This is a genomic window from Treponema denticola (assembly GCF_024400535.1).
In the GTDB taxonomy this organism is placed as follows: domain Bacteria; phylum Spirochaetota; class Spirochaetia; order Treponematales; family Treponemataceae; genus Treponema_B; species Treponema_B denticola_C.
The window spans coordinates 2,710,558-2,768,228 of sequence record NZ_CP038800.1 but is presented as its reverse complement, the minus strand read 5'-3'; the positions used below and the strand labels follow the sequence as shown (position 1 = coordinate 2,768,228).

At 38.4% G+C, this 57,671-nt stretch carries 46 protein-coding genes, 1 tRNA gene, 3 rRNA genes and 3 pseudogenes (2 of these 53 only partly in view); 36 read left to right on the top strand and 17 right to left on the bottom strand.

Annotation, left to right across the window (positions count from 1 at the left end):
• Window positions 1-959, top strand: the 3' end of a protein-coding gene (locus E4N78_RS13090; protein WP_255810975.1) for an alpha-amylase family glycosyl hydrolase. The gene continues 2,647 nt to the left of window position 1, outside the view; the window shows 959 of its 3,606 coding nt (coding positions 2,648-3,606); its start codon lies off the left edge, out of view; the stop codon is at window positions 957-959.
• Here E4N78_RS13090 and E4N78_RS13085 read toward each other — a convergent pair.
• From E4N78_RS13085 to E4N78_RS13075, 3 genes are read right to left on the bottom strand one after another with little or no spacing between them, the layout of a single operon-like run.
• The gene (locus E4N78_RS13085) at window positions 956-1,090 is read right to left on the bottom strand and encodes a hypothetical protein (protein WP_002673521.1); all 135 of its coding nucleotides are present in this window, start codon (window positions 1,088-1,090) and stop codon (window positions 956-958) included. The genes E4N78_RS13090 and E4N78_RS13085 overlap by 4 nt on opposite strands.
• A 5-nt stretch (window positions 1,091-1,095) precedes the next feature.
• Window positions 1,096-2,400: a PALP domain-containing protein gene (locus E4N78_RS13080; protein ID WP_255810974.1), complete on the bottom strand. Its 1,305-nt coding sequence runs from the start codon at window positions 2,398-2,400 to the stop codon at window positions 1,096-1,098.
• A 22-nt stretch (window positions 2,401-2,422) separates the two neighbouring features.
• Complete coding sequence (locus E4N78_RS13075) at window positions 2,423-3,313, bottom strand: DUF2156 domain-containing protein (RefSeq protein ID WP_255810973.1); 891 nt, start codon at window positions 3,311-3,313, stop codon at window positions 2,423-2,425.
• A 171-nt stretch (window positions 3,314-3,484) separates the two neighbouring features.
• Between E4N78_RS13075 and E4N78_RS13070 the strand changes: the two genes are divergently transcribed.
• Window positions 3,485-4,189, top strand: coding sequence for a DUF2715 domain-containing protein (locus E4N78_RS13070; protein WP_255810972.1), 705 nt, complete (start codon window positions 3,485-3,487; stop codon window positions 4,187-4,189).
• A 60-nt stretch (window positions 4,190-4,249) separates the two neighbouring features.
• On the opposite strand, the gene E4N78_RS13065 is transcribed toward E4N78_RS13070, so the two are convergent.
• On the bottom strand, window positions 4,250-5,590 hold the full coding sequence (locus E4N78_RS13065; protein WP_255810971.1) for a tetratricopeptide repeat protein: 1,341 nt from the start codon (window positions 5,588-5,590) through the stop codon (window positions 4,250-4,252).
• Between the two features lie 153 nt (window positions 5,591-5,743).
• On the opposite strand from E4N78_RS13065, the gene E4N78_RS13060 reads away from it, so the two are divergent.
• The 8 genes from E4N78_RS13060 to E4N78_RS13025 all read left to right on the top strand — a co-directional run bounded on the left by E4N78_RS13060 (window position 5,744) and on the right by E4N78_RS13025 (window position 19,454).
• Entirely contained in the window at window positions 5,744-7,717 is a 1,974-nt protein-coding gene (locus E4N78_RS13060) for a DUF4139 domain-containing protein (protein ID WP_255810970.1), read from the top strand.
• A 510-nt stretch (window positions 7,718-8,227) separates the two neighbouring features.
• Window positions 8,228-9,774 (top strand): 16S ribosomal RNA (locus E4N78_RS13055).
• A gap of 147 nt (window positions 9,775-9,921) precedes the next feature.
• Window positions 9,922-9,995, top strand: a tRNA-Ala gene (locus tag E4N78_RS13050).
• Between the two features lie 192 nt (window positions 9,996-10,187).
• Window positions 10,188-13,149 (top strand): 23S ribosomal RNA (locus E4N78_RS13045).
• 112 nt (window positions 13,150-13,261) lie between these two features.
• Window positions 13,262-13,373 (top strand): 5S ribosomal RNA (gene rrf / locus E4N78_RS13040).
• Together the 16S, 23S and 5S rRNA genes with 1 tRNA gene alongside form the textbook arrangement of a ribosomal RNA operon.
• Window positions 13,374-13,441: 68 nt before the next feature.
• Complete coding sequence (locus E4N78_RS13035; RefSeq protein WP_255810969.1) at window positions 13,442-14,740, top strand: DUF58 domain-containing protein; 1,299 nt, start codon at window positions 13,442-13,444, stop codon at window positions 14,738-14,740.
• Window positions 14,724-18,440, top strand: a complete 3,717-nt coding sequence (locus E4N78_RS13030) for a transglutaminase domain-containing protein (RefSeq protein ID WP_255810968.1) — start codon at window positions 14,724-14,726, stop codon at window positions 18,438-18,440. Before E4N78_RS13035 ends, E4N78_RS13030 begins: the two co-directional genes overlap by 17 nt.
• A 45-nt stretch (window positions 18,441-18,485) precedes the next feature.
• Complete coding sequence (locus E4N78_RS13025) at window positions 18,486-19,454, top strand: AAA family ATPase (RefSeq protein ID WP_255810967.1); 969 nt, start codon at window positions 18,486-18,488, stop codon at window positions 19,452-19,454.
• Window positions 19,455-19,471: 17 nt separating this feature from the next.
• Here the strand turns inward: E4N78_RS13025 and E4N78_RS13020 are convergent, their stop codons facing one another.
• From E4N78_RS13020 to E4N78_RS13010, 3 genes are read right to left on the bottom strand one after another with little or no spacing between them, the layout of a single operon-like run.
• The gene (locus E4N78_RS13020; protein ID WP_255810966.1) at window positions 19,472-20,239 is read right to left on the bottom strand and encodes a TIGR03943 family putative permease subunit; all 768 of its coding nucleotides are present in this window, start codon (window positions 20,237-20,239) and stop codon (window positions 19,472-19,474) included.
• 7 nt (window positions 20,240-20,246) lie between these two features.
• Window positions 20,247-21,185, bottom strand: coding sequence for a permease (locus E4N78_RS13015; RefSeq protein WP_255810965.1), 939 nt, complete (start codon window positions 21,183-21,185; stop codon window positions 20,247-20,249).
• 3 nt (window positions 21,186-21,188) lie between these two features.
• A complete protein-coding gene (locus tag E4N78_RS13010) occupies window positions 21,189-23,072 on the bottom strand; it encodes a hypothetical protein (protein ID WP_255810964.1) in 1,884 nt (627 codons plus the stop codon).
• Between the two features lie 158 nt (window positions 23,073-23,230).
• Between E4N78_RS13010 and E4N78_RS13005 the strand changes: the two genes are divergently transcribed.
• Entirely contained in the window at window positions 23,231-24,148 is a 918-nt protein-coding gene (locus tag E4N78_RS13005) for a nucleotidyltransferase family protein (RefSeq protein WP_255810963.1), read from the top strand.
• On the opposite strand, the gene E4N78_RS13000 is transcribed toward E4N78_RS13005, so the two are convergent.
• The 4 genes from E4N78_RS13000 to E4N78_RS12985 are packed head-to-tail and all read right to left on the bottom strand — an operon-like array spanning window position 24,124 to window position 27,189.
• Window positions 24,124-24,924, bottom strand: a complete 801-nt coding sequence (locus E4N78_RS13000; protein ID WP_255810962.1) for a TIGR02757 family protein — start codon at window positions 24,922-24,924, stop codon at window positions 24,124-24,126. The two genes, E4N78_RS13005 and E4N78_RS13000, sit on opposite strands and share 25 nt — an antisense overlap.
• Window positions 24,924-25,508: a hypothetical protein gene (locus tag E4N78_RS12995; protein ID WP_255810961.1), complete on the bottom strand. Its 585-nt coding sequence runs from the start codon at window positions 25,506-25,508 to the stop codon at window positions 24,924-24,926. Before E4N78_RS12995 ends, E4N78_RS13000 begins: the two co-directional genes overlap by 1 nt.
• Window positions 25,509-25,541: 33 nt before the next feature.
• Window positions 25,542-26,441 carry a ParB/RepB/Spo0J family partition protein gene (locus E4N78_RS12990; protein WP_255810960.1) on the bottom strand — a complete coding sequence of 300 codons (900 nt, stop codon included), beginning with the start codon at window positions 26,439-26,441 and terminating at the stop codon, window positions 25,542-25,544.
• The gene (locus E4N78_RS12985) at window positions 26,434-27,189 is read right to left on the bottom strand and encodes a ParA family protein (protein ID WP_255810959.1); all 756 of its coding nucleotides are present in this window, start codon (window positions 27,187-27,189) and stop codon (window positions 26,434-26,436) included. The genes E4N78_RS12990 and E4N78_RS12985 overlap by 8 nt, the downstream gene beginning before the upstream one ends.
• A 134-nt stretch (window positions 27,190-27,323) precedes the next feature.
• Between E4N78_RS12985 and E4N78_RS12980 the strand changes: the two genes are divergently transcribed.
• From E4N78_RS12980 to E4N78_RS12940, 9 genes are all read left to right on the top strand, one after another.
• The gene (locus tag E4N78_RS12980; protein WP_253696220.1) at window positions 27,324-27,635 is read left to right on the top strand and encodes a nucleotidyltransferase family protein; all 312 of its coding nucleotides are present in this window, start codon (window positions 27,324-27,326) and stop codon (window positions 27,633-27,635) included.
• A complete protein-coding gene (locus E4N78_RS12975; protein WP_255810958.1) occupies window positions 27,628-28,017 on the top strand; it encodes a HEPN domain-containing protein in 390 nt (129 codons plus the stop codon). Before E4N78_RS12980 ends, E4N78_RS12975 begins: the two co-directional genes overlap by 8 nt.
• 119 nt (window positions 28,018-28,136) lie before the next feature.
• The gene (gene cobM / locus E4N78_RS12970) at window positions 28,137-28,886 is read left to right on the top strand and encodes a precorrin-4 C(11)-methyltransferase (protein ID WP_255810957.1); all 750 of its coding nucleotides are present in this window, start codon (window positions 28,137-28,139) and stop codon (window positions 28,884-28,886) included.
• Window positions 28,883-29,926 (top strand): cobalt-precorrin 5A hydrolase, encoded by a 1,044-nt coding sequence (cbiG, locus tag E4N78_RS12965; protein WP_255810956.1) that lies wholly within the window; start codon window positions 28,883-28,885, stop codon window positions 29,924-29,926. Before cobM ends, cbiG begins: the two co-directional genes overlap by 4 nt.
• Before the next feature lie 71 nt (window positions 29,927-29,997).
• Window positions 29,998-30,471: a hypothetical protein gene (locus tag E4N78_RS12960; protein WP_255810955.1), complete on the top strand. Its 474-nt coding sequence runs from the start codon at window positions 29,998-30,000 to the stop codon at window positions 30,469-30,471.
• Window positions 30,464-31,201: a DUF4469 domain-containing protein gene (locus E4N78_RS12955; RefSeq protein ID WP_255810954.1), complete on the top strand. Its 738-nt coding sequence runs from the start codon at window positions 30,464-30,466 to the stop codon at window positions 31,199-31,201. Before E4N78_RS12960 ends, E4N78_RS12955 begins: the two co-directional genes overlap by 8 nt.
• Window positions 31,202-31,531: 330 nt before the next feature.
• Entirely contained in the window at window positions 31,532-33,628 is a 2,097-nt protein-coding gene (locus E4N78_RS12950; RefSeq protein WP_255810953.1) for a methyl-accepting chemotaxis protein, read from the top strand.
• Window positions 33,629-33,697: 69 nt separating this feature from the next.
• Window positions 33,698-34,513, top strand: a complete 816-nt coding sequence (locus tag E4N78_RS12945; protein ID WP_255810952.1) for a hypothetical protein — start codon at window positions 33,698-33,700, stop codon at window positions 34,511-34,513.
• A gap of 20 nt (window positions 34,514-34,533) precedes the next feature.
• Window positions 34,534-35,916: an MATE family efflux transporter gene (locus E4N78_RS12940; protein ID WP_255810951.1), complete on the top strand. Its 1,383-nt coding sequence runs from the start codon at window positions 34,534-34,536 to the stop codon at window positions 35,914-35,916.
• A 36-nt stretch (window positions 35,917-35,952) separates the two neighbouring features.
• On the opposite strand, the gene E4N78_RS12935 is transcribed toward E4N78_RS12940, so the two are convergent.
• From E4N78_RS12935 to E4N78_RS12925, 3 genes and pseudogenes are all read right to left on the bottom strand, one after another.
• Window positions 35,953-36,894: a radical SAM protein gene (locus E4N78_RS12935; RefSeq protein ID WP_255810950.1), complete on the bottom strand. Its 942-nt coding sequence runs from the start codon at window positions 36,892-36,894 to the stop codon at window positions 35,953-35,955.
• 177 nt (window positions 36,895-37,071) lie between these two features.
• On the bottom strand, window positions 37,072-37,965 hold the full coding sequence (locus E4N78_RS12930) for an Rpn family recombination-promoting nuclease/putative transposase (RefSeq protein ID WP_255810949.1): 894 nt from the start codon (window positions 37,963-37,965) through the stop codon (window positions 37,072-37,074).
• Window positions 37,966-38,089: 124 nt separating this feature from the next.
• Window positions 38,090-38,411 (bottom strand): annotated as a pseudogene (locus E4N78_RS12925) (IS30 family transposase); the annotation flags it as partial.
• 95 nt (window positions 38,412-38,506) lie between these two features.
• On the opposite strand from E4N78_RS12925, the gene E4N78_RS12920 reads away from it, so the two are divergent.
• The 15 genes and pseudogenes from E4N78_RS12920 to E4N78_RS12850 all read left to right on the top strand — a co-directional run bounded on the left by E4N78_RS12920 (window position 38,507) and on the right by E4N78_RS12850 (window position 54,402).
• Window positions 38,507-40,123 (top strand): ATP-binding protein, encoded by a 1,617-nt coding sequence (locus E4N78_RS12920; protein WP_255810948.1) that lies wholly within the window; start codon window positions 38,507-38,509, stop codon window positions 40,121-40,123.
• A 26-nt stretch (window positions 40,124-40,149) separates the two neighbouring features.
• Window positions 40,150-40,872 carry a precorrin-3B C(17)-methyltransferase gene (gene cobJ / locus E4N78_RS12915; RefSeq protein WP_255810947.1) on the top strand — a complete coding sequence of 241 codons (723 nt, stop codon included), beginning with the start codon at window positions 40,150-40,152 and terminating at the stop codon, window positions 40,870-40,872.
• Window positions 40,869-41,627, top strand: a complete 759-nt coding sequence (gene cobK, locus E4N78_RS12910; RefSeq protein ID WP_255810946.1) for a precorrin-6A reductase — start codon at window positions 40,869-40,871, stop codon at window positions 41,625-41,627. Before cobJ ends, cobK begins: the two co-directional genes overlap by 4 nt.
• Entirely contained in the window at window positions 41,614-42,390 is a 777-nt protein-coding gene (locus tag E4N78_RS12905; protein ID WP_370644961.1) for an ABC transporter ATP-binding protein, read from the top strand. The genes cobK and E4N78_RS12905 overlap by 14 nt, the downstream gene beginning before the upstream one ends.
• 118 nt (window positions 42,391-42,508) lie before the next feature.
• The gene (locus E4N78_RS12900) at window positions 42,509-42,724 is read left to right on the top strand and encodes a hypothetical protein (RefSeq protein ID WP_253680900.1); all 216 of its coding nucleotides are present in this window, start codon (window positions 42,509-42,511) and stop codon (window positions 42,722-42,724) included.
• A gap of 242 nt (window positions 42,725-42,966) precedes the next feature.
• Complete coding sequence (locus E4N78_RS12895; protein WP_255810944.1) at window positions 42,967-43,677, top strand: DNA-binding domain-containing protein; 711 nt, start codon at window positions 42,967-42,969, stop codon at window positions 43,675-43,677.
• Window positions 43,678-43,827: 150 nt separating this feature from the next.
• Window positions 43,828-44,178, top strand: a pseudogene (locus tag E4N78_RS12890) (InlB B-repeat-containing protein); the annotation flags it as partial.
• A 261-nt stretch (window positions 44,179-44,439) separates the two neighbouring features.
• Window positions 44,440-45,390 (top strand): annotated as a pseudogene (locus E4N78_RS12885) (formylglycine-generating enzyme family protein); the annotation flags it as partial.
• 309 nt (window positions 45,391-45,699) lie between these two features.
• Window positions 45,700-46,413 (top strand): nucleotide exchange factor GrpE, encoded by a 714-nt coding sequence (locus E4N78_RS12880; RefSeq protein ID WP_255810943.1) that lies wholly within the window; start codon window positions 45,700-45,702, stop codon window positions 46,411-46,413.
• Between the two features lie 20 nt (window positions 46,414-46,433).
• Window positions 46,434-48,374, top strand: a complete 1,941-nt coding sequence (dnaK, locus tag E4N78_RS12875) for a molecular chaperone DnaK (RefSeq protein ID WP_002692675.1) — start codon at window positions 46,434-46,436, stop codon at window positions 48,372-48,374.
• 73 nt (window positions 48,375-48,447) lie between these two features.
• Window positions 48,448-49,584, top strand: a complete 1,137-nt coding sequence (gene dnaJ / locus E4N78_RS12870) for a molecular chaperone DnaJ (protein WP_255810942.1) — start codon at window positions 48,448-48,450, stop codon at window positions 49,582-49,584.
• 79 nt (window positions 49,585-49,663) lie between these two features.
• A complete protein-coding gene (locus E4N78_RS12865) occupies window positions 49,664-51,115 on the top strand; it encodes a PP2C family protein-serine/threonine phosphatase (protein ID WP_255810941.1) in 1,452 nt (483 codons plus the stop codon).
• A 3-nt stretch (window positions 51,116-51,118) separates the two neighbouring features.
• Window positions 51,119-53,245: a PP2C family protein-serine/threonine phosphatase gene (locus E4N78_RS12860; protein WP_255810940.1), complete on the top strand. Its 2,127-nt coding sequence runs from the start codon at window positions 51,119-51,121 to the stop codon at window positions 53,243-53,245.
• Between the two features lie 9 nt (window positions 53,246-53,254).
• A complete protein-coding gene (locus E4N78_RS12855; RefSeq protein WP_255810939.1) occupies window positions 53,255-53,578 on the top strand; it encodes an STAS domain-containing protein in 324 nt (107 codons plus the stop codon).
• A gap of 251 nt (window positions 53,579-53,829) precedes the next feature.
• Window positions 53,830-54,402 (top strand): M15 family metallopeptidase, encoded by a 573-nt coding sequence (locus E4N78_RS12850; RefSeq protein WP_255810938.1) that lies wholly within the window; start codon window positions 53,830-53,832, stop codon window positions 54,400-54,402.
• Here the strand turns inward: E4N78_RS12850 and E4N78_RS12845 are convergent.
• Complete coding sequence (locus tag E4N78_RS12845; RefSeq protein WP_255810937.1) at window positions 54,399-55,343, bottom strand: cation diffusion facilitator family transporter; 945 nt, start codon at window positions 55,341-55,343, stop codon at window positions 54,399-54,401. The two genes, E4N78_RS12850 and E4N78_RS12845, sit on opposite strands and share 4 nt — an antisense overlap.
• Window positions 55,344-55,439: 96 nt before the next feature.
• Here E4N78_RS12845 and E4N78_RS12840 point away from each other — a divergent pair, with 96 nt between their 5' ends.
• A complete protein-coding gene (locus tag E4N78_RS12840; RefSeq protein WP_255810936.1) occupies window positions 55,440-56,321 on the top strand; it encodes a phosphodiester glycosidase family protein in 882 nt (293 codons plus the stop codon).
• Here the strand turns inward: E4N78_RS12840 and E4N78_RS12835 are convergent.
• Together E4N78_RS12835 and E4N78_RS12830 are read right to left on the bottom strand one after the other, a co-directional pair.
• On the bottom strand, window positions 56,305-57,273 hold the full coding sequence (locus E4N78_RS12835; protein WP_255810935.1) for an ABC transporter ATP-binding protein: 969 nt from the start codon (window positions 57,271-57,273) through the stop codon (window positions 56,305-56,307). The genes E4N78_RS12840 and E4N78_RS12835 overlap by 17 nt on opposite strands.
• Window positions 57,266-57,671, bottom strand: partial view of an ABC transporter ATP-binding protein gene (locus E4N78_RS12830; protein ID WP_255810934.1) — the end only. Its footprint extends 593 nt past the window's final position; the window shows 406 of its 999 coding nt (coding positions 594-999); its start codon lies off the right edge, out of view; its stop codon occupies window positions 57,266-57,268. Before E4N78_RS12830 ends, E4N78_RS12835 begins: the two co-directional genes overlap by 8 nt.

The window sequence follows — 57,671 nt, the reverse complement described above, 5'->3', positions numbered from 1 at the left end:
TTAAAGATATTGAATTCGAAATAAATAAATGTAAGTATGGCGGTCTTTATAATACTATTCAAGATTTATGCGCTAAAGACTTATTCCCTCAAATTTCGGATTATTGTGGTACCTATAAAAAAGAAACAATTGATGATGTATCGGAAGCAATTGAAGATATATCGAAAAAACTTTACCCGAGGTTATTGGATTTTTTTGATGCTTTTGACGAAGTATTTTTTAAGACCTTTTATTCCGATGAAGAAAAAGAAAGCTTAAACAGTCTTAAAGAAAAAAACAAGGTTCGTGCTTTGTGCTTAAAAAATTCTATCGATTGCTTTTTATATCTTTGTTCAAATGAGCTTTCTTTGATCGATGAAAATATTAAGGACGAAAGGCTTAAAACCCAAGAACGGCTCTTTATAAATGCTCTCAAGTCTTTGGTTTTTGACACAAAAGAGAATGTGCTTTTGTATGCTGCCGGCCTTTTATTGTCAGCCCTGTTTAAATTTTTCCCTAAAGAAAAGATTAAACTGTGCCGTTTTGATTTTGTTCTTACCGAGCTGCTTTGCTCTTTCGGCCTTCCCGAAGTAAATGCAAAAAGCACCTTATTTTTGTTAAACCGTTTATTTTCCTTGCCTGAAACTGAGAAAGATTTTTTTGAAAATTCGGGTTTAAGAAAGAATTGCGTTAAAGACTTTATGGATTTTTGTATACATGACGGCGTGCTTAAAAACTATCTAGGCTTAAACGAGTGGAATGGGGAGCTTTGGTTTAATAAAGAATCTACTGAAAGGCTGATTTTAATTTATATTTTGTTTAAACTTGTATGGGAAGAAAGGTCTGAAGACGATTTACATAAATGTAATATTTTATCTTTAAACTTTTATGCAGGTATTTATTCGGATATGACCAAGATATTTTCAGCTGCCGAATATAAATTAAAAAATATTATTGATTTTTCAAGCGAAAAGGCCTAGTCTTTTTCGGCGTTTTCTTCTGCGTATTTTTTAAATTCCTCCTCACTCATTTTATCCGAATAAATAGGGTAGAGGGCTTCTACCAGTTCTTCAAGTGTGGGGAATTTGGCTCCATCAAGTTTATATGACATAAAAACTACCTCTCCATATATTCTAGCATATTTTCAATTTCTTTTTTAGATGGCTGTATCTTTTTTATAGGTTTGTCTAAACTTTTCATGTATTCAGGTTGATTAGGTTTTTCGCCGCAGGCCTCCTCGATTATATCGGCTTCAAAGGCCGGATGATCCTTTGAAATAAGAACAATGGTTTCAGGCCCCTTATTTTTTAAAATTTTACTTTTTATGGCAGCTCCATAGGCTGCGGCTGTCGAAGTATCTATCATAATTCCATATCTTTGATAGGCCTTTCTAATAAGCTCCTTATAATCTTTCGGATCTACTTGCTTAGGAAAAATCAAGGCCTTCATAATTGCCGGGCTTATTTCAAAAATCTGTTCCAAGCGCTCAATATTTGAGGGGCTTACAGGATCTGCTGCACTTCTTTGGTTCAAAGGTATTTCCATTGTTTTACAAAAGCAGTCCCCATCCTTGTTTACCGATAGTTCAGGCGTAGAATCGGTAATAAAACCGTTTAAGGAAAGACCGCTCTTCCATGCAAAAAGGCCTGCTGCAATATTTCCGTAATTACCGGAGTGGAGGGCATAATAGATTTCTCCAAAAGAGTGTTTTTTAAAGCGGGTAAAAGCGTAAAAATAGAAAAATATTTGGGGTAAAAGTCTGCCTATGTTTACAGTATTGGCTAAGGTAAGGCCGTATTTTTCTACAAGATTTCTGTCAAGATATACGGCCCTTTTTAAGTTTTCGACATCCTTTACATCTCCGTCACATTCTACAGAGTAAATAGAACCTCCGTTTTCGGCTAAATATTCTTCCGGTATACCGGAGGCATAACCTTTGGGATGTATTAAAAGAGTCTTCACTCTTTTTTTGTTCCAAAAAGCGGCAGCCATGCTTTGCCCGTTCTTTTTGGTTCCTGTGCCTAAAACTATGGCTTTTTTATCGGTTATAGTTAAAATATGTTCAAGGACAGAAGCAAACCATAAAAAGCCGAAATCTCTGTGGCAGCCTGTAGGGCCGTGAAAAAGGTCCAACAAAAAGAATTTTTCGTCCAGTTGGCGCACTCTGGGGCTGTAGTTCCCAAAAGCCGAAACTGCAATGCGTTCGGAAATTACAGGACTGAATTCTTTTTGGAGGAGGGCAGATGTTAATGCCCCTGCAATCGATGTAAAACTTGATTTTTCGTTAAGATAAAAAGTCCAATCGCTTAAATCTAAGGCCTCTTTCGGAATATAAAGCCCTCCGTCAGCAGGCATACAATTTGTTACTGCTTCATAAAAAGAAACTATATTGTTACTGTTCCTTGTGCTTACTAAATCCATGTTCCCCTATTGTATATCATATTTAAGATAAAATTCTATACTTTTTTATAAATTTTATCGGTTTATATGTCATTTTTGCTTGTCTTAGGCCCTCATCGCCTAAATCCTGCTCTCTGTTTATAAATTCTATATAATCAGGCAAATAACCCGCAAAGGCATAGTTAATATATTGAAAACTGCCCTTGTAGGAGGTCAAGGCCTTTTCAAATAAAATAACGGCTGTTTTATTGTTTTGTGTTATTTCTGCAAGGGTCCAAGCAACAGGTTCATCCCAAACATAGAGAATGATGCCCATCATTGAAGTTCTGCTTAAAATTGATAGGGCTTCTAAGGCTGCTTCATAGTCGGAATTTTCAGGATTTGAGTCCGGTTTTGTACTGTTCCATTCTTCAAGGACTTTTTTGGCATCTTCTACATTTTCAAGGGTGAGAGGCTCGATTTTTATTTTGTCATAGGATTTTTCAAACTTATTTATATGGGTCTTTTTTTTATGAAAATCCTTACCCTTTAATTCGGCTAAATCTTTTCTGAGATAAACATAGTCAAAATTATCCCTGTCCTCTTCAATTTTAAGCTCTTTTAAAAAAGGCAGATTAAATACATTTGTATTATTATCCAAAAAAGATTTTGAAAGAATCATCCATTTTTTATATTTTGCCAATAATCCCTTTGTTATTTCTACATCTACCGTACAACATGGGGTTATAAAAAAGCTTTCACCTCTATATTCTCCTATTATTATCAATAATTTTTCGGTTTTTGTTACCTGATATTTATAATTGTTCCTAAAAAGGTATAAATTCAAAAAAGTCAATTCCGATATTCCATCGGGGAGCGATCGAAGATAAAATTCCATTTCAGATTGCATATCCAGCGAAATGGGTGCAAATTCAGGATACTGTGGTATACTCATGCATATATCCTACTATTTTTAATAAAAAACGGCAATACCTCTTACAATTTATAGATTAAAAAAAATATTTGGACCGGAACATTGAAATTATTTAAATATTGTATTATACTTTAGCAAGGTTGAGTATGGTTAATACTTATACTATCATTTTGTTTTATATGGAGGTTTTATATGAAATACAAGAGAAGTATTTTTGTTTTTATTATGATAATTGCCTGTGCAGCCTTTATGTTTGCAGACTTTGCAATTTCATTCGGTCCTGCTTATACTAATTATTTTGTAAAAGCAGAGAAAAAAATTACACTTGCTGGAATACATGGTGATATCATTGCATCAATTAACAATGTCAAAGAGGAAAACAATGCGGCCGGTGCGGCACTGGATTTGAGAGCCGGTCTATTCTATGTTATGGCCCAAATAGCTTTTCCCGGAAAGAGCCATAAGGAGCTGTGGAACAATGTAAGCGGTGCATCGGACTTTGCAAGAAGCAACTCTTTTATATTCGATAGCCAGCTTGGAGCAGGCTTTACCTTTTTTAAAAAATCGAGGTTTAACCTCTTTGTAGGCGGAGGTTTAGGTTTAAATGCTATGCATTCTATCGAAAACGGTAAGGTTCACGGTTTGGCTCTGACATACGAAAAGTTGGATGTTATGTTCGGCTTGGGCGCTAATGTTCTTGCAAGTTTTTACTTTACGGACATGATAGGTATCTACGGCGGTATAGCCGACACTTTCTATTTTGCACCTCTAAAGGTTGAAAAGAAGTTTAAGATTGCCGGTATACCTTATACTATCTCAAATACAAATAACGATAGCATAAAAGATGTTCTTGCCAATAGTGTGAACTTAAAATTAGGTCTTTCTATTAGGTTGTAATTTTAGCTATTTGTTAAATTAAAAAGGCAGCCTTAAAGCGGGCTGCCTTTTTAATTGTATTTATTTTAAGGAGTTTAAAACGCTTGAAAGCCTTGTTTTATCGTATAAGTCCAAAGGTCTTCCTTCAGAAAACCTGACAGCTTCTTCGGTAAATGTCCCTGCACTCATACATATACCTGTTCCGCCCTTGACTTCTTTTAAGCGGGCATGCAGCTCTCTTAGGAGCAGCTCTCCTACCGTTCCCTGAGATCTAAAAAATCTAAAAATAACCGTATCCGAAAAACGGGATGTGTCTATTTCGGCGACTATGTCGGTATAGGCTGCCAATACGGAAATATCCACTATTTTTACCTTTGCTTTAGGATAAAAACGGGCAACAATCTTTCTGCAAAGCCCTACAAATTCGCTTTGTCCTGACATTAAATAAATCTGTAAATTTTTATTTTTGTTCAACTCTTGATATCTCATTATTAGGGTTGCCGCATCCTTATAGCCCGGACTTACATTTTGTATTTCCTTTAAAAGATGGAGAGCTTGGCCTATGTCCTGAGTTTTTATATAGGTTTGAGCCAGCCTATATTTGAGTTCATTGGATATTTCCAAGGGAATACCTGTATGTTTTAAGCCTATTTGAAAATCTTCAATAGCTCTTTCTACTTGATTTGCTTTAGCTCGGATCATACCCGTATATAATGCCGCTTGAGGGCCGAAAGTAGGGTCGACTCGAAGATGATTTAATATTTTTAAACAACGTTCGGTAGCGTCTGTTTCATAAAAACATTCTCCCATAGCAAACAAAACCTCTTTGTCATCAGGCTTAACATCCAGAGCCTTTTTTAAAGCCGGTAAGGCCTCATTGTATTTATGCAGATATTTAAAAGTATAGCCCAGATATTTTGTTGCCAAAAAGCTGTTCGGTTCAAGAATCAGAGCCCTCTTAAAATATTTAACGGCTTTTTCATAATCTTTTTCAAGGTAATAAATATAGCCTAGGTTATAGCTTACCTCAAAATTTTTGGGATTTATAGTTTCAGCAAGGAGTAAGCCTTTTTTTGCTTCAGGGATTCTATTTGTTTTTAATGCAGATTTACCATAACATATGGCAATATCAAGCTGTTTACTCATTTCAAGGGCCTTCATATGGTCTATTAAAACTGCATAAGTCGAATAAGCTTTTTCCCAATCTTGATCTTGATAATAAATATCTCCCATTATAGATAAGCCTTCGGTATCATGAGGGTTTTGGGTTAAACGGCGGGTCGCTTCCTTCATTAAAACAGCTCTGCCTTTAACCTTCTTTTTACCGGTTGATGAGGATCCTTTGCTTTTACTGGATATTAAAACAATGATAGCTATAGCTATAACGATAACTAAAAAGGAAATAATAATAGTTGTTGCCATTCTTACATTATGCTTTTTATTTTGATATATGTCAATGGAGAAGAATTTGAATTTGTATTTTTTTGAAAATAATACGCCCTTGATAATTGATAATATGTAGACATGGGGTCTAATCTGTGTTACAATCAATATATCTATAGCTTTGGAGAATGAATGAAAAAGGTTTTTTTTATGCTGTTTTCAATGATGTGTATGACTACGGTTTTTGCTGACGGTTTTAATGAAGATGATATCCCCTTAAAAAAGGTAACTCTCTATTCATCGGGGGTTGCTCATTATGAGCATGAGGGGTTTGTAAAAGGGTCGGGAAAGATAGATTTATTGTTTCTTCCTTCCCAAATAAGCGATGTCTTAAAATCTATTTTTGTAAAAGATCCGGCTGCAAAGAATTTATCGATAAATTATCAATCTGAAGATACTCTTAAAAAAACTATGCAGAGTTTAAAGGTCGATTTATTCGGGAATGACTCTATTTTTAAGCTTCTTAAAACGCAAAAAGGTGCCGAGCTTGAGGTTTATACCCCTAATAAGCTTACAGGTAAAATTTTAAGTGTAGATAAAATTGAAGATTCTAAAGCCGGTATTATCCTTTCCATTGTTTCGGCGGATGGTGTTAAGATTATATCTTTTAATGATGTGCAGTCTTTTAAATTTACGGATCCCCAAAGAAATGAGGATTTGCAAAAAGCCTTAGGTCTAATTTTGGAAGCCTCAGCAAAGGAAAGAAAACCGATTTCAATAGATATAGAATCGGAGGGAGAGCGTAAAATAGGGCTTTCTTATGTTATGGAAGCTCCTATTTGGAAGCCTTCATACAGGCTTGATATGGGCAATACTAGTGCTGCATTTCAAGCTTGGGCTATAATAGACAACTCTACGGACATCGATTGGAAAGATGTAAAGCTTACTCTTACAAGCGGCCGCCCTGTAGGTTTTAAACAAAATCTATATGAGCCCTATTATACTGACCGCGAAACTATTCCGATTCTTGCGGGTCAGGCAGCTAGGCCTGAAACATTTGATCCCGCTTATGATGATATGGCTTATGAAGAAGCTATGGCTGCACCGATGATGGAAAGAAGGGCTTATGCAAAGGCCGCTGCTCCTTCCATGGCTGATGCCAAGGACTCTTCTTATTTTGAAAATCAGACTGCTGCCAAGACCTCTGCAGGAGAAATGTTTGCTTTTACCCCCGTTAAACCCGTTAATTTACCGAGACAGAAGAGTACTATGATTCCTTTAAGCCTTGCATCGCTTCCTGCTCAAAAATATTCGGTTTTTTCGAATATGACTTATGGGGCCGATGTACATCCTAAGTTATGTATCAGTATCGAAAATAATTCCGGCCTAAAGTTTCCTGCAGGGCCCATTACGGTTTTTGAAAACGGAGACTATGTCGGCGATGCTATTTTGGAGTTTTTACCGGAAAAAGAAAAGCGCCTTATAGCTTTTGGAGATGATATGGATGTGCGGGGAAGTAAAACCGAAAATTTTAACAAGCAGATCCAAACTATTAAAATTGTAAAAGGAGTGCTAAATCTGCAACACAAATCATCTAAAAACTCCGTTTATACTATTAAAAATGCTGCATCAAAAGAGCGTTCTATCGTAGTTGAACATCCTATAAGTTCAGGCTTTAATCTTGCCGATGAGAAAGCGCTGTTGGAAAAGACTTCAAATAAGTATAGGTTTAACATAAATGTTAAAGCTAACGCTCAAGGGAAACTTGAGGTGCTTGAAGAAAGGCTTTTTGACGAAATTTTACAAATCAATACGATGGATAATAATACTATGATGGGTATTTCTTCCAATTCTGAGATTCCTGAAAAAATAAAAAAGGCTTTTAAATCTATTTTAGACGAAAAAGTTAAGGTCGATAAGGCTCAAGTTTCCTTGACTAATTTACAAAATGAACAAAAAGAACTTAATGCCGAACAAGATAGGGTGCGTAAAAATATTCAAGCTGTGGGTTCTGAGACTCAACAAGGAAAACAGTTTTTAAATAAACTTCTTCAAATAGAAAATTCTTTGGATAGTTTAAAACAAAAAATTGTTGAAGCTGAAAAAAAGTTTTCCGGTTTTAAGGCTGATTTTCTTGAATATATCAAAAATGTAACTGTTGAATAAGCATTAAGAGAAATAATAAAAAACGATTAAAAAAATTACAGTATTTATTGCTGAAATGATAAAAATAGGCTTGACAAAAGTTTGAGAAAGGTATATATTCGCTCTCACCGTCGGATAAGGCGGTGAGCTTAGAAAAGCTAAGAAAACACTGGAAAAGTTTTGAAGGTCTTGTATTTTTAATGAAGGCAAGGCTTCTTAAGTTTGGCAGTTTAAAAGCTGCAAAAAGTTTAAAAAAATTAAAAAAACTTTTAAAAAGCTCTTGACAAAAAGAGAGAAAATACTGTATACTCCTTTTTGCTCGCTACATAACTTTTACAAGTTTTTAGCGGATGATATTTGAAACTAAGAGGGAAGGGAAAGAACAAAATAGCCAAAGCGTAAAGCTTTTGGTAAGGAAAGTATCAAAACCGGTAAGGGTTAAGCTGATTAGCCTTTACCAAATTCCTTAAAATATAAGGGACAAACTAAAATTAGAAATCAACCGCTCTTTAAGGGCGGATTGAAATAATAATGATGGAGAGTTTGATCCTGGCTCAGAACGAACGCTGACGGCGCGTCTTAAGCATGCAAGTCGAACGGTAAGGGAGAGCTTGCTCTCCCCTAGAGTGGCGGACTGGTGAGTAACGCGTGGGTGACCTGCCCTGAAGATGGGGATAGCTAGTAGAAATATTAGATAATACCGAATAAGCTCATTTACATAAAGGTAGATGAGGAAAGGAGCTACGGCTCCGCTTTAGGATGGGCCCGCGTCCCATTAGCTAGTTGGTGAGGTAAAGGCTCACCAAGGCAACGATGGGTATCCGGCCTGAGAGGGTGAACGGACACATTGGGACTGAGATACGGCCCAAACTCCTACGGGAGGCAGCAGCTAAGAATCTTCCGCAATGGACGAAAGTCTGACGGAGCGACGCCGTGTGAATGAAGAAGGCCGAAAGGTTGTAAAATTTCTTTTGCAGATGAAGAATAAGAAGAAGAGGGAATGCTTCTTTGATGACGGTAATCATGCGAATAAGCCCCGGCTAATTACGTGCCAGCAGCCGCGGTAACACGTAAGGGGCGAGCGTTGTTCGGAATTATTGGGCGTAAAGGGTATGTAGGCGGTTAGGTAAGCCTGGTGTGAAATCTACGAGCTCAACTCGTAAACTGCATTGGGTACTGCTTGACTTGAATCACGGAGGGGAAACCGGAATTCCAAGTGTAGGGGTGGAATCTGTAGATATTTGGAAGAACACCGGTGGCGAAGGCGGGTTTCTGGCCGATGATTGACGCTGATATACGAAGGTGCGGGGAGCAAACAGGATTAGATACCCTGGTAGTCCGCACAGTAAACGATGTACACTAGGTGTCGGGGCAAGAGCTTCGGTGCCGACGCAAACGCATTAAGTGTACCGCCTGGGAAGTATGCCCGCAAGGGTGAAACTCAAAGGAATTGACGGGGGGCCCACACAAGCGGTGGAGCATGTGGTTTAATTCGATGATACGCGAGAAACCTTACCTGGGTTTGACATCAAGAGCAATGACATAGAGATATGGCAGCGTAGCAATACGGCTCTTGACAGGTGCTGCATGGCTGTCGTCAGCTCGTGCCGTGAGGTGTTGGGTTAAGTCCCGCAACGAGCGCAACCCCTACTGCCAGTTACTAACAGGTAAAGCTGAGGACTCTGGCGGAACTGCCGATGACAAATCGGAGGAAGGTGGGGATGACGTCAAGTCATCATGGCCCTTACGTCCAGGGCTACACACGTGCTACAATGGTTGCTACAAATCGAAGCGACACCGCGAGGTCAAGCAAAACGCAAAAAAGCAATCGTAGTCCGGATTGAAGTCTGAAACTCGACTTCATGAAGTTGGAATCGCTAGTAATCGCACATCAGCACGGTGCGGTGAATACGTTCCTGGGCCTTGTACACACCGCCCGTCACACCATCCGAGTCGAGGGTACCCGAAGTCGCTAGTCTAACCCGTAAGGGAGGACGGTGCCGAAGGTACGTTTGGTAAGGAGGGTGAAGTCGTAACAAGGTAGCCGTACCGGAAGGTGCGGCTGGATCACCTCACCTCCTTTCTAAGAGAAAGGGTAATTTGAAGGTTGTTTTAACCTTCTACAAATATACAAGTAATACTTGTATAATAGTCTTGAAGTACACAAGACAAATCGATACTTCCTGCTGTTCTTTCCTGAAACTCTTTTTTTATAAAACAACTGAGGGGATATAGCTCAGCTGGCTAGAGCGGCGGCTTTGCAAGCCGTAGGTCAGGGGTTCGAATCCCCTTATCTCCATAAAGCCTTGTTTAACGACAAGGTTTTTATTCGCCCAATCGCTAAGAAAAGGCGAACAGATATTTGACATAACTAGGGAAGGGAATGAAGACGCTGTAGTGATTAAAACATTACAGTGTAAAAGAAAACTTAAAAAATACAAAAACTTCTTTTTTTTTAGCGAAAGATAAAAGAAAGAAGGGACAATAATATGGTCAAGCGAATAACAGGTTTATGGCGAATGCCTATGGAGCTAAGAGGCGAAGAAGGCCGTGGTAAGCTGCGAAAAGTTCCGTGTAGGAGCACACATCCTGTGATACGGAAATAGCCGAATGGGGTAACCCGTTAGTAGTGATACTGACATTACGCTCTTGAATAAAATAGAGAGGTAAAGCGATACTGAGTGAACTGAACCATCTAAGTAACTCAAGGAAAAGAAATCAAGTGAGATTCCGAAAGTAGCGGCGAGCGAAATTGGAGGAGCCTAAACCCTTTAAAGGGAGTTGAAGGGCTGCATCGGCGTAGGACCGACAAGTTACAAATTCGATTTATAGCAGAAAGGTTTTGGGAAAGCCTGGCGCAGAGGGTGAAACCCCCCGTAAGCGAAATAAATCGGACTTGTTGATGCAGTACCTGAGTACGGCGGGGCACGAGAAACCCTGTCGGAAACCGGGTCGACCACGATCCAAGGCTAAATACTACTTAGCTACCGATAGTGAACAAGTACCGTGAGGGAAAGGTGAAAAGAACCCCAGTAAGGGGAGTGAAATAGAACCTGAAACCGTAAACCAACAAGATGTTACAGCCCTTTTAAAGGGTGGTAGCGTGCCTTTTTGTAGAATGAGCCTGCGAGTTACGATATGCAGCGAGGTTAAGGAATAGAAGTTCCGGAGCCTAAGGGAAACCGAGTCTTAATAGGGCGAATAGTTGCATGTCGTAGACCCGAAGCCGGAGTGATCTAGTCATGAGCAGGTTGAAGCAAGGGTAAAACCTTGTGGAGGACCGAACTATAATCTGTTAAAAAAGGTATGGATGACTTGTGACTAGGAGTGAAAGGCTAATCAAACCCGGAAATAGCTGGTTCTCCCCGAAATGCCTTTAGGGACAGCCTCATATAAAATTATCGGAGGTAAAGCACTAGTTGGACTAGGGGGCGTCAAAGCCTACCAAACCCAGTTAAACTCTGAATGCCGATAATCAACGTATGGGAGTGAGACTGCGTGCGCTAAGGTTCGCAAGTCAAAAGGGAAACAGCCCAGACCGTCAGCTAAGGTCCCCAAATACTGCTTGAGTGTGAAATGAAGTGTGGATACAAAGACAGCCAGGAGGTTGGCTTAGAAGCAGCAATTCCTTTAAAGAGTGCGTAACAGCTCACTGGTCGAGTGTCCATGCGCAGATAATGTAACGGGGCTAAGCAGTATACCGAAGCTACGGGTCTTACACGATTTTATGTGTAAGGCGGTAGGGGAGCATTCCATTAACTGATGAAGGAAAACCCGCGAGGGTTTCTGGAGGAGATGGAAGAGAATGCAGGTATAAGTAACGAAAGGGAGGTGAGATCCCTCCCCGCCGAAAATCTAAGGTTTCCTGGGTAAAGGTAATCTCCCCAGGGTAAGTCGGCCCCTAAGACGAGGACGAAGGTCGTAGTCGATGGGAAATCGGTTCATATTCCGATACCTTTTATAATTTCGATGGCAGGACGCATGAGGTGAAACCCGGCCGGCTAACGGATGCCGGTCAAAGTAAGCGAGCCGTTATAAAGGATGATAGGCAAATCCGTCGTCCAAGGTAAGCTGCGACAGCGAGTGAAACTACGGTGGATCGAAGCGGGCGTAATCAAGGTGCCGGGAAATACTGTCTAAGGTTAGGTTATAAAAGACCGTACCGTAAACCGACACAGGTAGATGGGATGAGAAATCTAAGGCGCTCGAGAGAACTCGCGTTAAGGAATTCGGCAAAATGCACACGTAACTTCGGAAAAAGTGTGACCTCCTTTTTTTTAAAGATGAGGGGGTGGCAGAAAGCAGGCCCAGGCGACTGTTTATCAAAAACACAGCCATCTGCGAACCAGCAATGGGACGTATAGGTGGTGACACCTGCCCGGTGCCGGAAGGTTAAGAGGAGAGGTTAACAGCAATGTGAAGCTTTGAATTGAAGCCCCGGTAAACGGCGGCCGTAACTATAACGGTCCTAAGGTAGCGAAATTCCTTGTCGGGTAAGTTCCGACCCGCACGAATGGTGTAACGATTCTGGGCACTGTCTCAACGCGAGACTCGGTGAAATTTATATACCGGTAAAGAAGCCGGTTACCCATAGTTAGACGGAAAGACCCCGTGAACCTTCACCGCAACTTATTATTGGGACTTGGTTTATCATGTGTAGAATAGGTGGGAGGCTATGAAGCTTGACCGTTAGGTTGGGTGGAGCCGAAAAGTGAAATACCACCCTTGATAAATCAGGTTTCTAACCGCTGTCCGTGAAACCGGAAGCGGGACAGTGATAGGCAGGCGGTTTGACTGGGGCGGTCGCCTCCTAAAGAGTAACGGAGGTGCGCGAAGGTCTCCTCACGCCGGTTGGAAATCGGCGCAGCGAGTGTAAAGGCACAAGGAGGCTTAACTGCGAGAGTGACAGCTCAAGCAGATACGAAAGTAGGTCTTAATGATCTGGCGGTAGCGAGTGGAAGCGCCGTCACTTAACGGATAAAAGGTACTCCGGGGATAACAGGCTGATATTCCCCAAGAGTTCACATCGACGGGAATGTTTGGCACCTCGATGTCGGCTCATCGCATCCTGGGGCTGAAGCAGGTCCCAAGGGTTTGGCTGTTCGCCAATTAAAGCGGTACGTGAGCTGGGTTCAGAACGTCGCGAGACAGTTCGGTCCCTATCTGCTATGGGCGTTGGATACGTGAGAGGAGCTGTTTTTAGTACGAGAGGACCGAAATGGACGAACCTCTGGTGTACCGGTTATCCTGCCAAGGGTAATTGCCGGGTAGCTAAGTTCGGAAGGGATAACCGCTGAAGGCATCTAAGTGGGAAGCCCGCCTCAAGACTACGTATCCCTGAGGGTTTAACCCTCCTAAAGACTCCTTGCACACTACAAGGTTGATAGGTTGGAGGTCTAAGCACAGTAATGTGTTCAGCCGACCAATACTAATAAGTCGTGAGGCTTGACCATATTATTGTTTCTTTTTTCTATACATAAATAAAGATAACTTTTTTCTTCATTCTCTTTTTTAGTACACTTAAAACTTATTTTAAGTTTTAAGTCCTTAATTTGTTTTTTATTGCCAGGTGGCCATAGTGGAGAGGTAATACCCGTTCCCATCCCGAACACGGAAGTCAAGCTCTCTTACGCCGATGATACTGCTGATCAAGTGGGAAAGTAGGATGCTGCCTGGCTTTTTTTATTCGTGCGGAGAGTTGTTTGATTTCTTGCATTATTTTTTAAAAAATGATAGTATAGCAATATGAAGGCTTTTCGACTAACAATTTCCGGATATGTTTATATTGTTTTTCCTTTTTCTTTGCTTTTAGGAGCATTTTTAAGAGGTGAATTGTTTGCTCTTGTTTGCGGAGTTTGTTTATGCCTTTACTTTTTGCTTTCATTTATTATGCTCTTTTTTTCATTTTTTTTCTTTAAAAAAAAAGATTTTTTAGTAGAACTAAAAAAAAGCCGAATAGAGATTAGCTCTTTACAAGAAAAAAAAGAAATAATCTTAATTAGATTTATTTCGCAAGTCATTTGTGTCTTTTATGTTTTTAATTTTTTAAGCGACTTGAATGATAAAAAAAGCAGATCTCTTAATTTTAGAATTAAACTTCAAAAGGAAAAGGCCTTTTTTGATCTACCCAAAAAAGATAGAGGCCGGTTCCTTTTAAAAGATGAATATATTGAACTTTCTGATATTGCCGGTTTTTTTTCCTTTAAGTTATTTAGAAAATGTCCGTCTATCCCGCGAATTTTTCTATATCCTGAGCTGAGCGAAATGAAAGACTTTGTTCTTCCTGAAATTTTAAATGAAACATCAAATCATATAATAAATATTAGACGGAATGATGAACTTTATGATACACGGCCTTATATTCCCGGCGATGATACTAGGAAAATTAATTGGAAACTCTATGCGCATACTGAGGAACTCACCGTAAAACAGGGAGACTTCATTCCTCCTCCCCAAAATTTTTTTACAATCTACATTGAAGAGCCTCATGTAAATACAGACTTTGAATTTTATAAAAGAAAATTTGATGAATTTGTTAATCTAGCGGCTTCTTTTGCAGCTTACTTATATAAAAACGGTATAAGTTTTAATATCCGTTTTTACGATACTGAAAAAAAAATTTTATCTTCTGAAATTATTTATCCGGATGATTTTGAATCCATAGATTTGATACGAAAACCTTTTTCGATTCCTCAAATTAAGATTGGAAATAAATTATTCGAACCTCATAATAAGATTGAAAGCACATTTTTGCTCAATGACGAAAATGAGAAAACTTGTTTACTTTATTTTTTTATGCCTGTACAATCGGATAAGAAAATCTTAGAAAAACTTTTTTATACATTTAAAAATCTTAATCATAAATCTGCCTTTTATCTGGGACCTGAAAGTATAATTGATGAGCCCAAAAATTTTTTACATTCATTTTTATTTTATACACCGGATCAAAAGAAAGACAAGAGTTTATCAAAACAAATGAACGCCAAACTTTTAACGATAAAAAGTGCACTGCATAATGGAGGGTTTTATGTTTACACGCTATAATCTTAACTTTGTTTTGCGCACATTTTCAGTTTTAATTTTAAGTATTATTCCAGGGTTATACTTGTTTGAAATTTTGCCCTTTTTTGTACTCCCTATATGGGGTCTTGTTTTGATTTTTTTATCTTATAAAACAGAAGAGAAAAAACTAAAGCTTTCTTCAGCAATTATTTTGATATGTATAAGTACTTTTATTTTTTTATCTTTGCTTTTAGTCTTATTTAAAGTAATTTCTGCAGAACTCTTTGATGTTTTATATTTAAGAATGGGAATTATTCTTCCTTTTTTAATTATACAAACTATTTTTATTTCAGTGTCTACAATTCTATTTTTTAAAAAAGAAAAATATCGGCGTTATGAGCCTATACTTTTTTTTATAATTTTTGCTTTCTTCTTTTGGAATGAAGGCGGATTTTCTCTTTCGGTTTTTGAATATCCGATATATGCAGTTTTATTTTCACTTATCTTTTCTGCAACAGAAATTACCCGTGTTTTTTTATCTTTTGATTTTGAAAAAAAACAATTTAAATTTTTTTTCTTCTTTTTACCTTTTTTTATTTTTATAATGTTTTTTGTTTTAAAACATTATAATGAAGCTTCATCTGCCAATCACGGAGGTTTATTACAACCTACTCTATTTAGATTTGATTTTTCCGATTATCTTAAACTTCAGAGTGAGATTAAAATGAGTGATGACTTGATTTTGGTTGCTCACTTTGATAGGAATTTTGCAAACAATATGCTAAGAAGAATGTACCTTTCAGGTTGGGACTCGGCAAAGGGCTTTTATGAGAAAAAAGCTCCATCTGAAAGGGTACAACTTACTCATCTGCCTAAGGGTAAAAAGGATATTCCTCATTTAAAATTTGCAATGAGAGAACAAGTTGAACAGGAGTATTTTTTTGTGAATTTATCTCCATCATCATTTATAGCAATTGATTATCCTACCCATGTTATTCCATATGAAATTTGGGATACAGCAAAGTTTAATGGCGCCTATAAGGTTTTAAGCGAGGCTTTATTTGATTTTGGTGCAGATCTTTATGGAGATGCATTTCCCTCAGGTTCAAAGGAAGAAGGATTGACAAAGCAAGATCTGGATTTTTATACCGCTATTGATGATGAAACATTTAAGCTTGTTCATAAAAAAGCTGTAGAAATCACTGAAAATATTCCTGAATACTTGGATAAAATTCTTGCTTTACAAGACTATCTTGCTGAAGGCGATTTTCGTTATTCATTAAAGCCGGGGAAGGCTCCTGACGGTAACCAATTAAAATATTTTTTTAATGAAACAAAAAAGGGGTATTGTACCTATTTTGCTTTTTCTTATGCGCTGATGTTGAGAAGTTTAGGAATCCCGTCCCGTGTGGCTGTAGGTTTTTTTGTTCAACCTGAATCGGAAATTATGAACTATTATCCGGTTAGAGCAAATATGGCACATGCATGGGTTGAGGTTTTTTTTCCGTTTATAGGCTGGGTCAGTTTTGATCCTACAACTTCCCAATTGGCGGAAGGGGAAAATCTTAACTTTGGTATGAGTGCCGGCGGCGAGGAATTTAATTCTCTTTTGAGTGAGATTTTAGAAAACCGTAATGAAATTAAAATCAGTGAAATTATTGAAACGGAAAAAAATACTTCTAATATTTCAGCCTATATAAGACAGTTTTTCCAAAAACATTTTTCTTTAGCCGGAATTATTATAATTTTTACTTTAATTTTATTCTTGATTATATACAAGCTTAAACCTTATTTAATATTAAAATTTTCTAAAAATAATAGAAAGATTGTACTTACAGCAGGAAGTATATTTAATAAACGAAGAGAAAACTCTGAAGCGTCGGAAAAAATGAATCTTCTAATGCAAAAGGCTAAATTCGCTCCTGACTGTACAATCGATGATGCTAAAGCAGCAAAAAGTATTTTAAAGAGCAGAACAAAAAAACTAATTATGTTTTTGATGATTGCTTTCTCTTCATGTATTCTATTTGCAGAAAACGCAGATGATATTATTCTTGCAGCTGATAAAGCTGTTGAATCTGAAAATTGGGAGAAAGCATTGGAATTTTTACAGGATGGAATAAAAAAATTCCCTCAAAATGATAAATTATTTTTTAAGCTTGGAGAAATTTATCATGATAAAAAATTATATAAGATTGCATATCGTATATTAAAAAAAGGACAAATAATTAATCCTGGAAACAGCAGTATTTTGCTTTATCTTTCAAATTGCGCTTCTGCATTAAATAAATATGAGGAAGCAATGAAGTATATCAAAAATTATTTAGACTTGATTCCGTATGATCGCTTTGCAGCGGCCTCTTACGGTTGGTTATGTTTTAAGTGTCATAAAAGCACTGAAGGGATTAATTTCTTATTGGAAAATATAGATCGTTATGGCGGGCATCTATCGGTTTATAATTCTTTGGCGACTTTATATAATGAAGTTTTTGATTATACAAAGTCCAGGGAGTGTTATTTAAAAGCTATCAAGGAAGCTAAAGAACAAAATAGAACATATTCAGCCTCTATCTATTATTACAATAAAGCAATTTTAGAAAGTCAATTTTATAGATTCGATAATGCAATTGAGGATGCAAGAGCTGCATTGGATATGGAAGAGCGTAATTCAAGTTATATGATGATAGGGGAGCTGGAGGAACGAAGAAATAATTTTTCACAGGCTTTAGCTGCTTATCTTTCTGCTGCCGCTATTGATGACACGCCTCTTGCGATGCTAAGCATTATAAATGTTTTTATGGAAACAGGTCATATAGATAAAGCTGAGCGATATATTTTAAATGAACTTGATAATATCGGTGAGGATTGGATTTCAAATTATGGTTTAAGTGTATATGAATTTAAAAGTAATCTTTATAAACTAAAAAAAGAATTATATGTCCGTAAATATAATCTTGAAAAAAGAAGATTAACTATAGGTTTCTTTGACCGGGTAAAAAATTTAAATGATAGAATAAAATATAAGATAAAATATAAATATTATGATTCTGTTTATAGAATATACTCATTAAATGTCGCAAATGAATATAAACAACATGATGCTCCTTATTTAAGCGATGCTACATATATCCTTTATACAAATACTTATTATTATCGGGCCTTTAAGGATAAGGGGAAAAAAGCTTTAAAATACCTTAAAAGATCTGAAGAGATAGAAACTAATTTTATTCCGCAAAGTAGAGGTTCTTATCTTGCAGAAAGAGGTCTTATTGAAAACGATCTGAGAGTTTTAAATGAAGGTATTTTAAAAATGGATCCTGAATGGGAGAAAAGTTTACTCAAGGATTTATACGGTATGGGAGTTAAAATTGCAAAAAAGTATTCTTCCCAGCTTTATTTTCTTTACTTGGAATCTCTTTTTGATATTAATCCTGCCGGTTTTTTGGAGTATGATATTAGAATGCCCGTTAAAATACGGATAGAAATCGATAAGAGTGAAAAGATACAAATTCGAGAGCACAAAATAAAAAAACTGATAGACTCTTCCAGATTTTTTGAAGATGAAAACTCCAAGTTTTCTCTTTACTTAAAATATTCTGATAAAATGATAGCTTTTAAATTAACCGATAAAAATGGTGCCCTTTTATATAGTGAAAATATTCGAATCGAAAAACCGGATAAAAATAATTTTAAAAAAGCGATTAATGATTTAGTTAAAAATATTTTTACTTTTAAGTTATAAGAGTTGCGATATAGACAAAATTATGTTTTCGGTTATACTATTGATATGAATACAAAAACCATAATAGATGAGCTTAGCAAAAACATAGGATTAGTTATAAAGGGAAAGAGTCAGGTGATTCGTCTTTTTATTTCATCATTTTTGACGGGAGGGCATGTGCTCCTCGATGATATTCCCGGTGTAGGGAAAACTACCATGGTAAAAGCTTTAGCTAAATTAATAAAAAAAGACTCCGGAGAAGCTGCTGAATTTAAAAGAATTCAATGTACTCCTGACTTATTGCCTTATGATATTACAGGTGTTGATGTATTTAATGTTCAATCTCAAAAGTTTGAATTTATGAAAGGCCCGGTCTTTTGTGATATTTTTTTAGCTGACGAGTTAAACAGAACTCCGCCTAAAGTTCAAGCGGCTCTTCTTGAAGTAATGGAAGAAAGGCAAGTTTCTGCCGGCGGAACAACTTACCGTTTAGGTGATTTGTTTTTTACAGCGGCTACTCAAAATCCGGTAGAAACATTGGGTACATATCCCCTGCCTCCTGCTCAGCTTGACCGTTTTATGGTGTCTCTTTCCATAGGTTATCCCGATGATGAAGCCGCTATTGAGATACTCAAAGGGAATTCAGGACTTACAGCGCTTGTAAACCTTTTTCCTATAATAAGCTCCGAAGATATAATCGCCTCCCGTGAAGAGCAAAAAAATGTTTATTGTCATCATGCTTTACAAAAAGCTGTGATAGATATTTGTAATGCAACAAGATGTCATCCCGATATAAAACTAGGCGCTTCTCCAAGAGCCTCTTTACAGTTCTTACATCTTGCAAAAACGATAGCTCTTTCTAATGAGAGATACTGGATTGAAGATAAAGATCTGGGATTAATAGCACCTCATGTGCTTGCTCATAGGTGTATATTTAAAGATAGGCATTGTGATGGAAAGGAAATAATATCGGAAATTACAAGCGAAGTTTTACATAGAATGGATAAAAAAACGGATTGGTCGAAACAAAGTTAAAGATACTTATTTTATTTCTAAAAAGGATAAACATATTCTAAAGAAGGCCGCTTTATAGTTTCTACTTCACTTACGAGAATGAGCGGTTCAAAATTACCTTCATACTCTGTTTTGGAAATTGTTCCGGTAACGCGGATCCAGTCATCCTCTTTAAGTTCATCGGATTTAGACCATTGAGCAATAATTCCTGCCGGCTGCATATCGGCTGCACAGCAAACCATTAACATTCTTCCTATGGCAAATTCATTTTCAGTTAAAACTTCAGGGTTTTTCCAAACGGCGCCTTCAATTTTTATCTTTTTGTCTATCCACGAATCCAAATTTAAATATAATTCCGGAAGCCAGCGTCCGAATGTATTATCATCCATAACTATAAAACCGTTTTCGAGTTCCAAAAACCGTCCTGATTTAAAATTAGATGTATTTTCATCTTTTGGTTTTTGAAATGAAAGAATATCTCCATTAAATGCGAGAGATCCTGCTGTTATAGGCTTATGCGGAATAATGAGTACAAGCAGAATCGGAATCAAAAAATATATTAAGTGCAAAGGCTTTTTCCTTTTTGAATGGGTATGATATTTAACATTAAAAGCATCCCGTATTGTAAGAATTCCTATAATAAAAAATACTATAGCAGAAAAAACAATTATACCTGTATGCCGTACATGCACATACAGTAGGGCTTGTTTTGAAATAACTGCATAGATAAATATAAATGAGATTATAAATAATATCCCTGCCTGTATAATCTTTTCAATAGATATATTTGTAATATTTTTTTTCATATTCTTCCTAAAAAAATATAGAGCCCATTGCGCTTATAAATATTATATTCATAACAGTTATGATTATAACAAGTTCTATTACAAACCTTTTTTTTAATACGGATAGAAGCATAAAAATATTTTTTATATCCATCATAGGGCCATATACTAAAAAACCCATGATTGAAAATACTGAAAAGTTGCCATAAAAGCTTCTTGCGATAAAAGCATCAGAGGTGGAACAAGCCGAAAATATAAAAGCAAACAACATCATAATAAGCATTGCCGGTAAAGAATGAGATTCTTTAAATCCCCCAAAAAAATTACTGGGAATTCCTGCACGAATGAGAGCCGTTATAATTGCTCCCAATATCAAATAAGGGCCGACATTAAAAAATTCCGTTCCGCTGTGCAAAAACATTTCATTAATATTTTTAATAAAAGATGTCTTACCGAAGTTATGGCCTTTCATAGAAGATTCGGTACAATGACTGCAAGAAGAGCAATTATGAGAATCGTCTTCTATGTTTTCCTTTAAATACCCTGTTTTAGGATAGACTAAAAGTAAGAGCCCTATTGATGAGGCTGTTACTATGCCGAATAGTACCCTATATAAAGCTATTAGTGGATTTTCAGGAAAAGCATATAGGGTGGCCATTACCGATATAGGATTTAAAATTGGCGCTGCAAGCATAAAAGTTATTGCTATAGGCATTGCAACGCCTTTCTTTATAAGACCTGTTATAATCGGTACGGTTGCACATTCACATACAGGAAGCACCAATCCTCCGAAAATAGCGGTTAAAAATCCAAGTCCGTATTTATTTGGAAAGGCTTTTATTATAAAGTTAGCCGAAATAAAAACATGCAGAATAGAAGATATGAGTATTCCTAAAAGCATAAACGGAAAAGCTTGCAGAAGAATGCTTAAAAAAACCGTATTGGCTGCAATTATAAAATTATTCATAAACTAAAAATATTGTGATATCAATTTTAGAATATATAGTTCAACATAATTTTGTAAAGCTTTTCGATTTTTTATTTTTATGAGGCCGGGTGATTCAATCAACGTTTGTGCAAGGCCTCGGACCCTTTCGGATGTAAAACTCATTACGGAAATAGTTCTATATACACCTCTCAAATAATCTCTAATTAATGCATTTACGTCTTCTGTCAGATTTTCCCTTATAGGTTGTCCAAGAGTTTGATTCCATTCATCCAAATACTTTTCCAGTGTTTGATCCAATGTTCTTCCTTCGGGAATGAATTCCAAGCTTATTTTTTCGGCAACATCTTTTAACTTGAGCTTAGGTTTTTTATTGGGAGCAGGCTGATGTTTTTCTTTTTGTGTTGAGGTCTGAGGCTGTTTTTTACGCTTTCTTTTAAAAAATGCGATTATTGATGATATTATCGGTATAGTGTACCAGAATGGAAGAAGAATCTTGGTATCACTTAAAATCTCATATCGGTTGAGCATTAAAATCTCGTGGTAGGCAGCAGGTTTGCCTGCCGGAAATATCCTATTTATTTCCATTGCCTGTATTTCGTTTAGGCGCGGATCTGCAATTATCGGTACAATGAAGGACGCAGTTAGAAGTCCGTATAAATCAGGAGCCGTTTCAGCCGTTATTTCCTTTATTAAATAACTGAAAGCCGTATCGTTTTTCATAGATTCGTCTTGTTCAAAGTTAAAAAGCATATCATGCCATTTCTTGATACATACATCTCTTACAGGCTTTCTTGCTTCATTTATAAGAGATATTAAAAGCGGAACTGCTTTTTCGGTAATTAAGTAAAAACGCTCATTTGAAGAATTAGTAAATGTCAAAATATCCGGAATTATATATTTTTCTGAAGTCGAAGTTTTTTCTTTCATAAAATTCTGCAAGGTTTCTTCATCATACTGGCCAAGTAACGGAACTCCTCTTGAGTCGGTAAATTGAGTTATCTGCTTCATAGTAAAATAATATGGAGCCTTTTGAAAAGCTAGAAGTAGATTTTTTAGAGCGGTATCCGTCTGAATATCTTTTTGAGCTTTATTACGGTAATAATTATTAAGGTATTCTAAAATACCGACTGCTTGAAGTAAGGCAATTTCATCGGGGAGTTTTTCATTTTTTTTGGCAAATTCTTGTTTTATAAAAGCACAAAGCTGTCCCCATAATATATAGTTATCACCTGATTCTTTAATATTTTGGAAAGTATTTACACTGTGTGCCAGTATTTTAGATATAAATGTTTTAACGGTAAATTCTTTGCCCGGATTTGCAACCATCAGTCTTTTTTGCATATAATCCCGGCTTTCATCTTTCATCAAAAAAAGTTTTATCTTATCCAAGGAAAGACTTAATATTTTATCTGTTGTATAAGAACCGGGAAAGATCAGCGCCGGTATATCTCCATTATAGTTTAATGCATATAAGAATGTATTTTCCTTTGACTCCGGTTTTAAGGCGGCTATTTGGTCTGAAATGCTTATAGCTTTTAGAAGTTTGCCCGGGAAATTCCTTGGAAGATCCGATAATAGAGGAAAAGGAATATCAGGATGCTGCTCAAGATTTGCATATTGGCGTGCTATATTGTCGACATAAAAATACGGAACAAAAATAGTTGTTGTATTGGATTTATCTGTTGTGATATCAATATCCCCATCAGATTGAACTTTCTTTAATTCGCTTAAAAGTGTTTCTGTTGAAATTTCAAGATGTACGGCCAATTCCGGTTTTTGCTGCAAATAGTGTTTTGCATATCGGTGGAGATAGTCTTGAAAAGGTATTAAAGTTACCAGCGCACTGTTTCTACGCAAAGAAAACATTCGTAATAAGTGCAGTAAATCCGTATAAATAGTCATCATTGTATTATACACAATCTTTTTTAAGATTTCAAGTCTTAAAAAGCTTATTTTTTATTTGTTTTACTGTCTTTAATTTATTATGATTATATGATACTATAAATATTGTTATTGATTTTATAAGAACTTAATAAAATTTACTTTAAATAGGAGGTTTATTTATGAAACCAACTCTTTTAGTTCTAGCTGCCGGAATGGGCAGCCGATATGGAGGTGTAAAACAAATAGCCGCTGTCGGAAGGCATGATGAAACCTTATTGGACTATGCCGTTTATGACGCTATGAATAACGGCTTTGGAAAGGTTGTTTTTATAATTAGGGAAGATATTGAAAACGATTTTAGAGAGCGTTTTTTTAATAGAATTGCACGCAATTGCAATGCCGATTATGTATTCCAATCTATGGACGGGTTTTTGACCGATGAGCAAATAAAAAGAGCTGTCAATCGGAAAAAACCTTGGGGAACAGCTCATGCTATTTTGTCTGCGGAGTTAAAGATAAACGAGCCCTTTGCCGTTATAAATGCCGATGACTACTACGGCCGCTCGGCTTATAAAACGATAGCAACCCATCTTTCAACCCTGTCAAATGATTCCACGGAACATGCTATGGTCGGTTATATCTTGGATAAAACCTTGAGCCGATCCGGTTCCGTTTCAAGAGGGGTCTGCCAAGTCGGAAACGGTTACCTTATCGGAATAACCGAGCATAAGGATATTGCGTACAAAAAAGAAGGTTCGGTCGAAAAGATTATTTCCGAGTATGATGGAAAGAGCATTGAATTTTCAGGAAAGGAAACCGTCTCGATGAATCTATTCGGTTTCTCTCCTAAAATTTTCGATTTTATGAATGAGTATTTTAAAGACTTTATCCATAAATATGCAGAAAGTGAAAAAGCCGAATGTCTTTTGCCTGAAGGTGTAGGTGCAATGATGAAAAAGGGCTTAGGTAAGGTTAAGGTTTATACTACCACCGAAAGATGGTTCGGAATGACCTATCCCGAAGACAGAGAAATTGTTAAAAAAGAACTTGAAAATAAGGTAAAAGAAGGCTACTATCCCGAATTCCTGTGGAGGTAATTTCTTTCCGCCAAGGCCTTTTCGACTTCGGGGCCAAAAAGAGCAAAGTCATATTTTGCAGGATCTTCGGGACAAAATTCCCTGAGGCGTTCCGTTATTTCTTCTACGGCTTTGCGGTCGTTTTGTTTTCGGGTTAAAAGGCCTAGAGCTCTTCCCCTTCGGGCACAGTGAACGTCCAAAGGGAGATAGAGCTCAGACGGTTTAACGCTTTTCCATAAACCGAAATCGACCCCCTTATCCTTAGACCTTACCATCCAGCGTAAAAACATGTTCAGTCTTTTTGCTGCAGAACCGCCTTCCATATCGGCTATATGCTTTGTATTATGCGGATCCATGTTTTTGATAAATTCTTTTCTAAATCGGCTCATCCTGCTTATCAAAGGCTCATCCTGATTTTTAGCTTTAAATAATTCTTCAAAATTCGAACCCGATAAATAAATGCGTCTTATAGCCTTTGCTATGGCGAGGCTGTCTTCTCCGTTTAGGGTGCGGTGATAAAAAGTGTTTATTATTTTTAGTTGAGCCGGTGTGCTTTGAGTTAAAAATGCGTGAGGCTGATTGTGTAAAATGTCCATCAGTTTATCCGCACTTTTTAAGATGGCGGTTCTGTTTCCCCATGCAAAAATGGAAACAAAAAAGCCTGAAATTTCTATGTCTTCTTTTTTAGAAAAACGGTGCGGAATACTTATAGGATCGGCAGGTATAAAGGCCGGTTTTTCGTATTTTACTACAAGAGCATCAAGTGTTTTTTTTAGATCTTTAAATTGGGTGCTCATTATATCTTTATCTTAAAATTTGTTTTTAAAAGTTTAATAAGGTCCAACCATCGGGGATCATGGGTATCTGCAAGTCCCAGATCGGAAACAAAATCGCCCCTCTCTTTAAAAAACCAGTGAATAAGGTTGAGCCTTATCTCATTATCATCCAGTTTTGCATTTACGATTTTTAAAATACTGAAAAGTTCATCTGCATTGATCAGCTTCCATTTTCCGCCGCTTATTATGTGATAAACGGAACCGTCGCTTGCTCTTTCAATCCTAAAATCTTTTTTAGGCTGTGCTTTTTTTATGCTGACGGTTTTGGCTCTTTTTTCTTCTATTGCCTGCAAGTCTTCTTCAAGAGCTTCCACCTGCATATTATATAAATGAACGCGAGCCTGTTCTATCAAAAATAAGAGGCCTTCAGCATCCATTTGCTTTGTGAGCTCCGCTAATTCGGTAACGAGTTTTTTTTCGGCAGCCGATTGTTTATAGGCGGAAATAGTTTTTTTAGCCGGGGTCTTTGCCGTTTTTTTTGCAGCGGCTTTTGCCGGTGTCTTAGCCTTTTTTGTAGTTTTTGTTTCACTTGTTTTCTTTGCCATATCACCCTCCAATAAAACCTTTTTGCAGGAAGCCTAAGTTTCCGAATTTATCTTTTTATATAGCATGTCCAAATCATCTTTTGAAAAGTATGATATTTCGACAACTCCTTTTTTTAAGTTTCCCTTTATTTGAACCTTTGTCCCTAAGGAGTTTATAAACTGCTGTTCAATATCTCTTAATTCAAAACTATCCGTAGAAAGTGATTGTGTTTCTTTTTTTTGTTTTTTTGTTATGCGGCCGATTCCAGAATTAAGATCGGCTGCCATTGACTCGGCTTCGCGTACCGATAGTTCCGATTCTAAAATTCTTGAAAAAAGAATTTTTTGATCGGCAGGATTTACTATTGATAGTAGAGAACGTGCATGACCAGCCGTTATTTTATTTACCCGCAAAGCATCTTTCATTTCTTCCGGCAGCTTTAATATTCTTAAACTGTTTGTAATCGCCGACCTGCTTTTGCCGACTCTCTTTGCAAGTTCTTCTTGGTTTATGGCTGCAAGTTCCATAATCTCTTGGTAGGCAAGGGCTTCATCGACTGCGTTTAGATCTTCCCGCTGAATGTTTTCGATAAGGGCTACTTCCAGTTTCTTTTTTTCTTCAAAGCTGCGTAGGATTACCGGAACCGTTTCCAAGCCTAAGCTGATGGCCGCTCTTGTGCGCCTTTCTCCGGCTATTATAAAATAACCCTTGTCCTCATGTTTTTCGGCTACAATCGGCTGAATTATTCCGTGTTCTTTTATTGATTCTGCAAGCTCGCTTATTTTTTCTTCATCAAAGGTTTTTCGGGGCTGATATGGATTCGGCTGCAGCAGTTTAGGGTCAATATTGATAATTGAGTCTTCGGAAACATTCAGTGATTCCACTATCTGATTTGCCGGTTGTTCTTCCAAGAGGGCATTAAGGCCCCTTCCTAATGCCGATTTTTTAGCCACGGTTCAGTACCTCATCTGCAAGTTTTTCGTAACTCCTTGCTCCCGTACATTTTGCATCATAATTGCAAATCGGAACTCCATGTGAGGGGGCTTCGGATAGTCTTACATTCCGCGGAACAATGGTCGAAAAAACCTTGTCTTTAAAATATGAGGATACCTGCTGTACAACTTCTTGAGCAAGATTGGTTCTTGAGTCGAACATGGTAAAAAATATTCCGCCTATTTCAAGAGAAGGATTAAGGCTTTGCTGTACCCTTTGAACTGTCTGCAAAAGAAGGGTTAAACCTTCAAGAGCAAAATATTCGCATTGGAGCGGTATGTACACTTGATCGGCTGCTGTGAGTCCGTTTAAGGTTAAGATACCTAAAGACGGGGGGCAGTCGATTAAGATATAATCGTATTCGTTTTTTACGCTTTCTATAATATTTTTAAGATAGAATTCCCTGTCGGCTTCATCTACAAGCTCTACCGTTGCTCCCGAAAGGTCTATTGAAGCCGGGATTGCCGATAAGTTTTTTACCGTTGTAGGGTAGATGGTATTTTTTATTGAGGTCTTTTGGGCAAGGGCCTCATAAACGGTCGGCCGCTTTTTTTGAATACCGACACCGGAAGACATATTCCCTTGAGGGTCAAAGTCTATTAGAAGAGTCTTTTTTCCTGTCAGTGCGATGTAAGCACCCAAATTAATTACGGAAGTCGTCTTCCCGACCCCGCCCTTTTGGTTTACAAAAACAAATGTTTTTCCCATAATGCTTCATTATACATGATTTTTAATATTTATGTAAGGGGTTTTTAGGCTTAACGATTTTCTAGGTATTAGAATAAATAATGAATTGAAAATTTTATAATATCATGTTAGAATTATCTAAATGGGGAAGTATTATGATAAATAAGGAAATCTTTGAAATTCGAGATAGATTTTTAGAAGCTGTTAAACCTCAAAAAATAATATTATTCGGATCATATGCTAAAGATTCTTTTACTGAAGACAGTGATTACGATTTTTATCTTATAATGCCTGATGATACTAAGAATGTATTACATTCGGCGCAGAAAGCCTATTTATCTCTGATAGATATGGACACAAAGCCTGTTGATATTGTTGTTAATACTGCTGCGGTATTTGAAAAAAGAAGTAAAATGCCTACACTTGAAAGACTTGTTGCACAGGATGGAGTTGTTATTTATGAATGATGAAGCGGTTAAAGAATGGTTTGATTTTGCAAACATGGATTTTGCTTGTGCAAAACATTTATATGAAAATATGCATCCCAGGCCTTTAACTATTATCTGTTATCATTGCCAGCAAGCTTCGGAAAAATTTTTAAAAGGTTTGCTTATAGGGCTAAATGAAGAAATTCAAAAGACACATGATTTACTTGTACTGGCGAAATTGATAAAAAACAGCATCAATGTTCCAATTAATATTTTGAAAATATGTGCAATTCTCAATCCTTATAGTGTAAGAAGCCGATATCCGCAAGAGGTTTATGTAGACGATAATGATACAAAATATGCTATAGATTCGGCATACAGATTAAAAAAATGGGTAGAAGGTGCTGTTGATGCCATCTAAAAATAGAGTCTTAGAAATTCTCTTATAAAAAATTACATAACCTTGACACAGCCCTTTAAAGAATAGTAGAATAATTCTTATAAAAACAAAAAAGGAAGGTTTATTTTAAAAGGAATAGTATGGTTTATTTTGTAGGGGCAGGTCCGGGAGATCCGGATTTAATTACGATAAAAGGGCGTAAGCTGATTGAAAAAGCCGATATAATTATTTATGCAGGCTCTTTGGTTTCAGCGGAGCATCTCACGTTTGCAAAGCCTAACTGTAAAACTTATAATTCGGCTTCAATGACTCTTGAAGAAGTTATCAAAGTTATGGAGGAAAACCGCAATGCGCAGATTGTGAGGCTTCACACCGGCGACCCTTCAATCTATGGGGCTGTCAGGGAGCAGATGGATGAGCTTGATAAACTTAGGATAGACTATGAGGTTATCCCGGGCGTGAGTTCATGTACGGCGGCGGCGGCGGCAATCAAAAAAGAGTTCACCCTTCCCGATGTAAGCCAGACAATTATTCTAACCCGCATGGAAGGCCGCACACCCGTTCCTCAGGAGGAAAAGCTGGCAGCTCTTGCAGAACATAAGGCCTCGATGGCGATTTTTTTGTCGGTGCAAAATATAGAAAATGTAGTTGCAGAACTTCTTAAAGGCTATAAGGATGAAGCTACCCCCGCTGCCGTAATTTACAAGGCGACTTGGGAAGATCAAGAAATAATAATAGGTACCCTCAGCGATATTGCTCAAAAAGTGAAGAAGGCCGGTATAAACAAAACGGCACAAATCTTGGTAGGGAATTTTATTGCGGGAGATTATAAAAGGTCTCAGCTTTACAATTCTAAATTTTCTCTCGAATTTAGAAAAGCGGAAAAATGAAAAAAATAGCAGTTTATTCCTTCACCGAAAAAGGGAAGCTCTTGGGAGAAAAATTATCGGACCTGAATTCACAAATCGAGCATTTTTATAATGCAAAAACAGCCGGAGGAATCCGCTCCCTTATTCCCGATGATTTTAAAAATCGGGATGCTCTCATCTTTATTTCTTCTACAGGTATTGCCGTCCGAATGATAAAGGATTATATAAAGGATAAAACCCAAGACCCTGCGGTGCTTGTAATCGATGATTTAGGCCGTTTTGTAATTTCGCTTTTGTCGGGGCACTTGGGCGGGGCTAATGCTCTTACCGAAAAAATTGCAAAGCTGCTCGGGGCAGTGAGTGTAATTACAACGGCTTCCGACGGCCGGAATATAGAAGCCGTCGACTTGTTTGCTCAAAAAAACAATTATGCTATTTTATCTATGGAAGATGCAAAGATAATTACCTCCCTTATGGTAGATGGAAAAACTATAGGCTTTTGTTCCGAAGATAAGGCGGCACCGATAAATTATCCCCATCTTTTTATTTTACAAGAGAAAGATTTTAATTCGCATTTTAAGGCTTTAATCGAAGAAAAAAAACTTGAAGGTCTTATCATCGTTTCAAATAAAAAAAGAGAAACCATATCGGCTTTAAGCCGGTCTTTGCCCATCGTTCACTTGGTGCCTAAAAATTTAAACTTAGGGATAGGCTTAAAAAAAGGAGTGGATAAAGAGACCCTTGCCGAGGCGGTAAAAAAAGCCCTCGATTCAATAAACAAGGATTTAAAGGCTGTTAAAGCGATAGCTTCGATAGACTTAAAACAAAACGAAAAAGGCTTGCTTGAGTTTGCAAAAGAATTAAAAATAAGCCCCGTCTTTTTTTCTGAAAGCCAAATAGAACAAATAGAAGATAATTTTGAAAAGTCCGAGTTTGTAAAAAAGACCGTCGGAGTTTACAATGTTTCGGCCCCTTCCGCCTTTCTCCTCGGCGGCAAAATAATTTTAGATAAGTTTAAACACGAGGGTGTAACCGTTTCGGTTGCGGAGAGCATGAGTTAAAACTAAAAACGATTGAAGAAGTTCTTACAACAACCCTTGAAATTCAGGCTTTAATCCTGTATACTGTTACTATGTTAAAGAGAGAAAACGGTAAAACTTATCGGCTTTACAAAAAAGAGCAAAAAAGTTTTGCAAAAGTACTTGACATAAAGTATCGTATCGGACAAAATTCACAGCTTCACAGCTTCACAGCTTCACAGCTTCACAGCTTCACAGCTTCACAGCTTCACAGCTTCACAGCTGAGGGGTTCCTGTGCCCAAATAAATTTACAATCAAACACAAACAAATTTACTCACATAAAAAACCGCAAGGCACGCAGAGCGCTGAGCTTCGCTCAACTTCGCAAAGAAATAATCAGCATGTCTTAGGAATTGGGACAATTCAATCCAAAACACAAGACCTTCCCTTTGAAAAACCGGGGTTTCCAAAGGGGTGTCCCCTTTGGCAGCGCGAGGAAAAGGGAGGGGGTCATAGGGGGAGGGAAACAACCACCGCTCTGAACGGGGGTTTGTCCCTCCCCCTAACATGGAGGTTTTATGGCTAAAAAGAAATCGGTTTGGGAAGTGTATTTAAGACCGAATACCTTAACCAAAGACAACGACAGGGACTGCATAGCTGATGTTCATGCACATGCCGCTACGCAGAGGAACGAAGACATTGCGGAAATCATCACCAAAGAACGCTCAGAGTTCCGCAAGGAAACCATTATGAACATTCTCAATATGAGAGATAAGGCCGTAAAAGACCTGATTGAACAGGGCTTAAGCTTTATGGACGGCTTGGTGCAGATAAGTCCCCGTGTGTCGGGTGTATGGGAAACTGAAAATTCGCCTTACGACGAAAAAGTGCACAAACGCACGGTTGACCTTATCCCCACCGCCGACCTGAGAACCGCCCTTGAAGCAATCGGTGTAAAAGTGCTGGGTGCAAAAGAAGAAAGTGCCCGTATTACCGAAATTACCGACACGGCCACAGGCTTAAAAGACGGTACGCTAACGATAGGAGATGACATCATCATCGAAGGCGAGAAAATCAAGGTGGACGAAAAAGACGCTGCTCAAGGAGTTTTCTTTAAAACCGCCGACGGCACAGAGTACAAAACCGAACGCCGCCTTTCGGTCAACCTGCCGAGCCAAATCATCGCCCGCGTACCCAAAGAAGTACCTGAAGGAAACGTAACGGTAATAGTACGCACAAAGTTTACAGGCGGTGCAAGTCCGTTAAAAACCGTACGCGAAATTATCTACGGCTATTCGTGTGAAGCAAAAGCATAAAACTGCTTTTTGTGGGTACCTCACACTCGAGCGAGTGGGTACCCCACACTAAGGTGAGTGTGTTCTGCCCACTCGGACGAGTGGATAAACCGCACACGGGCGAGCGGCAATACACCTCGCGTTTGCCGCGACAAAGTGCAGTCCTTTCGGATTGAGACAATTCAATCCAATAAAACACATAGAATCCCCCAAATCTTAAACTAGCCGGGATTCCAAAGGGCGGAGCCCTTTGGCTGTGCGAGGAAAAGGGAGGGGGTCATAGGGGGAGGGAAACAACCACCGCTCTGAACGGGGGTTTGTCCCTCCCCCTAAAAGAGGAGATTTCCTTTAATGAAAAAAGAGAAAAAAAGGGGTTCATTGAGAACCGAACTGATGCTGGTATTCGGATTGCTTATTCTTGCAGTCTGTCTGACACTTGGAATTTTAGCTGTGCGTACGGCGAGCAAAGCAATAACCGAAAAGGTACAGATACACCTTATCGACAAAGCAACCGATACGGCGGAAATTATTGACGGACGGGTCAATGCATTTTGGCAGTTCCTTGAAGGGATTGCGCGTATGCCGGCGTTCCGCGACCCGACCATATCGTACAGCGAAAAAAGCCGCCTGCTCGACAACGAAGCGGCATTCAATGATCAAATTCTTGACTTGAATATTGCCGACCGCAAAGGATTGCTGTATACCAGCGACGGCAGAGCAACGGATATTTCAAACCTTGCATGGTATAAAGGCTCCAACGGCGGACAAAAGTATTTTTCCGAACCTTTTATGTCGCCCATTCTGAAAAGGCTGGTTATGGCGGTCATTGTTCCCGTTATAGATAACAACAACAATCATATTGCATCTTTAGTCGCCATTATTCCCGGAATTTGGCTGACCGACGCTATTGACGACATCGTTGTCGGTCAAACGGGCTACTGTTATATTTTGGGAGAAACAGGCAACACAATTGCTCACAAAAATACAGAACTTGTAACAAAAGCAGCGAATGCAGCAGAAATGGCAAAAACGGATGCCTCGCTTCGAGAATTGGCTGCTTTTCAAAAAATGGCAGTAGAGATTGATGAGCCCTCCGTCGGCTATTACGAATACAAAGGAGAAACTGTTATTGCCTCCTATGCCACAATGAAAACAACCGACTGGACAATCATCATAGATGCCCCCCAAGATGAATTTATGGGTATGGTCAATACTTTGCGTATTTCGATAATTATTACCGCTATTTCTATTTTGCTTATTTCCCTCGTAATTGTTTATTTTATTGCCCGTGTAATGGTAAGACCGGTTCAAAATTCCATTCCCGTACTGGAGAAGATTGCACACGGGGACTTCACGGTGCGTCTGCCCGTACGCGGCAACAATGAAATTACCTGTATGTTTGAACACCTCAACGAAACCATTTCTAAAATCGGTATTTCTATCAAGCAAGTCGGTGTCAACTCAAACACGATGGAAGAAATCGGCACCGAGCTTGCTTCCAATATGACCGAAACCGCGAGTGCCGTACACCAAATAAGTGCAAACATCGACGGGGTAAAACAACAGGCTCTTAGCCAAGCCGCAAGCGTTACGGAAACGGCCGCCACCATCGAAGAAATTATCCGTACCATAAAACAGCTTAACGGGAGTATTGAAAATCAGGCAGCTTCCGTTGCGGAATCTTCTTCGGCTATCGAGCAGATGGTCGGCAATATCGCATCAATCACACAGACACTCGGCAAAACCGATGATGTTATAAAAACTCTCGCTTCCGCCACAGCCGACGGTAAGGAAACGATAGTTAATTCAAACTCTGTTACCCAGCGTATTGCAGAAGAATCGGGCGGACTTTTGGAAGCCAGTAATGTTATTCAGCACATCGCCAGCCAAACCAACTTGCTCGCAATGAACGCCGCAATCGAAGCCGCCCACGCAGGCGAAGCAGGAAAGGGCTTTGCGGTCGTCGCAGATGAAATCCGTAAGCTCGCAGAAGAATCAAGCACTCAGGGAAAAACAATCACTTCTACCCTTAAAGTCCTCTCCGGCGAGATTGAGGCTCTTTCAACCTCGTCAAAAACGGCAGAAGAAAAGTTCAATGCCATCTTCGCCCTTTCCGAGCAGGTCAAAACGATGAGCCAAAACCTTATGGAAGCTATGCGTGAACAGGAAAACGGCAGCCGCGAAGTTCTCAATGCCATCCGCGACATCAACACGGTAACTAATCAGGTAAATGACGGCTCTGCCGAAATGCTCCGCGGCGGCGAAAACGTAGCTCTGGAAATGCAAAAGCTGGACGAGCTTACACGCATTATCACCGACAGCATGAACGAAATGGCTTCGGGTGCCGTGCAGATTAGCAATGCCGTACAAGATGTAAATGAGATAAGCCAAAAGAATAAGACCAGCATCCAAAAACTTGCGGAAGAAGTTAGCAAATTTAAAGTGTAAACCGGTCGTTATTCTCATTTTAAACTCCTCTTTTCAAAATCATAGATAATCTGATATAATATCCTGCCGATGGAAAAAGATAAATGGAATGCTTTTTGTAAATTTAAAAGCGAGTATAAAAACGAGTGTATTCATTACCTTGATATTTTAGGGTATAAATATAAGGAACCTTCTTTAGAAAACTATGCCGCCCAATCTTTTAAAAAAGAGAATGCTTCATTCTTTAGAGAGGGCTTGGCTGTGCTGCAAGAAGAGGCAGCTCTGGCGGGTAAAACGCCTCCCTATCCTGTAGAAACTCCGATTGTGTATAATCATGCTTGGGATTCGATAACCCAAGATGATGAAATTAAGCTCATCGTTATAGGCGATAATCCGGGGAAAAATGAACAGCTGCATAAAAATCAAAAATATCTTGTGGGCCTTGCAGGAAAGATTGCAGATAACTTTTTTAAAAAAAATCCCTCGTTCGGAATCGATTTTAGAAAAAATGTTATTATCCTAAACAAAACGCCCATTCATACGGCAAAGACAAAGCAGCTCGATTATATTTTAAAAAAAGATGCGGACGGTTCTTTTAAAAAATTCTATGAAGAATCTCAAATCTTTACGGCCCAAAAAACGGCTGAGCTTCAAAAAAAACTGGACTGCCCAATTTGGCTTGTGGGCTACAGCGAGCTTAAGCCAGGCGGCTTATTTTATGCCTATGCAAATGAGATGAAGAATTTATATGCGGATAAAAAAGAACCGCAAATTTATCTTTATCAGCACTTTTCGATGAATAGATTTTTGATTGACCTAAAAGATAATTATGATAAAAGTATCAGCCTTGAAAAGAATTTATCTCTTTTAGGAATAAAACATCGAAATGAAATTTTACATTTTTAATACGAGGAGCTTGGAAACTTATGACTATGAATTCAAAACCGGTTGTAAATCTAAAATCGGCATTTTCGGATAAATCTTTTTTAAAAAACTTATTTATAATTGCCGTGCCTATAATATTGCAAAATTTTATAAGCTCCTTTGTAAATATTTTAGACACAATAATGATAGGCCGTTTAGGCACTATTGAACTTGCAGCCGTAGGGCTTGGCAATCAGTTGTTTTTTTTATTGAACTTGATTTTGTACGGCATAGGTTCGGGCGGCATGGTCTTTACCGCTCAATTTTGGGGCAAAAAAGATTTTAACGGTTTACAAAAAACTTTTGCCCTTTCTCTCATCGTTGCCGTTTTTTTCAGTACCCTCTTTACACTGGCCTGCACTATTTTTCCGAAAGAAATTTTATCCCTCTATTCAAAAGATGCGGCCGTAATCGAAAAGGGGGTAGACTACCTCAGCGTTTCGGCATTTTGCTTTTTGCCCTTTGCGGTAAACTTTATTTTTATGATTACCCTCCGTTCTATAGAAAAGGTAAGGGTAGCGGTTGGTGCAACGCTCGTTTCACTTTTTGTAAACCTTATACTGAATGCTATTTTGATTTTCGGTTTGTTGGGCTTCCCCGCACTCGGAGTTAAGGGGGCGGCTATTGCAACGGTAGCTTCCAGAGCCGCCGAGCTTATCATTCTTTTTTCCGTAACAAAGAAAAAGAAATATCCCATACTCGGAAAACTTAAAAACCATTTTGACTTTGATCTTAAATTTATAAGACAATACTTTGCGATAGTTATGCCGGTTCTAATAAACGAATCTTTGTGGTCTTTAGGCATTACCTTTCATCATAAGATATTTGCAGGAATCGGAACATTTGCTTACGCCGCCTACAATATTACAAACACGGTTTCGATGTTGACATGGGTTATTTTTATAGGCTTCGGAAACGGAGTCAGCGTTTTGATAGGGAAAAAAATCGGAGAGCAAAATTATGATGAGGCAAAAACTTATGCGGCAAAGGTTTCAATCTTTGTGCCCTTTGTTGCCGTTTTTGTCGGCGCTATGTTAATTCCGATTTCGTACTTGACTCCTATTTTCTTTAATGTAGAAACAGTAGTTTTGCAGACCGTTATGAAGCTTTTTATAATTTTAGCCTGCTGTTATCCCTTAAAAGCGTTTAACATGTGTATGCTTGTGGGCATAATAAGGGCAGGAGGCGATACCCGCTTCGGTATAATCTGCGACACGGCAGTTATGTGGTGTGTTTCCATTCCTCTGGCATATTCTTTGTCGGTTTATACTTCTATTCCGGCATGGGGAATTTATATTTGTCTTTTTAGCGAAGAACCTTTTAAGGCCCTTCTGGGACTTTGGCGCATCCGATCAGGTAAATGGCTCCGCTCCGTTACGGATTAAGGATTGGGAAATTAGGAGCTTTGTGAAAAGTACTGTCTAGGCCGTTTTCCAGATTTTGCCTGAGCCGTCAGCTTTTTCGAGAGAAGGAGTACATTCTCCGTTTACAAAAGCGTAATCGTTTTGTAGAGGTTTATAGCTTTCGATTTTGTTTTGAATACTTTTAAGCATCTTCTCCCTGTCTTTTGGAAGAGTTCCTCTTACCCTAAACCCCAGATAATCGTGGAATCCGTCATAAAAAATAGGGCCGTCCTCATCACCTAAAAGCTCGATCAATCTTTTTTCTTCTTTAAGGTTTTCCATCTCGCTTGCAGCTTCATATTTTCCCGCCTTTATATCTTTATAAAGCGGAACTTCTTTGTGGAGAAACATTGAAAAATTTATGACGCGGATTGGTTTTGTCTTGTTTAAAAATTCTGCCGTTGCTTCGGCATTTTCAATGTTTCTGCCTTTTCCGGCAATACCCGTCATAATGTGGGCTCCGAAAGAATAGCTGTGCTTTTGTATTTTAGATACAGCCCTTTCAGCTTCAGCCCTTGTGTGATCCTTGTTCATAAATAAAAGAACATCTTCCAAGCCGCTTTCTATTCCTATATAAAGAGTTCTAATGCCCTGTGTATATAGGGTTTCCAATTCTGCATCGGTTTTTTTTAAAATGCCTGTGATTGTCGCATCCATGTTTATGCAATTACAATCGGGAAAATACTTATGAATTAAATTCAATATTTTTAAAAGATGCTCCGTTTTTAAATTGAAGGCACTTCCGTCCCCTAAAAAAATTTTTGAAAGGCTCCCGTTTAAATTTTTTACGCGTATAAGCTCATCTTCAATTTCTGAAAGAGATAGGTCTCTATATTTTATGTTGCGGAATAAATTACAAAACTTACACTTATTATATGAGCAGCCGACCATTACGGGAAGCATAAAAGAAGAACGCTCCATAGGAGGCCTGCAAATTCTACCTTCATATTCTACCTTCATATTCCATAAGTTCCTCCTTGTGCATATTATATACTCATAATGTTGGAGATTCAAGGGTCCGTGTTATCCCTGTATACCCGCACACAAAAAACCGTCCCCGAAGCCGGAGCTTTGTCCGGTTTGAGAGCAGTCAGTTTTAGACGCGGTACGGAAACCGGGGATAAAACGAATTATAAATTAGCTAATCGATTCCACTTCTTCTTGGGTTAGACCGGTCGCTTGCATTATCTTTTTTACGGAATCCCCAAGCTGTTTTAAAATCCGTGCCGTTTCAAGCTTTGTTTGGTATGAACCTTCGGAAAAGCCCTGTTCAATTCCTTTTTCAATTCCTTCGGCAAAGGCGATTTCATGTTCTTCGGCTCGCTGTACTGCAATATCTGTTTCATAATCATATTCTGCCAGTAACATATTCAATACCTCCTTCGTCTTGCGTTTTAGATATTCACGCAAAATATTATTTTCTATACATTCTTCAACGGCTTTTTCAAAACCGTTTTGACTATCTATCTCTTTCCACTTGCGCACCGTTTCCACAAATATACTGTATTCATGCATTGTTTTACAGTTTTCCAATACCGGATGACGGTTTTGTCTGTTTATGTTTATTACTTTAACGGTCAATTCAAGATTAATTTCCGTTGTCTTTTCTATAAAAGCCTCCGAAAGTTTCAGAGTTTTATCGGAAGGATAGGATTCTTCACCGTTATAAAAGACATAAAACTCAGGAGTAGGAATATTTAAGAGCTTACGGCTGTATTTTTCTTTTGATTCAAAGAGCGTTTCATACAGGCGGCTGATGTATTCAAGGCAACGCAGAGGCATATTCGGGTTGATTGTTGACTGATGTTCAGCAAGGACTATTATTTTATTATCTACAAGATAGGATACATCATTATAGAATGTCATATAGAGAACTTGATCGAGCCGGATATTTTTCAAATGTTCTATAGCCGTAAGGTTCGTACCGTGCAGAGCATTATAAAGCGATAAGAAATTCTCTTTCGCTTTTTCATCTTCACTGAAAAGGTCGACGAACACTGAATCTTTATATTTTCTGTTTGAAGTACTCATAACTGCCCCCTCACTTGTCATATTATACCATAGATTAAAGGACTTTAAAAGGGAGCGATGTAAATATTTAAGAGTAGTATAAATTGTAAGAGGTATTGCCCAAAAAATACCATTTTTATGAAATTCATGTATACATTTGATTAGCCGTTTTATAGCCAAACATCCGTCTAGGATAATTATTTATCCAATCCTCTACTTGCTTTATTTGTATGTCACTATATTTACTTATATCTGCTCCTTTTGGTATAAAGCGTCTAATTAATTTATTAGCATTCTCATTGCTTCCTCAATACCTAAGAACTATAAGGATGTGCATAATAACAAGTTGTCCTTTTTTCTCCATTTTTTAAACAAGAGGATTCAAGGCCTTCTTGGTCTAAAAATTCAGTCCCGTTATCCATGGTTATGCTTTTAAATATTTCTTTAAACTCACCCTTATATTTCATCCTTTAATTGCAAAATTGATTACCGCTTATCTCGGCTTGTACATAAGAGCGTTTTGTTATATAATTATAAAAAAGAAAGGCTAAGGAGGCTCATAATGAATCTTTACAGAAAGTTGCCTGTCGGCATTCAAAGTTTTGAAAAACTTAGAACAGATAAATATCTTTATGTTGATAAAACGGAGCATCTTTTTAGGCTGATTTTAACCTCGTCTCCCTATTTTTTAAGCCGCCCGCGCCGATTTGGAAAAAGCCTTTTCCTTTCTACGCTTGCAGCCTATTTTTTGGGAAAGAAAGACCTTTTTAAAGACCTATATATTGAAAAGGCTGAAGAAGAAAGAGCTAAGTCGGAAGGCTCGGAGCCTTGGACTGAATACCCTGTCCTTTATTTGGATTTTAATATGGGGCAGTATAACGAAAAAGAAGGTGTAAAGCAGGTTCTAAATTACCATCTTACCGATTTTGAAAAAATATATGGAAGCAATAAAACGGATAACGGCTTGACTGCCCGTTTTGCCGGTATCATCAATAGGGCTTATGAAAAAACCGGAAAAAAGGTCGTTATCCTCGTAGACGAGTATGACAAGCCCCTCTTACAAACAATGTATGTAAATGAAGCCCTAAACGAAGAATTCCGCAGCACTCTTAAATCTTTTTATTCGGTTTTAAAAACTTGCGATCAATATATCCGCTTTTCGTTTTTAACGGGCGTAACAAAATTCAGTAAGATAAGTATTTTTAGCGATTTAAATAATTTACAGGATATAAGTCTACACGAGGCTTTCTCTTCAATTTGCGGTATTACCGAAAAAGAATTACACCTTACTTTTAAGCCTGAAATTGAGGCCTTGGCAGAAAAAGAAAAGATAAGCTATGAATCTTGTATAGAACTTTTAAAGAAACGATATGACGGCTATTTGTTTGCCGGCGTAGGAGAAAGCGTCTATAACCCATTCAGTGTTTTAAATGTTTTTTCGGCAAACAATGCCGGCAGCTATTGGTTTGCTACGGGCTCTCCGACCTTCTTGGTAAACTACCTAAAAGATGCCCACTATAATATTCCCGACCTAGACGGAAATGTTGAGCTTGATGAGGCCGGTCTAGCCGATTACCGAGCCGACACAAAAAATCCTCTTCCGATTTTGTTTCAGGCAGGATATTTAACAATAAAAAGATATGATTCAAAATACAGGCTTTATTCTTTAGGCTTTCCTAACGATGAAGTCCGTTACGGTTTTTTAAGCAATCTTTTGCCTGTCTATTCAGATATTAAAAGCTCGGAAGCGGCTTATTCCGTTGCCCAATTTTCTAAAGATATTGAAGGGGGAAATGTGGACGGCTTTATGGAAAGAATGAAGTCCATAATTGCCGGTATTCCTTACGATAATCTTCCCAAAGAAAAGTTAAAGCTTAGGGAGCAAAATTATCAGACGGCCGTTTATTTGATTTTTAAGCTGATGGGACAGTTTGTTGAAACAGAGATACACTGTGCAGCCGGAAGAGCCGATTGTCTTGTTCACACGGCAGATGCGGTTTATATCTTTGAATTTAAACTTGACGGAAACGGAAGCTCGGCAGATGCAATAGCACAGATAAAAGAAAAAGGCTATGCAGTTCCTTTTAAATCAAGCGGTAAAAAAATTGTCTTAATCGGTTCATCCTTTGATGAAAAAGAACGCACCATAAAAGACTGGAAAACCGAAACTCTTTTATAAAATGAGTTACAAGCGAGGAAATAAAATTGAGTAAATTATTTGTTGTAGGTATAGGCCCCGGAGGGGCGGAATATATGTCGGCTCAGGCGGCCGAGGCCTTAAAGCAATCCGAAATAATCGTAGGCTATTCAGGCTACATTGAATATATAAAACCTTTTATCGAAGGCAAAGAGGTTTTTCAAACGGGAATGACCGGCGAAATTGAAAGATGTAAGTATGCAGTTTCAAAGGTAAAGGAAGGAAAAACCGTAAGCATTATAAGCACGGGAGATGCCGGTCTTTACGGAATGGCAGGACCAATCTTGGAGCTTGCTCCCGATTTAAATGTCGAAATAATTCCGGGGATTTCCGCCGCCTTTGCTGCAGCTTCAAGGCTGGGTGCTCCCTTAATGCACGATACGGCCCTTATCAGCCTTTCCGACAGGCTCACCGATTACGAGGTTATAAAAAAAAGAGTCGGTTTAGCGGCAGAAGGCGACTTTGTAATTGCCCTCTACAATCCCAAATCCAAAACTCGTTCCGATTATATCGAAGAAGCCGTAAATATAATCTTAAAATTCAGGGCTCCCAAAACGCCTGTAGGCATAGTAAAAAATGCCTGCCGTAATAACGAAAAAATTATCGTTACCGAGCTTCAAAAAATAAATTACGATGAAATTGATATGTTCAGCCTGATAATAATAGGCAACAGCAATACCTACATTCAAAACGGAAAAATAATTACCCCGCGAGGATATAAGATTCAATGATCTGGATTATAGGCGGAACCACCGAAGCCGGAAGCCTTGCGGATTTTTTAAAAGCAAAAAATGAGCCCTACATAATGAGCGTTGCAACGGAAGAAAGCAGGGACTTTTTTAAAAATCATAAACTTAAAATCGGCAGAATGGATGAATCTCAAATGGAACAATTTTGTATTGAAGAAAAAATAAGCCTCATTGCCGATTTAAGCCATCCTTATGCCCTAATCGTTTCTCAAAATGCAAAAAAAACCGCACAAAACTTGAACATAAAATATTTACGCTTTACCCGCGGACCTTCGCAATCTTCAACGGACTCAGAGCAGAAGAATCTTTACACTTTTGAGGATATGGAAGACCTTTGCTCATTTTTACAAGAATTAAAATCTTCTACGATTTTTTTTACGACAGGTTCCAAAACCGTTTCGGACTTTGAAGCCTTCCGCTCTTCAAACCGCTTTGTATATAGAATTTTACCTACGGCAGACAGTATCGAAAAATGCAAAGATGCAGGAGTTGCGACTCAGGACATAATTGCCATGACAGGCCCCTTTTCTCAAAATTTAAATGAAGCCATGTTTAAAGAATACGGAGCCTCCTATGTTGTGATGAAGGACAGCGGCGATGCCGGAGGCACAAGGGAAAAACTCGCCGCCTGTGAAGCTCTAAATATAAAAGCCTTAATTCTCGGACGCGGAAACGAAGAGGGTATTATCGAATTTGAAGAATTTAAAAAAGAGGTTTTAAAATATGGACATGCTTAGGATAGAGGATTTAAGCCTTTCCTACGGAGATAAACCTGTTGTTCAAAATTTAAACCTAAGGGTAAAAAAAGGGCAGGTGGTTTCGATAATCGGGCCCAATGCTTCAGGAAAGTCCACTATTTTAAAAAGCATCGCAGGAATTATAAAACCCGTTTCCGGCAAAATCTTTATCGAAGAAAAAGATATCTCAAAAATGGATTCCAAAAAACTCGCCCAAAAAGTTTCTATACTATTACAGCAAAATAAAACTCTGGACGATATGAGCATCGAAGAATTGGTTTACTTCGGCCGTTATCCCCATAAAAAATGGTTTGAGGGCTTTGAAGCTTCCGATAAAAAGATAATAGAAGAAGTTATGAAGCTTACAAATACATTTGCTTTGCGGGACAAAACTTTGGAAACCCTGTCGGGCGGCGAAAGACAAAGAGCTTGGATCGCCATGGCCCTTGCCCAAGAGCCGGATATCCTTTTATTTGATGAGCCGACCACCTATTTGGATCTGGCTCATCAAATAGAATTCTTAGAGCTTGTAAACCGTCTAAACAAGGAAACGGGGGTTACGGTAGTTTTGGTTCTTCACGACTTAAATCAAGCAGCGCGTTACGGCAACTACCTTTTTGCTATGAAAGAGGGTAAAATTTTTGCCCAAGGCTGTCCCGAAGAGGTGCTGAATCCTCAAAATATTTTGAATATTTACAACATTGAAGCTAAAATCTTTAATCCTGCGGGCTATCCGGTTGTTATACCTGAAAGGAGATTGTAGGCCGCTCCGTCATTATTAAGATTCTAAAAAATTACTTTGCGCACTTTGTATCTCTACGGTTAAACAAAGTCCAAAAAGACCTTGCAATATGCAGCAAAATCGTGTATACTAAATACCAATGATATGGAAACGCATCGCCGGCAGTTATAAACATTCTCACAAAAAAATTACAAAAAGTTTAGCAAAAGCTCTTGACATAAAACATCGTATCGGGCAAAATTCACAGCTTCACAGCTTCACAGCTTCACAGCTTCACAGCTTCACAGCTTCACAGCTTCACAGCTTCACAGCTTCACAGCTTCACAGCTTCACAGCTTCACAGCTTCACAGCTGAGGGCTCGTCATGCCCGAATAATAAATTCACAGCCAAATACACATCAAACTCTCAGACAACAAGCGTACCGAACAGAATCATTCCTTTGGTGCGCTTTTTTTATATTACACCGTTTAATAAAACCGCAAAGGGCACAAAATCCGCAAAGGATTATAAAAGAATGCCTTACAAAGCCTTCTTAAAACACCTTGCGTCCTTGGCGTGCTCCGCGGTTAAATTAAAAAATATAAGGAGGCAAAGAAATGCTTAAATACTCTTTACGAGAAAACTTACTCACCCCTGCGCCGGACGATTACATGGCACAGGCGGCGGATGTGCGCTCGTACACGCTTGACGAGATTATCGACCTTATGATGGACAAGGGCACCACGCTCACGCGTGCGGATGTGGCGGCAACCTTGCAAGTCTACGGAGAGGTAGTAAGTGCCATTATCAAAGACGGCTCGGCCGTTAACACACCGCTTATGAACACCGCTTTGAGCATATCGGGCGTGTTCGACGGAGCAAATGACAGCTTCGATAAAAAGCGGCACACGGTCAACCTGAACATAACCGCCGGCACCCTGCTTCGCGACGCGGTTACCAAAGTCAAGTGCGAAAAAACCGAAGGAACAAGTACCGACCCCTACATCACCGAAGTTACCGACATCGTAACAGGTACGGTAAACACAACCTTGACCAAGGGCGGGGTCGTACAGCTGGTAGGTGCACGGCTTAAGTTCGATGCCAAAGATGCAGCCCAAGGCATCTTCTTTGTGCCCGAAACCGGAGAGGCCGTACGCGCAGCAGTCATAGCCGAAAACAAACCCGCGCGTCTTATGGCAATAATCCCCGCCGATTTGGCGGCCGGAACGTACTATATAGAAGTACGGACGAAGATTGCCGAAGGCGGAAAAGCGCTTAAAAATCTAAAAACGGGACGCTTTGCAAAGGCTCTTACGGTTACAGCATAAATGTAGAGAGCCTACACCGGTAAGTGTAGGGTGCTTACACACTGAGGTGTAGCCGGTCTACAGGTCTAAGTGTAAGGTATCTACACACAGCGGTGTAGCCGAACTATATAATTACAAATTGATAAAACTTTAATTAAGGAGATTTTCAAGATGAAAACAATCAACAACAAGAAAAGAGGAGCCGCGGCGCTCATCTTAGCCGCAATTTTAACGCTGGTAATGCTTTTTGCAGGTTGTAAGCACAAGACGGAATCGAAAAAGTCTGAGCCCAACTATACCGTAACCTTCGGCGTAGACGGCGGAAACGGTACGCTGAAAGCAATGGTCGGCGGCAACGAAATCAATACAGGAGACAAGGTTGCACAGGGCAAAACAGTAACCTTTACCGCAACGCCGAGTTCGGGCTACAATGTAAAAGAGTGGAAGGTAGGCAATGATGTTGTTACAGGCAACACGTCAAACACCTATACCTATACCGTAACAAAAGCGGTAACCGTTAAGGTAAGCTTTCTTGCAGGCGAAACCCCGTATAAAGTAAAACACTATCAGGAAAAAGAGGAAGGCGGCTATCCCGCAGAACCGACGGAAACCGAAAATAAAACCGGTACGGTTGGAACAAACGCCGAATACACGCCGAAAACCGGCGGTGCCTACGAAGGTTTTACCTACAAATCGGATCTTACCAAAGTAAACGGCACTGTACAGCCAAGCGGTACAATAAAACCCGACGGCTCTACAGTCGTAGAACTCTTTTACGAGCGCAATTTTGTAAAAATAATACCTCCGACAACAGGCATTGCAGGCGTTGACCCTGACTACACCTTACCCGGAAATCAAGCTTGGAGGAAAGGCGTATTTATTAAAGACCGGAAGGTGAAATTAAGCCCCTACAAGCTGGGCAAAACAGAGGTAACGTACGAGTTATGGCACGAGGTACTGACATGGGCAGAAAGTAATGGCTACACCTTTGCAAACAAAGGGCTTGAAGGTTGTGACGGCACAGGCGGCGTAGGAGCAGCCCCTACAGAAACAGGCAAAATCGAGCCGGTAACAAATATAAGCTGGCGGGACTGCATAGTATGGTGTAATGCGTATACGGAAAAGACGTTGGGCGAGGAAGAATGCGTATACCGCAAAAGCGATAGCGATTCTACCGTATTAAAAAATGCACTAAAGCCAGTTCTTTGCGATAAAGCCTATGCTGATATGAGTAAAAAAGGCTTTAGACTTCCTACCGAAGCCGAGTGGGAATATGCGGCCCGCCGGCAAAACAACAACGAAAATGCGGTAAACTACGGCGAAGGTGGTAGTGAGGTATACCTTACCAAATTAAACAGTGCAAGCGGAGCGAAAGCTGACTGGAAAGATTCTGCGGAAACAGGAGCGGTTGCGTGGTATGACGGTAATTCAGGAAGCAAAACTCATCCTGTAGGAAAAAAGAGAGCGAATGCACTTGGCTTACACGATATGAGCGGTAATGTCTGGGAATGGTGTTTTGATTGGTATAAGGATGCCCCTGCATCAAACGATACTGCTTATATGCAAGGCGGTATTGTTACCGATCCTCAGGGTGGTGCGTCGGGTACTGACCGTGTTAGACGCGGCGGCAGCTGGAGCAACAACGCGACCTTCTGCACTGTAGGCAGACGGGACCACGACAGTCCTGACAACAGGTACGACAATCTTGGCTTCCGCCTGGCTTGTCTGCCCTAAGTTCACACATTTTGCCGGAGAGGTACTCAAAATCGGACATCCGTGTCCGATTTTGAGTTTCGAGTTTTGCCTCACGGCAAAACATCGCAAGAATGTAACCACCGCCGTCCATGGCGGTTGGAGAATATACATCCTTGAACTTTTTAATGCCGGTTATTCTTATGCGGGAATAATCGGCGTTTTTTATATATGGTAATCTCCAATACCGCAATATTTTACAAATTTTCTATCACGATTTTCCAAAAACCCTTGACCATTTTTTTTTCTATTAGTATCTTCTTATAAGATATAGAGATAGTTGGAGTTCAAATGAGCAAAAATCATGAAAAGCAGGCCGATAAAAAACAGGCGGAAAAAGAAGACATTGAAAAAGACCTTCAGCCGAAAGATGAGTCTGCTGTGAAAGATGAAAAAGGAGCCGGATGCGGGTGCGAAGCTCCAAAAGAAACCACGCAAGAAGAAAAACCAGAAAAAAATGATGATGTGTTAAGCCCTGAAAAGCGGATAGAAGAGCTTGAAACTATTTGCAGGGACTGGCAGGATCAGTATTTGCGCAAGGCTGCGGATTTTGAAAACTACCGCAAACGCATGATTAGGGAAAAGCAGGAAGCAATAGACTATGCAAACAGCAATCTGCTTTTGGATCTTGTACAGGTGCTCGATGATTTTGACAGGGCTATTGATGCCGGCAAAACTCAAGGCGGAGAGGCCTCAAACAATGCCTTTGTTGAAGGTGTTGTAATGATAAAGAACCAGATGGTTTCTATGTTGAGCTCAAAGTACGGGCTTAGCTATTATCCTGCAAAGGGAGAAGCCTTCGACCCCAACCTTCACGAAGCCGTTTCAATGATTCAGTCTCCCGATGTAAAAGAGGCTGTTGTAGGGGAAGAGCTTCAAAAAGGCTACAAACTAAAAGAAAGAGTGATTCGTCACTCCAAGGTAATGGTACTAATGCCTGCCGAAAAGCAGGATGAAAAAAAGGCGGAAGAAAGCGAAGCCGCCGATAAAAAAAACGAAAATTAGGTTTATAGGAGATATTGAAAATGGGAAAGATTATTGGAATTGACTTAGGAACAACAAACTCTTGTGTATCGGTAATGGAAGGCGGCGAGCCCGTTGTTATACCGAACTCTGAAGGCGGAAGAACGACTCCGTCCATTGTAGGCTTTACCTCAAAAGATGAAAGGGTTGTAGGCCAGCCTGCAAAGAACCAAATGATTACCAACCCCGAAAGAACCGTTTATTCGGTAAAGCGCTTTATCGGTCACCGATACAGCGAGCTCACCGACGAGTTAAAGCGTGTTCCCTACAAGATTGTACCTCAGGGGGAAGATGTAAGAATCGACATTGACGGAAAACTTTATTCCACACAGGAAATTTCCGCCTTTATTCTACAAAAAATGAAAAAGACAGCCGAGGACTATCTGGGCGAAACCGTAACCGAAGCCGTTATAACCGTTCCGGCTTATTTTAATGATGCTCAAAGACAGGCAACAAAGGATGCCGGAAAGATTGCCGGCTTGGAAGTAAAGCGAATCATAAACGAGCCGACAGCCGCTTCCTTGGCCTTCGGTTTTAACAAGGATTCTAAAAAGGAAAAAACAATCGCCGTATATGACCTTGGAGGAGGAACCTTCGATATTTCTATTCTTGAATTGGGTGACGGCGTTTTTGAAGTAAAATCTACAAATGGAGATACCCACCTCGGCGGTGATGATTTTGATAACAGAATAGTAAACTGGCTTGTTGACGAGTTTAAAAAAGATACGGGCATTGACCTATCTAAAGACAGAATGGCCTTACAGCGTTTGCGTGAAGCCGCTGAAAAGGCAAAGATTGAGCTTTCTTCGGTTGCAAATACGGAGGTAAACTTACCCTTTATTACAGCCGATGCAAACGGGCCTAAGCACTTACAAAAGAGCTTATCCAGGGCTAAGTTTGAGCAAATGACGGAAGACCTCTTTGAAAGAACAAAGGAGCCTTGCCGAAAAGCCTTAAAAGATGCGGGTATAACTCCCGATAAAATCGATGATATTCTTTTGGTCGGCGGTTCAACCCGAATGCCTAAGGTTTTGCAGATTATAAAAGAAATTTTCGGCAAAGAAGGTTCTAAGAGCGTAAACCCCGATGAAGCCGTAGCAATGGGTGCCGCTATTCAGGGCGGTATCTTGGGCGGAGATGTTAAAGATGTTCTTCTTTTGGATGTTACTCCTCTTTCTTTGGGTATCGAAACGATGGGAGGCGTATTTACACCCCTTATCAACAGAAATACTACGATTCCGACAAGGAAGAGTCAGGTTTTCTCGACAGCCGCTGACGGACAGACTGCCGTTTCTATCCATGTATTGCAGGGAGAACGCGGTATGGCCAGCCAAAACAGAACCCTCGGCAATTTTGACCTCGTAGGTATTCCTCCCGCACCGCGCGGAGTTCCGCAGATTGAAGTTACTTTCGATATTGATGCAAACGGTATTGTTCACGTTTCGGCAAAAGACCTCGGAACCGGAAAAGAACAGCATATCCGAATCGAAAGCTCAAGCGGCTTAAGCGAGAGCGAAATCGATAGAATGGTAAAAGAAGCTGAAGCCAATGCCGAAAACGATAAGCTCGAAAAAGAAAAGGTTGAAGCAAAAAATAATGCCGATTCTCTTATTTATCAAACCGAAAAAACTCTCAAAGAAATGGGAGATAAGATCGGTGCTGCCGATAAGCAAAAAATTGAAGCTGCAATAGCCGATTTAAGACAGGCCCTTAATTCCGATAATACGGCTGATATTAAGGCAAAGACCGAAAGCCTCCAGCAGGCTGCCTATAAGATTGCAGAAGAAATGTACAAGCAGCAGGGCGCTCAAGCAGGAGCCGATCCTAATGCCGGCAGTTCTCAAGGAGCTCAAGCGGGACCCGATTACGGTACTTCAGGTCCCAAAACCGGCACTGCCGATGATGTTGACTATGAAGTCGTAAATGATGATAATGATAAATAAATTTTAAGACTTAAAACGGCGGAGAAGGGAATATCTTTTCTCCGCCTAATAAATTTTACACTGGGAGTTTTTAGTGCCGGCATCTAAAAGAGACTATTATGAGGTTTTGGGCGTAGATAAAAAAGCCTCAAACGATGACATCAAAAAAGCATATCGAAAATTAGCAATCAAATATCATCCCGATAAAAACCAAGGAGATAAGGCTGCTGAAGAAAAATTTAAAGAAGCAACCGAAGCTTATGAAATCCTTATCGACGAAAAAAAGCGCAGCATGTATGACCAATTCGGCCATGCAGGCGTAGACGGAATGGCGGGCGGCGGAGGCTATGATCCTTCTGCCTTCCAAGGTTTTGAAGACATTTTCGGCGGAAGCTTTTCGGATATTTTTGAAAATCTATTCGGCGGAGGCTTTGCCCGTGCTTCGGGTTTCGGAGGCCGCCATGCAGGCCCTATCCGCGGTTCTAACCTGCGCTATGATCTTCAAATTTCTTTTGTTGATGCCGTTTACGGTAAAAAAGCAGAGTTAAGCTATACCCGCAATGAAAAATGTACAGAATGTCATGGAACAGGCAGCGAAGCCGGAAGCTCAAAAAAAATGTGTCCAGATTGTAAGGGTACGGGACAGGTGCGTCAAAGTACCGGTTTCTTTTCTATATCGAGGCCGTGTCCTACCTGCGGAGGCGAAGGCTCCATAATCGAAAAACCCTGTAAAAAATGCGGCGGAAACGGCTTAGAGCGCAAAAAGCAGCGTATAATCGTTACCATTCCTGCCGGTGTCGAAAACGGAAAACGGATTACAATTCCCAGCCAAGGAAATGCAGGTCAAGCCGGCGGAGAATATGGAGACCTCTTTGTTTTCATCTTCGTTCAAGCCCATCCTTATTTTGAACGGAATGGAATCGACCTCTACTGTGCTGTTCCCATCTCAATGACTCAGGCTGCTTTAGGCGGAGAAATAAACATCAAATCTCTCGATGAAAAAACATTGAGACTAAAAATTCCGGCCGGAACACAAAACGGAAAACTTTTAAGGATTAGAGGCGAAGGTGTTCCTACAGGGATAGGCAGAAAGGGCGATCTCTATATTCAAATTCAAGTGCAAATTCCTTCAAAACTGTCATCAAATTCAAAAAAACTTTTGCAAGAAATTTCAGCGATTGAAGGTGAAAATGAAAATCCTAATCTTATCCCTTTAAAAGATTTACCTTAAAAATTGATAGGCTTTTTTAATTTAGGCTTTATCTTTATTTTATTTTATGATATAATATCTCCTAAGCTGAGAGGTCATAATGATTAAGTTACGAAAATTGCTTTCAAATATTCTGATAAGCTTTGCTATGGGCTGTGTTTTTGCTCTTTTTATGATATTTGTAAGCCCAAGATTTTTGTTTTTAGGTAAATTTTACTCGGCTAATGATATGACTTTGGCTTTGAGCCGATTGGCTAGGATTCCTGAGATGACTCAGACTCATCGTTTTTTTATAGGCATTCTGGTTTTTGTAATCGTTGCAATTTTTGCCGACTCTCTTTTTAAAGCCTTTTCAAAAAAAATAGAAGAAAAAGAATATGATAGGCCTAAGACTAAGATCTTTTCACTATTTTTAGAAAAATTAAGATTTTGCTATACAATTGAAAATTTAATTGATACGGTTCAAAATGAAATGGAATACTCCGGAGATTGCTCTATCATGATTGTCAATCCGGAAGAAGATGTTGTTATATACAATAGTTCCTCTAGATTTGTTTCATCCCCTGAAACATTTAATTCTCTAAATGAAATTACAAAAGATTTTAAAAAGGGTGTCTATTTTCTTAATACGGATATGAAAGTATGTCAACTCAAACAAGCCCGCATTGCCGCTGTTATTTTAGAAAAAATACATTTTTTTATTATCTGCAGATATCTTAATGAAGTAGAACCTGAAATATTTACTAATATGCTCTCCGAATTTTCAAGCTACCAAGACAGAATATCAACTCTCGAACAGCTTTTATATTTTTCAGAATTAAGCCAAGAATGGAACATGGTTGCCAACACCCAAAAGGCTTTTTTACCTCAAAAGCTTCCCGAGATGCCTATGCTGGAATTGGCTGCGTATTTTAAGCCTCTTGTAAATGTTTCAGGCGATTATTATGATGCCATAAAGGTTGATGAGCACAAGACTTTGTTGGTAGTAGGCGACGTTTCCGGTAAGGGACTTTCAGCTGCCCTAGTTATGGGTATCGTAGTAAATACAATTAAGATAGCTAAAAATAAAGAAGACCTTTCTTCTTTAATTGTTGCAGTAGATAGTGCAATAAAAAGAATGGGTCTTTTGGATAAGTATACCGTCTTATTTTTGGGGCTTATTGATACTGAAAAAATGACAATACGATATGTTAATGCTTCGATGGAAAACCCTATGATTCTTACGGAAGCTCCTGACGGTTATAAAGTGAAAGTACTTGAATCTACTTGCAGTATTGTCGGTATTATAGATTTTGCTAAGGTAGAAGTTAAAGAAAGACCTTTATACCGAGGCGATGTAATTTTAATGATGACGGACGGTATTCCGGAAGCTATGAATGATGAAGGTATTGAATTGGGGGAAACGGATACGTATCTGGAATCTATAAAATCTTTTGCTCAATATAGCGCGGACAAAATTGTGGAAAATGTTGCAAACTTGGCTTATGCTCATACGAATAATAAACCGATGAGGGATGATATTACTATAATGTGTGCTAAGATTAAGGGGTAGCGTATGGGTCTGATTGTTTTTGTATTTTTCTTTTTAGTAGTTTTAACCATATTGACTATAAATCTTATTTTTAAAAAAGAACCGTATGCAAAATATTTGTTTATGCTTTCCTGTAGTACGGTTGTAACTGGAGTAGTTTTTTTAACTCTATTATTGGCTTTATATTTTAATTTTTCTAAAATAATTTTTATAACATCTAAACTGTTTATGTTGAGTATGGTTATATCCTCATTTTTTATTATGCAGTTTACAGTAAAAATGCCTTACTTTGAACGTAAAACAAATCCCGTAGTTACTATATTCAATGCTGTTTTTCATGCAGGAATTGCTGCCATATCTATTTTTTTTATAGAAGGCTTTTTTTGGAACGCCTTGTCAGGTTTTAAATTTAATTCCATGATGATAGCCGGGCTGAGTGCTGCGGTAGTTTTTGAAAGGCTCCTTTTTTTGGTAATACCTGTTTTTGCAGCGTTAATATCTATGGTCAAAATTTTTAAAGAAGAAAGTCAGATTTATAAACAGCAGATAATAATTTATTTTACAGCTCTTATTTTAGGTATAATTACTTGGTCTTTAGTATATTATCTTTCTTATGTTTTTTCATGGGTAATAGCTATAATTCCATTAGGTTATGTTTTATTGATTTTCTTTACATCATACGGTTTTTCAACATCAATTGTTTATGATAGAAAACAGTTGGGCTTTGCTCTTGTACGCTTTTTGAGTTTTATTCTTGTCTTTGCTGCTGTAACAGGATTTTGGGCATCATGGGTCTTAACTTATATACGTAATTTTTATGCGCAGATTATTCTTCTTATACTAGGTGCATTTGTTTTTCTTGTTATTAGGAATTTTGTTTCTCAAAAGTTACGATGGTTTTTGGGAGATACCTCCGAATATGCAAAAGTGATAGAAGAAAAGCTTCAAAAAATCGATTATACAGGCGGCCGTGATAAAGTAATCCAAAATTTTTCGGGTATTTTGATGGAGCAATTAAAAGCCTCTTCTATAAGTATATTAATTTCAAGTGAAAAAGAAATACTGGAGCCTGTATATTCTACATTAGGTATAATTTCTACATTTGATACGAATAAACCCATATTTTCATTTTTATTAAATGAAAATATTCAGGTTATAATGAAATCCCAAGTTCTAACAAATCCTCTCTTTTCGCCTGTGCGTGATGAGCTGGTTAGCTTTATGAATAGTACGTATGCCGAAATTTTAATTTTTGTACGAGAAGGTCAAAAGTTAATAGGCGTAATTGCTATTTCATCTAAAAGGAAGAAAGAAGCCTACACGACATATGATTTTGATGTATTAAACAGTCTATACTCTTATTTCTTTTTAGTTGTTTATTATTTGCGGAATATAGCAAAACAGGATATTGTTCTCATCCTGGACCGCGAAATAGAAATGTCGGATCAGATTATCAGTTCCATTCAAAAAAATATAGATATTGTTGAAAAGCGTACTATTGATGTGGACTCAGTTGCTTTTTCAGCTCACCAGCTTGGAGGTGATTTTACCGACTTTATTAAGCTGTCTGATGATAGGTATTTATTTTTAATCGGAGATGTTTCGGGAAAGGGTTTAAGCGCAAGTATGTCTATGGTTATCTTAAAATCGGTTTTGCACACATATCTTTCGGATACTCCTGACTTTAAAGAACTGGTTGTAAAAATAAATTCTTTTATTAAAGATAATCTCCCAAGAGGAACATTTCTTGCCGGTCTTTTTGGTATTATTGACTTTAAAACAACGACGATTTACTATCTTAACTGCGGTATTCCTCTTATGTCAATGTATATAGACTCATATAAAAACGTTATTGAGATTCAAGGAGAGGGAAAAGTTTTAGGTTTTGTAAAAAATATAAGACCTTTTTTAAAGGTAAGAAAAATTACCATGAACAGAAATGATATTATAGTCTTTACGACTGACGGTCTTCTGGATTCTAAAAACTTAAAAGGTGATAAATTCGGAAATGATAGAGTAAACCGTTTGGTTGCTGCGAATAGGACAAGGTCTGCAAAAGAAATTTCCAATATAATATATAAAACCCTATTGGATTATATTGCAAAAGAGATTGAAGACGATATTACTATTATGACATTTAAACATATATAAGGAAGTTTTATGGAAAATTTAATTATTACTGAATCTAAAGTAGCAGATTGTTTATTATTAGCTGTAGAAGGTACTGTTAATTTATATACATCAGGTGATTTTGAAAAGAAAGTATATTCTGCAATTAAAGATAATGATGTTGTCTTAGACTTATCTAAAGTGGGTACTCTTTCGTCATCTGGAATAGGTGTTTTAATGACAGCTCATAATGAAAGTGAAGAAAATGGGCATAAGATGTATATTTTAAACCCGGCCAAAGATGTCAAAATGGCTTTGGATTCAACAGGTTTTTCCGATGTGTTTAGAATGATTCACTCCATTGATGAAATATAGATAATTTTTTATCAGGATTGAATATGTATTTTACTCTAAAGAGAATTCTATCTCTATTTTTCTTTTATATTTTGATATTTTGTGTTTATCCAAAGGAAAAAAACTCGGATGAACATATATATAAAAAAGTATATCCAGAGTTTTCTAAACACTTTCCAGAAAATATATATAGCAAAATAAATAAAAATAAAAAAATATTTTTAGAAAGTCTTAATTATGTATTAGAAACGGAAAAAGACGATATACTTATTTTGGTTGATAAGCATAATATTCTTGATGCAAATCATGAACCTAAGGATATTATATTGCTCTATGATATAAAAGACAGAAAATATGTTCTAGATCGTACCAATATCTATCTTGCAAAAATTGCAGAGAGGCCATTACAAAAAATGGCAGAAGCGGCAAAAAAGGATGGAATAGAGATAAGAGTAAGCTCAGGTTATCGTCCTTATAGCTATCAGTCAAAACTTTTTTCAAAATATGAAAAAGTCTATGGTAAAAAAAATGCTCTGTCTTTTTCTGCCCCGCCCGGAGCAAGTCAGCATCAACTGGGAACTGCCGTTGATTTCGGTACAATTACGGATGAGTATGCCGATACACCTGAAGGTAAATGGCTTTTTAAAAATGCCGGAGACTATGGTTGGTCTCTTTCTTATCCAAATGGTATGGAAAAAATTACCGGCTATAATTGGGAATGCTGGCATTATAGGTATTTAGGAGTTGAGGCTTGTAAATTTCAAAAAGAATGGTTTGATGATATTCAACAATATATGTTGGAATTTATCGACCTGTGGAAAAAAGAAAAAGCAAAACTGAGTTAACTGTTTATATCTTTTTCGGATAAACCGAAGCCTTCTTCTTCATTATTTTGAGTTCCGTAAGGTTCAATATGAACCATTACATCATAAACATTTTCTATTTTTTCTTTAATTGCTGAAGTTACTTTTTCTGCTATACAATGACCTTCGTAGATACTGATTTCGGCATCAACCTCGATATCCAAATCTATATCCAAAAGGTTAGCCATCCGTCTGATTCTTGCACGGTGAGGATTATGAGCTCCTTCAACCGAATTGACGGCTTCAAATAGTTGTTTATACAAAAGATCATTTGTATTTCCGTCCATTAATTCAATATTCAGTTCCACAAAAAGTTCTATGCCTGATTTTATAATCCAAGCACTTACCAGAAGAGCCGTAACTGCATCAAAAATCGGTGCATTAAAAAAATATGAAATTCCAAGGCCCGTTAAAACTGAAGCGGAAAGGATTACATCATTTGTCATATTTTTTGCATTGGCTTGAATCATCATGCTGCCGGCCTTTTTGCCTATAATATGCTGGTTGAGGGCTAAAAGGAGTTTTACTGCGATTGAAGATACCGTAACAATAACGGCAAGTATGTGAGGCAGCAAAATAGTTACAGTCCCTTTATAAACATTTATTAGTTTTCCTGCTGCTGTAAGAAAGAGTTGAAAGCCTGCAGTCATAATTATAAAAGACAAGATGAGGGCTGCCATTGTCTCTGCCCGGTGATGGCCCCAAGGGTGTTCTTTATCTGAAGGCCTATTTATTATAAAACTTACTACAAGCGTAATAACCGATATTATAACATCGGTTGCCGAGTCTAAACCGTCTCCCAGTACCGAAAGACTTTGTGCATAAATTCCTATTACAAGTTTTGCAATGCAGATTATTATATTTCCTATGAGAGCAGTAAGAGATGCAATTCTCACAAGCTTTATTCTTTTATCGCTATCCATCAATCTTATTATAGCAAAATAAAATAATAAAATCAATCTTAAAAAGGAGTTGAATATTATAAATTTTAATTGTAGAATAAGGATGAGGCGGTATTTATGTACTCAAATTTTAAATGCAATAAATTTTTAATGTATTTTATTTTTGTCGTTTTTTTATTTTGTTCTTGTCAAACTTTTTATCAAAAAGAAAGTCTTGGGTTTTCTTTTATAGAAAATTCGGAAAAAGATTTTATTTGGGAAAACTTGACTGAAGGAGTTTTTATTTCACATATTAAATATGAAAAATATCCTCTAATTGTACATGCCGTAAAAATAGATTTGACTAATCCTAAATTAAAAGTGGTTGTAACAGAGCCTCAACTCTTTAACGATAAGGGGCTGGTAAAAAGGGAAACAACTTTAAGCTTCGCTCGAAGGCATAATACTATGATAGCCTTGAATGCAGCTTTTTTTAATGTAAGATCTTTTTTATTTTCTTTAAGGGGTGAGCCTATTGGAATTCATATCCATAAAAAAAGAAATTTATCTAAACCTTTTTTTAAATACGGAGCTCTATGTTTTTTAGATGATAATTCCGCCTTTATAATAGAATCCCAAAATACGGAAGATATTGAAGCTGATATTGAATATGCCGTAAGCGGGAACAGAATAATCTTAAAAAACGGAATACCTATAATAACAAATATCAGTAAAAAAGAAGATTCAAGAACCTGTGTAGGTCTTGCAGATGGAGGAAAAACTTTATATCTTTTTTTTGCAGAAGGCGAAAATAAAAAAAAGAGCAGAGGTATCACTTATGACCAAGCTCATTTTTTTATGAAAAAACTAGGAGCACAAGATGCTATACATTTAGACGGGGGAGGTTCCAGCTCTTTAATAATAAAAAAAGAAAATAACTTTTTTGTTGAAGTTCCTTCAATTTCAAATTTCTGTTTGCGTAAGGTTGTAACTAATTTAGGTTTTATAATAGAGGATTGATTAAATGGCAGGCCGTAAAGTGCCCCTCTTCCGTTTCGATTAGTTCGGGCGGAATTGATTTGCACTTTTCAAAGGCTTTTGGGCAGCGTTTGTAAAAACGGCAGCCTTGAGGGGGATTGATGGCACTGCTTATTTCTCCATGGATATGAATACGCCGTGCCGACATGGGAGAGTCTATATCGGTACTTGGGATTGCAGAAATTAGTGCTTGAGAATAAGGATGAAGCGGATTTTTATATAGGTCGGCACTTTTTGCGAATTCTACAAGTTTTCCCGAATACATGACGCCGACCTTATCGGAAATATATTTTACTATAGATAAATCATGGGCAATAAATAAATAGGTCATTTTAAATTCTTTTTGAAGCCTTATCAATAAATTTATTATCTGAGCTTGAATCGAAACATCGAGCGAAGAAATAGGCTCATCACAAACTATAAAGTCGGGTTCCACTGCCAAGGCCCTTGCAATTCCTATTCTTTGCCTTTGCCCTCCCGAAAATTCATGAGGGAATCTATTGGCATGTTCGGGAACAAGGCCTACGGTTTCAAGAAGAGAATATACGCTATTCTCCATTTCTTTTTTTGTTTTATATAAATTGTGAGCTTCCATTCCTTCCGAAATAATTTGAGAAATTGTCATACGTGGATTAAAAGAAGCAAAAGGATCTTGTAAAATTATTTGAGCTCTCTTTTTAAAAGTATGCAGTTCTTTTTTTGAGGCCGAGCCTATTTCTGTTCCGTCAAAAATTATTTTTCCGGCAGTAGGGCGGTAAAGGCCGAGGACGGTTCTCCCTAAAGTGGTTTTGCCGCAGCCTGATTCACCTACAATGCCTACAGTTTCTCCGCGGTTTACCGTGAAGTTTACACCATCCACTGCATGTAAAATTTCTTTACGGCCCAGAGTAAAATATTTTTTTAAATTGCAAACTTCTAAAAGAGTATCAGCCATTGTTATTTCCTTTTGCAAATTCATGTTGAAGCCAGCAGGAAGTAAAGTGTTCATCTCTTACCCGCATTTCGGGAGGTTTATGCCTAAGGCAAACCTTCATACACTTTTCGCATCTGTCGGCAAAAGCGCAGCCGTCTGAAATAGAAAGCATGTCGGGATGATTGCCCTCTGGTGAATAAAGTTTATTTTCTTTTAATTGGTCTATTGAGGGAACGGCTGCAAGCAAGGCTTTTGTATATGGGTGTTGTGCGTTTTTAAAAATATCTTCTGCTCTTCCGCGTTCGATAATTTTTCCGGCATACATAACCTGAATGCGGTCTGCAATTTCGGCTGCAACTCCAAGGTCATGCGTGATAAGCATTACGGCCGTCTTTGTTTCTTTTTGAATTTTTTGTATA

Coding starts and splice junctions, on each gene's coding strand:
- E4N78_RS13085 (WP_002673521.1), bottom strand. CDS start 1,090: ATGTCATATAAACTTGATGGAGCCAAATTCCCCACACTTGAAGAACTG.
- E4N78_RS13080 (WP_255810974.1), bottom strand. CDS start 2,400: ATGGATTTAGTAAGCACAAGGAACAGTAACAATATAGTTTCTTTTTAT.
- E4N78_RS13075 (WP_255810973.1), bottom strand. CDS start 3,313: ATGAGTATACCACAGTATCCTGAATTTGCACCCATTTCGCTGGATATG.
- E4N78_RS13070 (WP_255810972.1), top strand. CDS start 3,485: ATGAAATACAAGAGAAGTATTTTTGTTTTTATTATGATAATTGCCTGT.
- E4N78_RS13065 (WP_255810971.1), bottom strand. CDS start 5,590: ATGGCAACAACTATTATTATTTCCTTTTTAGTTATCGTTATAGCTATA.
- E4N78_RS13060 (WP_255810970.1), top strand. CDS start 5,744: ATGAAAAAGGTTTTTTTTATGCTGTTTTCAATGATGTGTATGACTACG.
- E4N78_RS13035 (WP_255810969.1), top strand. CDS start 13,442: ATGAAGGCTTTTCGACTAACAATTTCCGGATATGTTTATATTGTTTTT.
- E4N78_RS13030 (WP_255810968.1), top strand. CDS start 14,724: ATGTTTACACGCTATAATCTTAACTTTGTTTTGCGCACATTTTCAGTT.
- E4N78_RS13025 (WP_255810967.1), top strand. CDS start 18,486: ATGAATACAAAAACCATAATAGATGAGCTTAGCAAAAACATAGGATTA.
- E4N78_RS13020 (WP_255810966.1), bottom strand. CDS start 20,239: ATGAAAAAAAATATTACAAATATATCTATTGAAAAGATTATACAGGCA.
- E4N78_RS13015 (WP_255810965.1), bottom strand. CDS start 21,185: ATGAATAATTTTATAATTGCAGCCAATACGGTTTTTTTAAGCATTCTT.
- E4N78_RS13010 (WP_255810964.1), bottom strand. CDS start 23,072: ATGATGACTATTTATACGGATTTACTGCACTTATTACGAATGTTTTCT.
- E4N78_RS13005 (WP_255810963.1), top strand. CDS start 23,231: ATGAAACCAACTCTTTTAGTTCTAGCTGCCGGAATGGGCAGCCGATAT.
- E4N78_RS13000 (WP_255810962.1), bottom strand. CDS start 24,924: ATGAGCACCCAATTTAAAGATCTAAAAAAAACACTTGATGCTCTTGTA.
- E4N78_RS12995 (WP_255810961.1), bottom strand. CDS start 25,508: ATGGCAAAGAAAACAAGTGAAACAAAAACTACAAAAAAGGCTAAGACA.
- E4N78_RS12985 (WP_255810959.1), bottom strand. CDS start 27,189: ATGGGAAAAACATTTGTTTTTGTAAACCAAAAGGGCGGGGTCGGGAAG.
- E4N78_RS12980 (WP_253696220.1), top strand. CDS start 27,324: ATGATAAATAAGGAAATCTTTGAAATTCGAGATAGATTTTTAGAAGCT.
- E4N78_RS12975 (WP_255810958.1), top strand. CDS start 27,628: ATGAATGATGAAGCGGTTAAAGAATGGTTTGATTTTGCAAACATGGAT.
- cobM (WP_255810957.1), top strand. CDS start 28,137: ATGGTTTATTTTGTAGGGGCAGGTCCGGGAGATCCGGATTTAATTACG.
- cbiG (WP_255810956.1), top strand. CDS start 28,883: ATGAAAAAAATAGCAGTTTATTCCTTCACCGAAAAAGGGAAGCTCTTG.
- E4N78_RS12960 (WP_255810955.1), top strand. CDS start 29,998: ATGTTAAAGAGAGAAAACGGTAAAACTTATCGGCTTTACAAAAAAGAG.
- E4N78_RS12955 (WP_255810954.1), top strand. CDS start 30,464: ATGGCTAAAAAGAAATCGGTTTGGGAAGTGTATTTAAGACCGAATACC.
- E4N78_RS12950 (WP_255810953.1), top strand. CDS start 31,532: ATGAAAAAAGAGAAAAAAAGGGGTTCATTGAGAACCGAACTGATGCTG.
- E4N78_RS12945 (WP_255810952.1), top strand. CDS start 33,698: ATGGAAAAAGATAAATGGAATGCTTTTTGTAAATTTAAAAGCGAGTAT.
- E4N78_RS12940 (WP_255810951.1), top strand. CDS start 34,534: ATGACTATGAATTCAAAACCGGTTGTAAATCTAAAATCGGCATTTTCG.
- E4N78_RS12935 (WP_255810950.1), bottom strand. CDS start 36,894: ATGAAGGTAGAATATGAAGGTAGAATTTGCAGGCCTCCTATGGAGCGT.
- E4N78_RS12930 (WP_255810949.1), bottom strand. CDS start 37,965: ATGAGTACTTCAAACAGAAAATATAAAGATTCAGTGTTCGTCGACCTT.
- E4N78_RS12920 (WP_255810948.1), top strand. CDS start 38,507: ATGAATCTTTACAGAAAGTTGCCTGTCGGCATTCAAAGTTTTGAAAAA.
- cobK (WP_255810946.1), top strand. CDS start 40,869: ATGATCTGGATTATAGGCGGAACCACCGAAGCCGGAAGCCTTGCGGAT.
- E4N78_RS12905 (WP_370644961.1), top strand. CDS start 41,614: ATGGACATGCTTAGGATAGAGGATTTAAGCCTTTCCTACGGAGATAAA.
- E4N78_RS12900 (WP_253680900.1), top strand. CDS start 42,509: ATGATATGGAAACGCATCGCCGGCAGTTATAAACATTCTCACAAAAAA.
- E4N78_RS12895 (WP_255810944.1), top strand. CDS start 42,967: ATGCTTAAATACTCTTTACGAGAAAACTTACTCACCCCTGCGCCGGAC.
- E4N78_RS12880 (WP_255810943.1), top strand. CDS start 45,700: ATGAGCAAAAATCATGAAAAGCAGGCCGATAAAAAACAGGCGGAAAAA.
- dnaK (WP_002692675.1), top strand. CDS start 46,434: ATGGGAAAGATTATTGGAATTGACTTAGGAACAACAAACTCTTGTGTA.
- E4N78_RS12865 (WP_255810941.1), top strand. CDS start 49,664: ATGATTAAGTTACGAAAATTGCTTTCAAATATTCTGATAAGCTTTGCT.
- E4N78_RS12860 (WP_255810940.1), top strand. CDS start 51,119: ATGGGTCTGATTGTTTTTGTATTTTTCTTTTTAGTAGTTTTAACCATA.
- E4N78_RS12855 (WP_255810939.1), top strand. CDS start 53,255: ATGGAAAATTTAATTATTACTGAATCTAAAGTAGCAGATTGTTTATTA.
- E4N78_RS12845 (WP_255810937.1), bottom strand. CDS start 55,343: ATGGATAGCGATAAAAGAATAAAGCTTGTGAGAATTGCATCTCTTACT.
- E4N78_RS12840 (WP_255810936.1), top strand. CDS start 55,440: ATGTACTCAAATTTTAAATGCAATAAATTTTTAATGTATTTTATTTTT.
- E4N78_RS12835 (WP_255810935.1), bottom strand. CDS start 57,273: ATGGCTGATACTCTTTTAGAAGTTTGCAATTTAAAAAAATATTTTACT.